Genomic DNA, 57115 nt, shown 5'->3' on the forward strand with positions numbered 1-57115 from the left:
GTTGCCCGCTCGGGCCCGCGAGTTGCCCGCTCGGGCCCGCGAGTTGCCCGCTCGGGCCCGCGAGTTGCCCGCTCGGGCCCGCGAGTTGCCCGCTCGGGCCCGCGAGTTGCCCGCTCGGGCCCGCGAGTTGCCCGCTCTGGACGCCGAGTTGTGCGTTCGAGACGGTTTACGCCACGCGCGCACCGCCGCTAGATTGCGGCATGCGATTCGAGGTCGTACGGCGCATCGACGCGACGCCGGACGTGGTGTGGGCCGCGCTCGTGGACGTGGAGCGCTGGCCGGAGTGGACCGACTCGGTCACCTCGGTGCGACGGCTCGGAACCGGCCCGCTCCAGGTGGGCAGCGAGGCGCGCGTGAAGCAGCCGAGGCTCGCCGCGCAGGTCTGGCGGGTCACCGAGCTGACCGAGCGCCGGAGCTTCACGTGGGAGGCGCGAGGTCCGGGGCTCACGACGATCGGCGGACACGTCCTGGCCGAGGACGCGAACGGAGCGGTGACGGCGACCCTTTCGCTGGAGCAGCGCGGCCCGCTCGCGCCGGTCCTCGGTTTCGTGCTCGGCGGCATGGTGCGCCGCTACGTGACCATGGAGGCCGACGGCCTCAAGCGCGTATCCGAACGCCCCTGACCGCGCGAGTCGTACGTTCCCGACGGCGAGTCGTGCGCTCAAGACCGCGAGTCGTGCACTCCGGGCGTCAGCGAGCCGCGAGGATCGCACACGTCGTGGTGGCGTGCGCGTACAGCTTCCCGTCGTCGACGCCCTCCAGCCGGGCCTCCGCGGTGCCGATGGTGCGTCCGACGTGCACCGCGGTGGCCGTCGCGCGCAGCGTGCCGGTCGCTGCCGTCGCCGGGCGCAGCAGGTTGACGTTCAGCTGCACGGTGGTGTAGGTCGTGCCCTCCGGCAGTTTCGACATCACGGCGCACGCCAGCGCGGAGTCGAGCAGCGTCGCGAAGTAGCCGCCGTGCACCGTCCGGGCCGGGTTGTAGAGGTGCTCGCCCGTACCGCCCTCGAACACCGCCCAGCCGTCGCCGACGTCGACGAGCCGGAAGCCGAGAGTCTTGCCGATCCCCGCCGGTGGGAGGTCGCCGCGCAGCAGTGCGCGCAGGGTCTCCAGGCCGGTCATACGAGTCACCGTATTCCGCCCGTTCGGCGGGACAAGTACAAAATCCGTACCCCTAGGCTCGGGCGATGGGCGGTTACGGGCAGTTCTGCGCGGTCGCGAGGGCGCTGGAGATCCTTGGTGAGCGGTGGACGTTGCTGATCGTGCGGGAGCTCCTGCTCGGCGAACGACAATTCAACGACATCCGGCGCGGCATCCCGCGCATCTCCAAGACGATGCTCTCGGCCAGGCTGAAAACGCTGGAGAAGCACGACATCGTGTACCGCGAGGACGGCGGCTACCGGCTCACCGACGCGGGCAAGGACCTCGCGGTCGTCGTGCGGGAGCTCGGCGGGTGGGCCATGCGCTGGAACCGCAGGGAACTCGGCCCCGACGACCTCGACGCGAGCGCGCTCGTGTGGGACATCCGGCGCCGCATCGTCCCGGAAGCCCTTCCACCGCAACGAACCGTGGTGCAGCTGCGCTTCCGCGAGCCGAAGCCCGCCGTGTTCTACCTGTACGTGCGCCGCCCAACGGTGACGCTGTGTCCCGACGACATCGGCCTTCCGGTCGCGCTCACGGTGGACGCCGACCTCGACGCGCTGACCCGCTACTGGATCGGCGACCTCGGCTGGGCGCAGGTGGTGCGCTCGGGTGCGGTTGAGCTGACCGGGCCGAGCGTCCTGCGCCGGGCGTTCCCGACTTGGTTTTCCGGCTACGTCCTTCGCGACGCGTCCTGAATTGTCGGTGGCTCCTGTTAGACATTTCGGGACGGAGAAGTCATGGGGGAAGGAGCCCGCGATGGTCAAGGTCCTGGTCGCGACGTCGGAGACCCAGGGGCTGCGTGCCAGCGACTACCACTGGTGTGTCGAAGGAGAGCTGGTGTGGATCGCGCCGATCTGCGGCAAGGACAGGGAAGATCCGGACGGCGGCTGCGGTTGCGCGCGCGGTTTCGCCGGGCTCAGCTCGCACCGCGCCACCACCACGGCGATGGTGCGCACGCTGGCGCTGGACCGGGACGACTACGTCGAGGCGATCCGGTCCAGTTTGGACTCACAAGGCTACGACACGATGCTCTCGCCGGAGATCGCCGACGCGCTGCTGGAGCTGATCAGCGATCTGCCCGACGGCGCGGTGGTGGAGCACCGCGCCGAGTACGTGCAGGTCAGGGAGCGGGCGCCTTGACCTGGTCCGTACCGGCGAGCGCCGGAAGGCCGTCGATGCTGTGCGTGTTCTTCTCGGCCCAGTAGGCGGTGAGGTCGTCGTCGGTGCGCCGCGCGTGCCTGCGCAGCAACAGATCCCGGTCGCCGGTGTACTCCATGAGCGGAACGGAGAAGCCGCACGAGTCGCTCACGCGCTCCACGGCCACGTCGATGATCGAGCGAGCGCCGTGTTCCTGCTCGGGCGCGAAGTGTGAGAGCAGCTCCGGGTACTCCGGGCTGCTCTGCGGCACGACGCGGCCGTGACCGTGCAGGCGCACGATGTTCGGCGGACCGCTGAACGCGCAGAACATCAGCACGACGCGGCCGTTCTCGCGCAGGTGGGCGATGGTCTCGGCGCCGCTGCCGGTGTAGTCGAGGTAGGCCACTCGGTGCTCGCCGAGCACCGCGAACGTGCCGGCCATGCCCTTGGGCGACACGTTCACGTGCCCGTCCACCGACGTCGGCGCCGTCCCCACGAAGAACACGGGCTGGGCGAGAAGGAACTCGCGGAGCCTGCCGTCGATGGCCTCGTGCACCTTCATCCGTCAGCTTCCTTCCAGATCCCCCTCGACTCGGAGGTACACCTCACGCATCTTTTCCAGCAGCTCCGGATCGGGCTGCTCCCACAGTCCGCGGTCCGCGGCCTCGTTCAGGCGCTCGATGATCCCGCGCAGCGCCCACGGGTTCGCCTGCGCCAGGAACTCCTGGTTCTCCTTGTCGAGGACGTAGGACTCCGAGAGCTTCTCGTACATCCAGTCGTCGACCACGCCTGCCGTGGCGTCGAAGCCGAACAGGTAGTCGACGGTGGCGGCGAGCTCGAACGCGCCCTTGTAGCCGTGCCTGCGCATGGCCGCGAGCCAGCGTGGGTTCACCACGCGGGCGCGGAACACGCGCGCGGTCTCCTCGCCGAGCGAGCGCGTGCGCACGGCGTCCGGCGTGGTGCTGTCGCCGACGTACGACGCCGGCGCGGTACCCGTCAGCGCGCGGACGGTGGCGATCATGCCGCCGTGGTACTGGAAGTAGTCGTCGGAGTCGGCGATGTCGTGCTCGCGGGTGTCGGTGTTCTTGGCCGCCACCACGATGCGCTTGTACGAGCTCTCCATGTCCTCGCGCGCGGGTGCGCCGTCGAGGTCGCGGCCGTAGGCGTAGCCGCCCCAGACGGCGTAGACCTCGGCGAGGTCGGAGTCGTCGCGCCAGTTGCCGGAGTCCATCAGTGGCAGCAGGCCCGCGCCGTAGGTGCCGGGTTTGGAGCCGAAGATGCGGGTGGTGGCGCGGCGTTCGTCGCCGTGCGCGGCGAGGTCGGCCCGCACGTGGGCGCGCACGAAGTTCTGCGCGTCGGGCTCGTCGAGCCCGGCGACGAGCCGGACTGCGTCGTCGAGCAGGTCGATCACATGCGGGAACGCGTCGCGGAAGAAGCCGCTGATGCGCACGGTCACGTCCACGCGCGGCCTGCCCAGCTCGGCGAGCGGGATCGGCTCGATGCCGGTGACGCGGCGCGACGCCTCGTCCCACACCGGCTGCACGCCGAGCAGCGCGAGCACCTCGGCGGCGTCGTCGCCGGACGTGCGCATCGCTGACGTGCCCCACACCGAGAGGCCCACCGAGCGCGGCCAGTCGCCCGTGTCCTCGCGGTAGCGGCGCAGCAGCGACTCCGCGAGCGCCTGCCCGGTCTCCCAGGCGAGCCTGCTCGGGATCGCCTTCGGGTCGACGGTGTAGAAGTTGCGGCCGGTCGGCAGGACGTTCACCAGCCCGCGCAGCGGCGACCCGCTCGGGCCCGCCGGGATGTAGCCGCCGTCGAGCGCGTGCAGTACCGCGTCGATCTCGCCGTCGGTGCCGGCGAGCCTCGGCACGACCTCCGTCGCGGCGAAGCGGAGCACGTCCGCGGCGGCGGGCGTCTCGGCGCACACGGTGTCCACGGCGTCGACCGCCCAGCCGCGCACCTCCATGGCCTCCACGAGCGCGCGGGCGGTCTGTTCCACGGCGTCCACTTCGGACAGCGGCGCGTCCTCGGCGAGTCCGAGCGCGCTGCGCAGGCCAGGCACCGCGCCCCGCTTGCCGCCCCACATCTGCTGCGCCCGCAGCATCGCCAGGACGAGGTTCACGCGCGCCTCGCCCGTCGGCGCCTCGCCGAGGATGTGCAGGCCGTCGCGGATCTGCGCGTCCTTGACCTCGCACAGCCAGCCGTCGATGTGCAGCAGGAAGTCGTCGAACTCCGCGTCGTGCGGCCGTTCCTCCACGCCGAGGTCGTGGTCGAGTTTCGCGGCCTGGATGAGCGTCCAGATCTGCTGGCGGATCGCGGGCAGCTTCGCCGGGTCCATCGCCGCGATGTTGGCGTGCTCGTCGAGCAGCTGCTCCAGCCGCGCCATGTCGCCGTAGCTCTCGGCGCGTGCCATCGGCGGGATCAGATGGTCGACGATCGTGGCGTGGGCGCGGCGCTTGGCCTGCGCGCCCTCACCGGGGTCGTTGATGAGGAACGGGTAGATCAGCGGCAGGTTGCCCAGCACGGCGTCTGGTGCGCACGACGCCGAGAGGCCGGCCGTCTTGCCCGGCAGCCATTCGAGCGAGCCGTGCTTGCCGAGGTGCACCACGGCGTGCGCGCCGAACTCCTCCTCCAGCCAGCGGTATGCCGCGAGGTAATGGTGGCTCGGCGGCAGGTCCGGGTTGTGGTAGATCGCCACCGGGTTCTCGCCGAACCCGCGCGGCGGCTGGATCATCAGCAGCACGTTGCCGGCCTGCAGCGACGCGAGCACGATGTCCCCGTCGTCCACGTACAGCTCGCCCGGCGGCGGGCCCCAGTGCTCGGTCATGTCCGCGCGCAGCTCCTCCGGCAGCGCGTCGAACCACTCCCGGTACCGCGCGGCCGGCACGCGGATCGGGTTGCCCGCGAGCTGCTCCTCGGTGAGCCACTCCGGGTCCTGGCCGCCCGCGGCGATCAGCGCGTGGATGAGTGCGTCGCCGTCCGGCTGGTCAGTGCCGGTGGACACCACGCCGGGGAACGCGTCCTCCCCGAGGTCGTAGCCCTGCTCCCGCATCCGGCGCAACAGCTTCACGGCCGAGGCAGGGGTGTCCAGGCCCACGGCGTTGCCGACGCGCGAGTGCTTGGTCGGGTACGCCGAGAGCACCACGGCGATCCGGCGCTGCTCCGGCGGGGTGTGGCGCAGGCGCGCGTGCGCGAGCGCGATGCGGGCGACCCGCGACGCGCGCTCGGCATTGGGCACGTAGCGCGGCAGACCGTCGGCGTCGAGCTCCTTGAACGAGAACGGCACCGTGATGAGCCTGCCGTCGAACTCCGGCACGGCCATCTGGTTGCCCGCGTCCAGCGGGGAAAGGCCCTCGTCGTTGGCCTCCCACGCCTCGCGGTCGCTGGTGAGGCACAGCGCCTGCAACGTCGGCACGTCGAGCGCGGCCAGCTCTGCCACGTCCCACGACTCGTCGTCGCCGCCCGCCCCGGCCTCCGCGGGACGCGTCCCACCCGCGGCGAGCACCGTCACCAGCAGGGCGTCGGCCTTGCGCAGCTCGGCCATCATCTCCGGCTCGCGCGAGCGCAGCGACGCGCAGTAGATCGGCAGCGCCCGGCCGCCGGCGGCCTCGACCTGCTCGGCGAGCGCTTCGACGAACGCCGTGTTGCCGGCGAGGTGGTGGGCCCGGTAGTAGAGGATCGCCACCACGGGGCCGTCGTTCTCCGGGCGTTCCAGCACTCCCCACGACGGCTGCTCGGCGGGCGGCTCGAAGCCCTCGCCGGAGAGCAGCAGCGTGTCGGAGAGGAAGCGGTGCAACTGCGTGAGGTTCGCGGGCCCGCCGTGGGCGAGGTAGGCGTGTGCCTCGGTCGCGATGCCCGCGGGAGTGGTCGACAGCGACATCAGCTCGGCGTCTGGCGTCTGCTCACCGCCGAGCACCACCACGTGGGCGCCGCTCTCGCGGACTGTGCGCAGCCCCTCTGCCCAGGTGCGCTCGGTGCCGAGGATGCGCACCACGACGATCGGCGCGCCGTCCAGCAGTGCGGGCAGTTCGGCGAGGTCGAGGCGTGCGGGGTTGGCGAGCCGGTAGTCGGCGCCGCTCGCTCGCGCGCTCAGCAGGTCGGTGTCCGACGTGGACAGCAGCAAGATCACAGGTGGCCTCCTCGAATTCCCACCCTGGAGTGCCTGAGGCGGCGGCGTCAAGGTGATCTCGAGCGAGACGCAGTGCACACCGGTCACGCCCCGGCACCTTTTACAGTGGGTCGGTGCCCGCCCCGACGAGACTCCGCGCCGACGCCTGTCCCGGTGTCTTCGCGACGCACGCCGCCGCCGACGGCACGCTCGCGCGGATCCGCCTGCCCGGCGGCGCGCTGAGCAGCGCGCAAGCGTTTGTCCTCGCCGAGGCCGCCGAGGAGCTGGGCGACGGGTCGGTACACCTCACGTCGAGGGCCAACCTGCAGCTGCGGGCGGTGCGCGACGCGGACGAGCTGGTCAGGCGGCTGTCGGAGGCCGGTCTGCTGCCCGCGCCGAGCCACGAGCGGGTGCGAAACATCCTCTCCTCGCCGCTGTCCGGTAGGCACGGCGGGCTCACCGATGTCCGGCCGCTGGTCACCGCGCTCGACCACGCCCTGTGTTCCGTCCCCGAGCTGGCCGGGCTGCCCGGCCGGTTCCTGTTCGCGCTCGACGACGGGCGCGGCGACGTGGCCGGTGAGGGCGCCGACGTGTGCTGGCAGGCGCTGCCCGGAGGGGAGGGCGCGTTGCTGCTCGACGGTGCGGACACCGGTGTGCGCGTAAGCGCACGCGAGGCCGTGCCGGTGCTGGTGGAGCTGGCGGAGGTGTTCGCCCGCGTGCGCGGCTCCGCGTGGCGGGTGCACGAGGTCGACCCGGGGCCTCTGGTGGACGCCGCGCTGCGCCGGGGCCGCCGGGTGCCTCCCGCCGCGCTGCCGCGCACCGGCCCGGTGCCGGTCGGGAGGCTCGCCGACGGCGTCGTCGTGGCGGCTCCGCGGTTCGGTGAGCTGCCTGCCGGAGCGCTGCGCCCGCTCGGTGACCTCGTGGTCACGCCGTGGCGCACGCTCGTGCTGTCGCGGCCACCCGATGGGCTCGTCACCGACCCCGCCGACCCCGGCCTTGGCGTCAGCGCGTGCATCGGACGGCCCGGCTGCGCCAAGTCCCGCGCCGATGTGCGCGCCGACGCCCGCGCCGTGCTGTCCGCGCTGACGCTGCCTTCCCCCGGGGTGCGCGCGCACCTCTCCGGGTGCGAACGCCGCTGCGGCAAGCCTCGCGGCGCCCACCTCGACGTCGTCGCCACCGGCGAGGGCTACCTCGTCGACGGAACACCGGTCTCCACTGCCCGGCTCGCGGAGGAAATGGAAGGACGCCAGTGATCAACTACATCCGGGACGGGGCGGAGATCTACCGCCACTCGTTCGCCACGATCCGTGACGAGGCGGATCTCGCGATCCTGCCCGACGACGTCGCCGGCGTCGCCGTGCGGATGATCCACTCGTGCGGGATGGTCGATCTCGTCGACGACCTCGCCTACACGCTTGAGGTCGTGGAGGCGGGAAGGGCCGCGCTCGAGGCGGGCGCGCCGATCCTGTGCGACGCGAACATGATCGCCAGCGGGGTCACGCGCAAACGGTTGCCCGCGAACAACGAGGTGCTGTGCACGCTCTCCGACGAGCGCGTGCCCGGCCTCGCCGAGCGCCTCGGCACCACTCGCTCCGCCGCCGCGCTTGAGCTGTGGCGCGACCGGCTGCCAGGCGCCGTCGTGGCGATCGGCAACGCCCCCACGGCGTTGTTCCGCCTGCTTGAGCTGCTGGAGGAGGGCGTCGGAGCCCCTGCCGCGATCATCGGCGTGCCCGTTGGCTTCGTCGGTGCCGTCGAGTCCAAGGAGCTGCTGATCGAGCGGGCACCGGCGCCGTACCTGGTGGTGCGCGGCCGTCGCGGCGGCAGCGCGCTCGCCGTCGGCGCAGTCAACGCGATCGCCTCGAAGGAGGAGGTGTGAGCACCGGCGTGCTGTACGGCGTCGGGCTCGGTCCCGGCGACCCCGAGCTGCTGACCGTCCGTGCCGCGCGGCTCATCGGCGAGGCCGACGTGATCGCCTACCACTGCGCGCGCCACGGCCGTAGCATCGCGCGCTCGGTGGCCGAGCCGTATCTGCGCGAAGGCCAGCTCGAAGAGAAGCTCGTGTACCCGGTGACCACGGAGACCACCAATCACCCCGGCGGCTACGAGGGGGCTATCGCCGAGTTCTACGAGCTGTCCGCGAAGCGCCTCGCCGAGCACCTCGACGCCGGGCGCGGCGTGGTGGTGCTGTGCGAGGGAGACCCGTTCTTCTACGGCTCCTACATGTACATGCACGAGCGTCTCGCCGACCGCTACGAGGCACACGTCGTGCCGGGGGTGACGTCGGTGAGCGCGGCGTCGGCGGTGCTGGGCAGGCCCCTCGTGCAGCGCGACGAGGTGCTCACGCTGCTGCCGGGCACGCTGCCGGCGCCGGAACTGGCCCGCAGGCTCGCCGACACGGAGTCCGCGGCGGTGCTCAAGCTCGGCCGCACCTTCGGTTCCGTTCGCGACGCGCTCGCCGAGTCAGGCAGGCTCGACGAGGCGTTCTACGTCGAGCGCGCGACATGGCAGGCGCAGCGCGTTGAGCCGTTCGCCGAGGTGGACCCCGAGACCGTGCCGTACTTCTCGCTCGCCGTCGTGCCGAGCCCCGCCTACGCCTCCCGCAAGTCGGGTGAGCCGGGCCCGGAGGAGTCCGCCCGCGCTCGGGAGAGCGGTGGCGAGGTCACGGTGGTCGGGCTCGGTCCGGCGGGTCCGGAATGGCTCACGCCGGAGGCCGAGCAGGCGCTGGCGGAGGCCGAGCACCTCGTTGGCTACGGCCCGTATCTGGCGAAGGTGCCGCAGCGGGCTGGCCAGCGCAGGCACGCGTCCGGTAACCGGGTCGAGGCCGAGCGGGCCGTCGAGGCGCTGGAACTGGCCGCAGGCGGTGCGCGGGTCGCCGTGGTCTCCTCTGGCGACCCCGGGGTGTTCGCGATGGCCTCCGCCGTACTGGAGCAGGCCGAGCAGCCGGCGTGGGCGGGCGTGTCGGTGCGCGTGCTGCCAGGGCTGACGGCGGCACAGGCGGCGGCGTCGCGAGTGGGTGCCCCGCTCGGGCACGACTACTGCGTGCTGTCGCTTTCCGACCGGCTCAAGCCGTGGGAGGTCATCGAGCGCAGGCTCGACGCGGCCGGCGCGGCCGACCTCGTCGTGGCGATCTACAACCCCGCCTCACGCAGCCGGACGACCCAGCTCGGGATCGCCAGGGACGTGCTGCTGCGGCACCGCGCGCCGGACACTCCCGTCGTGATCGCGCGCGACGTCGGCGGCCCGGAGGAGTCCGTGCGCGTGGACACCCTCGGTGGATTCGATCCGGCGACCGTGGACATGCGCTGCCTGCTCATCGTCGGCTCCTCCCGCACGAGGGTCCGTGAACAACCCGGCGGAACCCCCGTCGTCTGGACCCCCCGCAGCTACGCCTGAACTGCCCCCAAGGCCACCTTAGGTGCGTTGAGCGCAACAAAGGTGGCCTTGGGGGCCGCTACGGAAGTCGGGTCAGCGGGTGGGTTGGTTGCCGTCGGGTTGCTGTGGGCCGGGGCCGGGGGACCACCAGCCGGAGCGGACCTCCTCGCCGCGGATGATCGTCGGTTCCCTGCCCTGCGTGTACGGCTCGACCTGCTCCAGCGTGCCCCACTCCTGACCCTCGGCGCCGAGCAGGAAGCTGGGCACCTCGGGCTGTTCGGCCAGCTCGTCGAGGATGCCGTTGGGGCCGCCCGCCTTGCTCTCCGCCCATTCGCCCTCGGTGGCCAGCGAGGCCGCCGTCAGGTGGTACGCGGGCATGTCCATGATGCCGTCGCGCACCTTCACGGGGTTCAGGCACGGGAACACGAACGATGTCGGCCAGTCCATGTAGACGGGCTGGTTGCCGACCCGGTCGGTGAGGGTCGTGAACGTCGGCACGCGGGGCGCGGTGACGGCGACCCAGCCGTCCTCGGTGAGGTCGTCGTCGGTGGCGGCGATACGCACCATCTGCGCGCTGTCCGGCACCTGACCGAGGTCGATGCGCACGTCGAGCCACGCGCCGGTCCCGCCACCCGGCTCCAGCGCCGGTTTGCTGTCCACCACCTTGATGCCCTCGGGCGACTGCTCGCCGAACTGGATCTCGACGCCGGTGGCCTTGCCTCCCGGCGAGAACACCGCGAGTACCACCTGGCCGCCCTCGGGCCGGTTGCGCAGGTCGTACCAGTCGGTGCGCAGCCGGCCGGTGGGGTTCGCGGTCTCGTTGTAGCTGCTCCACATCGCCACGGTGCTCGGCGTGAAGCCGTGCGGCGGCTCGGCGAGCGGGTCGCCGGTGACCAGTGGTTGCGAGTGGAACCCGGCCTGGGTCGGTCCGTTGCCCTCGTCGGCCTGTGGCAGCCCGCCAGGCGCGGTGGTCTCCTTGTCCTCGGCGGTCCGCTGCATCGCGGCCGGCAGCGGGGTGAGCATGCTCGACACCGGGTCCTGCTCCACCATCACGTGGTCGCCGAGGCCACAGCTCGGCCCGAGGAGATGCTCGATGTTGGCGGCGCCGAGGCTGTAGGTGTCCCGCTGCTTGTGGATCGCCTTCGCCATGCTGCCGAACTCGGCGACGGCCACGAGGCCGCACACCACCACGAACGCCAGCGAACCGCGCCACAGCGCGAGCCCCCGGCGCTCCGGCTGCGGCGGTGGCAGGCCGGGGCGCTGTGCGCGGATGTTCTCGATGAAGGCGATCACCGCGAAGACCGCGGCGGCCAGCAGGAGCACAGTGGACAGTCGCACGCCGAACAGTTGCGGCGGCATGTTCCACCACGGCACACCCATGCGCGACACGTACCAGTACGCGTTGGGTCCGGTGATGGCGAGCGCGGCGACCACTAGCAGGCCCGCGACGAACGCGGCCCGGTTGCGTTTGGACCGCAGCACCGACGAGCTCGTCGCCAGCGCCGTCAACGCCGCCATGGCCGCGCCGACGGCGGCGAACGCGCCGAAGTGGTGGGTCCACTTGGTCGGCGTCAGCGCCATCATCAGGAAGAACAGGGCGACCGTGCCGATGAGCCTCCGGCTCGGCCCGAGCGCCGCGCCGGGAATCCGGCCGCGGCGCAGCAGCACCACGAGACACGTGCCGACGCACAACAGCAGCAGCAGCACCGGGAACCGGCGCGACGCCGAGCCGTCGACGGTGGAGCTGAACAGCTGCTGGTAGCGGATCAGCTCCTGGAACCACGACAGGCTCGGGCCGACCTCGTTGCGAATGCGCGTCGCCTCGGCGACCGTCGCGTACGTCTGGTCGGCGAACACCACGAGCAGCACCAGCACGCCCGACGCCACGATCGGCGCCAGCACGTGGGTCCAACCCGCCTCGCGCGCCCGCTGGCGCAGCAGCTGGAACAGTGGCCGCGCGGCCACGAGGAACGGGGCGACGGCGATGAGCCCGGTCGGCGTCGCGGCGAGGGTGAACGCGGCGGCCAGCAGGCCGAGGCACACCGGCAGGAGCCTGCGCGTCACGAGGGCGCGCTCCACCGCGCACAGCGCAAGCAGCGAACCGACGGCGGCGACCGGCTCGGGGCGCGTGCCGTTGTTGTAGGGCATCCACCAGACGAGGAACACCACGGCGGCGGCCCAGCCCGCGGCCCGGCTGGAGCGGACGGCCTTGCCGAGGCGCGGCATGACCTCTCTGCTGATCAGCAACCAGCTCAGCACGCCGAGCAGGAACGAGGGCAGGCGGATCCAGGGCGCCACCACGCTGACGTGCGCCATGCCCTGGTAGACGTGGTAGAACCAGCCGAACGGAGCCTCCGCGACGCCGAACCACCGGTGGTAGTTGGCGAGGAATCCCGCGTCCTCGGTGACCCTCGCCATCGACAGGATGTAGCCGTCGTCCGACGTCACGGGTCCGATGAACACCCACGCGCCGAGCGCGCCGATCACCGTGATGTCGCGCCCGGTCAGCCGCCACCAGCCCACCGGCGCCCAGCGCGGGGCGCGTCTGGCGTAGCCGCGGTCGAGGCGGTTGACCGCGAACAGGCAGCCGATCATGGCGAGCACGCCGAGTACGCACACGGCGATCTTGAGCGTGGTCGGCGATGACTGATAGCGCGTGTCCGGGGTGATCGAGACGCCGAGGCCGTCGATCGGGTCCTGGCCGTTCTCGATCGTCGTGTAGATGCCGATGACGCGCGGGCGGACGTCGCCGTCCTCCTGGTAGACGGGCGTGCCGCCCACCGACAGCGACGTGCCGTAGGCGGTGGAGTGGAAGAGAACGTCACAACCGGAGGCAGGCAGCGGCTGGCGCACCACCTGCTCGCCGCGGTTGTAGGCGACCAGCAACCCGTCGTCGACCCTCAGCTGCATGCCGGCGCCGTTGCCGAGGCGCGCGGCGGGCACGGTCGACATCAGCAGCGCGTCGCCCGCGGTTCGCCCGTCGACGGACCGCACCGTCTGACACGGGATCTCCATCCGCAGGTCCTGCGCCCAGTACCCCGAGAGCGGAGCGTTCACCTGCGTGGTGTCGCCCCCGGTGGGCCATTCGATGCGCGCGGTGTCCTGCACGACGGGCAGGAACGGGAACGCGAACGCGCACGCCGCGGCCACGAGACCGAGCAGCAGCGCGAGTCTGCGCCACATCCGTGTCCGGTCACGCGCGCTCGCGGCGGTGTCGGCAGGGGCTTCCGGCTCCCTGTCGGGATCTTGGGTGCGAACATCGGTGGCGGGCCGCATTGCACGTCACGCTAGCGGGAAGCGCAGAGTCGGCGCCCCCGGGGCTGGCCGAGTGTTGCCTCCCGCGCCGAATCACGTGAGCCCGCCGCTCACCCGTCCGAGTGTCCACTCCAGAGCGGTGCCGACGTCGGCGACCGTCGGCACCGGCGGCCGGGGCGGCCTGCGCACCACCACGACGGGCACGCGCAGTCGCCGTGCGGCCACGAGTTTCGCCTCGGTCATGGACCCTCCGCTGTCCTTGGTGACGAGTACGTCGATCCGGTGGGTGCGCATCAGCTCGGTCTCCTCCTCGACGCGGTAGGGCCCTCGGCTCAGCAGCACCTCCAGTCTGGGCGGGAGCGGCGGTTCGGGCGGGTCGACGCAGCGGGCGAGGAACCACAGGCCGGTCAGGTCCGCGAACGCGGCGAGCCCCTGACGCCCGCTCGTGAGGAACACGCGGGTGCCGAGGCGGGGCAGCAACTCCGCCGCGTCGCCGAGCGTGTCCGCCCAGTGCCAGTCGTCGCCGGGGGCGGGTTCCCAGCCGGGGCGTTGCAGCCGCAACAGTGGAACGCCCGCTCTGGCCGCACCGGTCGCCGCGGACGTGCCGATCCGCTCCGCGAACGGGTGTGTCGCGTCGACGACCGCTGTGACGCCGTGCTCGGTGAGCCACGCCGCGAGCCCGTCCGGCCCGCCGAAGCCCCCGATGCGCACCTCTCCCTCGGGCAGCCTCGGCCGCGCGACCCGGCCCGCCAGCGAGGAGACGACGGGCACGTCACGCGCCACGAGACCGGCCGCGAGCGCCCGCGCCTCGGAGGTGCCGCCGAGGATCAACACACGCGGGGCGATACTGCCCTTGTTTCCCATGGAGTAGATGGTGACTGAACTTCGTTACGGCTGGACCACGGGCGCCTGCGCCACCGCCGCCACCACGGCCGCGTGCACGGCGCTGCTGACCGGTGACTTCCCCGACCCGGTCGAGGTGCTGCTGCCCAAGGGAAAGCGGCCGAGCTTCGCGCTCGCCACCGAGGAACTGGGCGACGGCTTCGCCAGCGCGGGCGTCATCAAGGACGCCGGGGACGATCCGGACGTCACGCACGGTGCTCTCATCGTCGCGACCGTGCGGGCCGGGGAGCCGGGCACCGGCGTCACGTTCCGGGCCGGGCCCGGGGTCGGCACGGTGACCCTGCCGGGGTTGCCGTTGCCCGTCGGCGAGCCGGCGATCAACCCGGTGCCGAGGCGGCTGATGACGGAGGCGGTCGAGCGCGTGTGTTCCGCACACGGCGGCACCGGCGACGTCGTCGTGGAGATCTCCATCCCGCACGGCGAGGAACTGGCGCGCCACACGTGGAACCCGCGCCTCGGCATCCTGGGCGGGCTTTCGGTGCTCGGCACCACGGGCGTGGTGGTGCCGTACTCGTGCTCGGCGTGGATCGACAGCATCCGGCGCGGCGTCGACGTCGCGAGGGCGCTGGGGCACCGGCATGTCGCGGGCGCGGTCGGCAGCACGTCCGAGCGCGTGGTCATGCAGTTGTACGGCCTGCCGGAGACCGCGCTGCTCGACATGGGCGACTTCGCCGGGGCGGTGCTGAAGTACCTGCGCGCGCATCCGGTGCCCCGGCTGACGCTCGCGGGCGGGTTCGCGAAGCTCTCCAAGCTGGCCGCGGGCTACCTCGACCTGCACTCCAAGCGGTCACAGGTCGACCTGGGGCTGCTCGCCGAGCTGGCCGAGCAGGCGGGCTACCCGGCGCTGCGCGGGCCGATCCTGGAGGCCAACACCGCACTGCACGCGCTGGAGCTGGCCCACGCCGAGGGGCTCGCACTCGGTGAGCTGGTCGCGGAGCGTGCGCGCCGGGTCGCGGCGGACGTACTCGGCGACGCGCCCGTCGACGTCGACATCGTGGCGATCGACCGGGCCGGGACGATCGTCGGCCGGGCTTAGGCCGGGCCTACTCCCGTGGCCGCCCCGCCGAGTAGAGAAAACTGTCCGGGAAGCTCTCCGCAGCGAGCACCCTGCCGACGAAGATCATGGCGGCGCGGGTGATCCCGGCGTCGCGCACCTGCCGCGCGATGTCACCGAGCGTGCCACGCAGCACCTGCTCGCCCTCCTGACTCGCCCGCGCGACCACGGCGACGGGACAGTCCTCGCCGTAGTTCGGCAGCAGCTCCCCCACCACCTGCTCGACGCGGTTGACCGCGAGGTGCAGGGCCAGCGTCGCGCCGCTCGCACCGAGCGTGGCGAGGTCCTCGCCCTCGGGCATCGACGTGGACCTGGCCTGCGCACGCGTGATGATCAGGCTCTGCCCGACCGTCGGCACGGTCAGCTCCCGGCCCAGCACCGCGGCCGCCGCGGCGAACGCGGGCACACCGGGTGTCACGTCGTAGGGCACCCCGGCGGCGTCGAGCCGCCGCATCTGCTCGGCGACCGCGCTGTAGACGGCGGGATCGCCGGAGCACAGCCTCGCGACGTCGTGACCCTGCTCGTGGGCCGCCACCAGCTCGGCGACGATCTCGTCGAGCGTCAGGTTCGCGGTGTCCACCAGCCGCGCGCCGGGCGGGCAGTGCGCGAGCAGGTCGGTCGGGGTGAGGCTGCCTGGGTAGAGACACACGCCGCAGCGGGCGAGCAGCTGCTGACCGCGGACGGTGATGAGGTCGGCGGCACCCGGTCCGGCGCCGATGAAGTGCACTGTCACTGCTTGGTCACGCTCCACTGGGTCACGGTCCTCGCCGGCGTCCAGCCGGTGAAGCCGCCGAGCGGTGCCGCGTGCTCGACGGACAGTCGGGTCAGCTCTCCGCCATGGGCGTTGTACGCCCGCGCGAGTGCCTGCTCGGCGTCGAGGGTCACGCCGTTGGCGACGAGCCGCCCGCCCGTCCGCAGCGCCGCCCAGCACGTCTCCAGCAGGTCGGGCGCGCTCACGCCGCCGCCGACGAACACGGCGTCGGGCGTGTCCAGCTCGTGCAGCGCCCCGGGGGCCCGGCCGCGCACCACGCGCACGTCGGGCACCCCGAGCCTGCGCGCGTTGCGCCCGATCCGCTCGGCCCGCTCGGGGTGTGACTCCACCGCGAGCGCCCGGTTCGCCGGGTGCGCCCGCGCCCATTCGATCGCGATGCTGCCCGCGCCGGCGCCGACGTCCCACAGCAGCTCACCGGGCGCGGGAGCCAAGCGGGCGAGGCTGCTCGCCCGCACGTCGCGCTTGGTGAGCTGGCCGTCGTGCTCGAAGGCTTCGTCGGGAAGGCCGGCCAGCAACGGGAGCGCCTTGGGGCCGCGACCCTCGATCGCGAGGACGTTCAGCGGCGCGACCTCGGGATGAGGCCAGTCGCGTGCGGTGCCGTCGAGGCGTCGTTCGGCGGGTCCGCCGAGCTCCTCCAGCACCGTGAGCCCGCTCGCGCCGAACCCCGCGTCGGTGAGCAGCGTGGCGACCTCGCCCGGGGTCGAGCCGTCCGAGCTGAGCACGAGTACTCGCCTGCCCGGTCCGACGGCCCGCAGCACGCGGTGCGCGTCGCGGCCCACCGCGCTCACGACCTCGGTCTCCTCGGCCGACCAGCCGAGCCGCGCACGGGCGAGCGTGACCGACGACACCGAGGGCATCACGCGCACGCGGCCGGGGCCGAGCCTGCGCACGAGGGTGGTGCCGATGCCCGACAACAGGGGATCGCCGCTGGCCAGCACGCACACGCGGCGGTCGGCGTGCTCGGCTAGCAGCCCGTCCAGCGCGGGCAGCAGCGGGCTCGGCCACGGCACCTTCCCGGCGCGGCCGTCCGGCACCAGATCGAGCTGCCGCCGCCCGCCGAAGAGCACGTCACAGCGCTCGATCTCGGCCCTGGCCGGGTCGGTGAGCCCGGCCCAGCCGTCCGCCCCGATCCCGACGACGACGATTGTCACAAAGCGGCACGGTAGCTCAAACGTGTGCGATGATCGGCCAGCGGTCGTTCGTGGAACCCGGTGCGAATCCGGGACGGTCCCGCCACTGTGACTGGTCGAGAAGGCCAGGAGTCAGAGCTTCGGCGGCCGCCTTCGGTTGCTGACGAGACGTGGGCGAGGACACCCACCCGTAGCGAAGGAGCTTCGATGCGGCCCTATCCCTTCACGGCGGTCGTCGGCATGGCGGAGCTCCGGCTCGCGCTCGTGCTGTCGGCGATCTCACCCGCGATCGGCGGCGTGCTGGTGCGCGGCGAGAAGGGCACCGCGAAGTCGACCATGGTGCGCGCGCTCGCGGGCCTGCTGCCCGGCGTGGACGTGGTGGAGGGCTGCCGGTTCTCGTGCGACCCCGCCGCTCCCGACCCGGCGTGCCCCGACGGACCGCACGCCGAGGGTGCCGCCGCCCACCGCCGTCCCGCACGGCTCGTGGAGTTGCCGGTCGGCGCGGCGGAGGACCGGGTGGTGGGCTCGCTCGACCTGGAACGTGCGTTGAGCGAGGGCGTCACCGACTACCAGCCGGGCCTGCTCGCCGGGGCCCACCGGGGCCTGCTCTACGTCGACGAGGTCAACCTCCTGCACGACCACCTCGTGGACACCCTGCTCGACGCCGCCGCGATGGGCCGCGTGACCGTGGAGCGCGAGGGCGTTTCGGTGTCGCACGCGGCCAGGTTCGTGCTGATCGGCACCATGAACCCAGAGGAAGGCGAGCTACGGCCGCAGCTGCTCGACCGGTTCGGTCTGACCGTTGAGGTCGCCTCCAGCCGCGATGCCGCGCAGCGGGTCGAGGTGGTGCGACGGCGGCTGGCCTACGAGGCGGCTCCCGACGACTTCGCCGAGGGCTACGCAGACGCCGAGGCGGCGCTGGCGGCGGACATCGCGGCGGCGCAGCGGCTCGTGCCCTCGGTGACCCTCTCCGACGACGCGCTGCTGCAGATCGCGCAGGTGTGTGCCGCGTTCGAGGTCGACGGGATGCGAGCCGACATCGTCACCGCGCGCACGGCCGCCGCGCACGCCGCGTGGTGCGGTCGCGACACGGTGACCACGGAGGACATCCGCGTCGCCGCCCGGCTCGCGCTGCCGCACCGGCGCAGGCGCAACCCGTTCGACGCGCCCGGCATCGACGAGGAGCAGCTGGAGCAGTCGCTGCGGGACACGGAGCCGCCCGAGCAGGGGCCACCGGACGGACCCGACGACCCAGGCGACCCTGGCGACCCCGACGACGACGGCCCGGGGCCTGGCTCCGGTGGTGAACCGGAGCCCTCCGACGCGGACGGGCAGCCGGCCAACGGACAGGGCGGCTCGGCGGCGGAGCGGCAGGTTGGCGCCGGAAGCCCTTACCGCGCAAGGCTGTTCACCGTCGACGGCACCGGGTCCGGCGCGCACGGCCGCCGCTCGCGGGCTGTCACCGACAGCGGTCGCACGGTCGGCGTCCGGCCCGCCGGCGTGCGGGACGGCGGTGCGCACCTGCTCGCCACGGTCCGCGCGGCGGCGCCGCACCAGCGCGCGCGGGGCCGCTCGGGCCAGGGTCTGGTGGTGCGCCCGCACGACGTCCGCTATGCCGTGCGCGAGGGCAAGGAGGGCAACCTCGTGCTGTTCTGCGTCGACGCGTCCGGGTCCATGGGCGCGCGCTCGCGGATGCGGGAGGTGAAATCCGCGGTGCTGTCGCTGCTGCTGGACGCGTACCAGCGGCGCGACAAGGTCGGGCTGGTGACGTTTCGTGCCATGGGAGCCGAGGTCGCCTTGCCGCCGACCATCAGCGTCGACGCCGCGGCGTCCCGGCTCGAGGCGTTGCCCACCGGAGGCCGGACCCCGCTCGCCGAGGGGCTGCTGCGGGCGGCGGAGGTGTTGCGCGTCGAGGCCCTGCGAGACCCCCGCAGGCGACCGCTGCTGGTCGTCGTCACCGACGGGAGGGCCACGAGCGGACCCGACGCTGTCGCCCGTGCCCACGCGGCGGCGGACCTGCTCGCGGGAACGGGCGTGACGAGCGTGGTGCTCGACTGCGAGAGCGGTCGCATGCGGCTCGGCCTCGGCGCCGAGCTGGCCGCCCATCTCGGCGGCGAGCACGTCGCGCTCGGCGATGTCGCGGCAGAGACGCTCACGCGTGAGGTGAAACGGAGGGCGGCCTGAATGACCATTGCGAAGCCCTCGTACGGGTGCGGGTGTCCCGCAGAACACTGGAGGGCCGCCTGATGCCGAAGGGTCAACCCGAGGTCGTGCCCAACGACGGGCTCACCACGCGGCAGCGCCGCAACCGCCCGATCCTCGCCGTCCACACGGGACCGATGAAGGGCAAGTCCACGGCCGCGTTCGGCATGGCGTTGCGGGCGTGGAACCAGGGCTGGTCGATCGGGGTGTTCCAGTTCGTCAAGTCGGCGAAGTGGCGGGTCGGCGAGGAGGCCGCGTTCCGCGCGCTCGGCGAGAGTGGCCAGGGCGGCCCCGTCGAGTGGCACAAGATGGGCGAGGGCTGGAGCTGGTCCCGTAAGCAGGGATCCGAGGAGGACCACGCCGAGAACGCGCGCGAGGGCTGGGCGGAGATCAAGCGCAGGCTCGCCGACGAGCGGCACGACTTCTACGTGCTCGACGAGTTCACCTACCCGCTGCACTGGGGCTGGCTCGACGTCGACGACGTGGTGACGACCCTGCGCGAGCGTCCCGGCCGCCAGCACGTGGTGATCACCGGCCGGAACGCGCCCGCCGCGCTGCTGGAGGCCGCCGACCTCGTGGCGGAGATGACGAAGGTCAAGCATCCGATGGACGCGGGCCAAAAGGGTCAGCGGGGCATCGAGTGGTAGCCCGGCTCGTCATCGCGGCTCCGGGTTCGGGACACGGGAAGACCACCGTCGCGACCGGGCTGATGGCTGCGCTGCGCGCGCGTGGAACGGCGGTGTCGGGGCACAAGGTGGGTCCCGACTTCATCGACCCGAGCTACCACGCGCTCGCGACGGGCTGCCCTCCGCGCAACCTTGACCCGTTCCTGCAGGGCGAAAACCGCGTGGTTCCGCTGCTGCTGCACGGTTCCCGCGCCGCGGAGATCGCCGTGATCGAGGGCGTGATGGGCCTGTTCGACGGCGCGCTCGGCACGGAGGGTTACGCCTCCACGGCCCACGTCGCCCGGCTCGTGAAGGCTCCGGTGGTCCTGGTGGTCGACGCGAGCGCGGCCAGTCGCAGCGTCGCCGCGACCGTGCTGGGCTTCGCGCGTTACGAACCGGAGATCGAGCTCGCCGGCGTGATCCTGAACAAGCTCGGCTCGCAGCGGCACGAGGACGAGATCGTCTCCGCGCTCGCTCCGACCGGCATCCCGGTGCTGGGCGCGCTGCGCCGCACGGACGACATCCACGCGCCGAGCAGGCACCTCGGCCTGGTGCCCGCGGCGGAGCGGGCCACGGAGTCGAAGGCATTGCTGCCGAAGCTCGCCGCGTGGATCGCCGAGGGCGTCGACCTCGACGCCGTGGTGCGGGTCGCCAGGCGGGCGCCGGGGCTCAGCGGCTCCCCGTGGTCGCCGGACGCGGAGCACACCGGCCCGCGCGCGGTGGTGGCCGCGGCTGTGGGGGAGGCGTTCACGTTCCGCTACACCGAGACGACGGAGCTGCTCGCCGCGCACGGCGTCGACGTGGTGGACGTGGATCCGTTGCGGGACAAGACGTTGCCCGCGGAGTGTGCGGGGCTGTACTTCGGTGGTGGGTTTCCCGAGGTGCACGTCGAGGAGCTGTCGGCCAACGTCCCGTTGCGGGAGGAGCTGGCCGCCGCGCTGCGGGCGGGGATGCCGGTGGTGGCCGAGTGCGCGGGTCTGCTGTACCTGTGCCGGGAGCTCGACGGCCTGCCGATGGTTGGCGCGCTCGACGCCTCGGCCCGCATGACGCGGCGAGGCGCGCTCGGGTATCGCAGGGCCACGGTCCCGGAGGCGAACCTGCTGGCGGAGGAAGGTTCGCAGGTGACGGGCCACGAGTTCCACCGGACCGTGGTGGAGCCGCGTGCCGGAGACCAGGCGGCGTGGGAGTGGAACGGCGAGCCCGAGGGCTTCGCCACGGCCACGTCACACGCGTCGTACCTGCACGTGCATTGGGCAGGTCATCCCGGCCTGGCCAGGCGGTTCGCCGAGGCGGTCCATAGTGGACGGTGAGTACGACCTGCTGCACCACGGCGACCGCGAGGTGGGCGACGGCCTCGTCGACCTCGCGGTGAACGTCCGGGTACCCGAGCCGCCGGAGTGGTTGCGCCGCGAGCTGGCCGGTTGTCTCGGTGACCTCGCGGCGTACCCGGATCCGCGCGCGGCGACCGAGGCGATCGCGGCGCGGCACGGCCGTGATCCGGCCGACGTCCTGCCCACGGCGGGGGCGGCGGAGGCGTTCACACTGCTGGCGACGGCGTTCGGAGCCGGGAACGCCGCCGTGGTGCATCCGCAGTTCACCGAGCCGGAGGCGGCGTTGCGCGCGGCGGGTCACCACGTGCACCGGGTCCCGCTGTCGGCTGCCGACGGGTTCGTGCTGAAGCCCGACGCGGTGCCCGCCGAGGCGGACCTGGTGTTCGTCGGCAACCCCACCAACCCCACATCTGTCCTGCACCCGGCCGCCATGCTGCGGCAGCTGTGCGCGCCAGGCAGGTTGCTCGTGGTCGACGAGGCGTTCCTCGACGCCGTGCCGGGCGAGCCGGAAAGCCTTGCGGTGGAACGGCTTCCCGGCGTCGTGGTGGTCCGCAGCCTCACCAAGACGTGGGGTATCGCCGGCCTGCGTGCGGGGTACGTGCTCGCCGAACCCGAGGTGATCGAGCGGCTGCGTGCGGTGCAGCCGCCGTGGTCGGTGTCGACGCCCGCCGCGGTCGCGATGGTGGCGTGTAGTTCCGCCCGGGCGGTGGAGGAGGCTTCGCGGCTGGCTCGTGCGGGTGAGCGGGACCTGTCGGCGCTGGTGAGCGGGCTGCGGGCGCTCGGGGTCGAGGTGGCCGGTGTTCCGAGGGCTCCGTTCGTGCTGGTGCGGATTCCCGGTGCGTCGCGGATTCGCCTCGCCCTGCGCGAGGCCGGTTACGCGGTCCGGCGCGGGGACACGTTCCCCGGCCTTGACACCGACTGGCTGCGGATCGCCGTGCGTCGTGACATGTCCGGCTTTCTGGCCGCGCTGCGTGACGTCTTGTAGTCGCCTGATTTCGCCGTACGATCGCAGAGCGGCCTGCGGAGGGAGAGCCCGATGTCGAGCTCGACGATCTACTCGATGGGTGTCTCGGTGGACGGCTTCATCACCGACCGCGAGGGCGCGTTCGCGTGGACGGCCCCTATCGAGGAGCTGTTTCGTTTCCACCTCGCGCAGGTAAGCGAACTCGGCTGCTATCTGCTGGGCCGCAGGCTATACGAGACCATGCTGGTGTGGGAGACGGATCCGTCGCTGCGCGACAACGAGCTCGGGGCCGCGTTCGCCGACGTCTGGTGCGCTCTCCCGAAGGTCGTCTTCAGCCGCACGCTCGACAGCGTTCAGGGCAACGCCCGGCTCGCCGTGGCTTCGGTGGCGGAGGAGGTCGCCGCGGCGCTCGACGTGACCGATAAGAACATCTCGATCGGCGGCGCCGGCCTGGCCGCGGCGGCGATCGAGCTCGGCCTCGTGGACGAGCTGCGCATGTTCCGCCATCCGGTCGTCGTCGGTGGCGGCACGCCCTTCCTGCCGCCGGTCACCGAAGCCATGCGGCTGGACCTGGTGGAGGCCAGGACGTTCGGCTCGCGCGTGATCTACGAGCGCTACGTGCGCGCCCACGACGAGTCGGACTGACTCAGCCGCCTCGGTCAGCCGCTCAGCACCAGCAACGTCGCCGTCGCCGCTGCTTCCACGCAGGCGCCCAGCACGTCACCGGTGATGCCGCCCAGCCGCTGCACGCACCGCGCCAGCAGCGCTCCCGCCACCACGAATCCCGCGAGCACCGCCAAAGGCCCTTGCCACCACGGCAGCCCAGGTGCCAGCGCGGAGCCCCCCGCTAGCACGACGAGCCACAGGCACGCCAAGGAGATCGGCGCGGTACCGGCGACGGCGTCGCCCAATCCGCCGGGGCGCGCAGATGGCACCCCCCGCGCGCAGCACAGGGGGAGCACCGCCCGGCTCGCGAACACGGCGATGACCGCGGCGGCGGCCCCATGACCCTCGGCGACGGCACCGGCGAGCGCCGCACACTGAAGCACGAGCACCAGCACGAGGGTCGCGATGCCGGCAGGCCCGGAATCGCCCCTTCGCATGATCTCCAGCGCCCGCTCACGCCCGTCCGACTCGGGGGAGAGGCGGGCCTTCGCGGCTAGGCCGAGGCCGTCGGCGGTGTCGGCGAGCCCGTCCAGGTGCAGGCCCCTGGTGCCGAGCGCGACGGCCCCCACCGCGAGCGCCGCCGTGCCGAGTGGCGGCAGCCCAGCGAGGTCACCGAGCAGCACCACGCCGAGTGCGAGCGCGGCGAGCGGCAAGGCGGCGACGGGCGACAGCAGCATCGCGGTGCCCGCCACCCGGCGGTCGATCCTGCGTGGTGCGGGCACCGGCAACGCCGTCAGCGTGCCCAGCGCCATCCGGAGCGCGTCAGGCAAGGTCGGCGAGCCGCCCCATCTCGGCGAGCACAGCCCGTGCCCCGCGCAGCACCGGCACGGCCTGCACGGCGCCGCTGCCCTCACCGAGGCGGAGTCCGAGGTCCAGGATCGGCTCCAGCCCGAGCGCTTTGAGGGCGAACGCCTGCGAGGGCTCGGTCGACCGGTGACCCGCGAGCCACCACGGTGCGGCCTCCGGAGCGATCTCCCTGGCGACGAGGGCTGCGGCACCGGAGAACACGCCGTCCAGCAGCACGGGAACCCCGCGGACCGCCGCCTGCACGAGGAACCCGGCGGTCGCGGCGGCACACGCGCTGCCGAGCGCGGTGAGCAGCCCGAACGGGTCCCGCACGCGCTCGCCCGCGCGGGCGAGCGCCGCCTCGATCACGGCGACCTTGCGGGCCCGGCCGTCGTCGTCGACGCCGGTCCCCGCGCCCACGACCTCGGGGACGGGCACGCCCAGGGTCGCGGCGACGAGCGCGGAGGCGATCGTGGTGTTGCCGATGCCCATGTCGCCGGGGATGAGCAGGTCGGCACCCGCGTCGATCTCCTCGTCGGCGACGGCGCGGCCCGCGGCGAACCCACGCTCGGCCTCGCCGGAGGCGAGCGCGTCAGCGGTGTCGATGGGCTCCGAGCCGCGGCGGACCTTGAACGCGCGGACCTCGGCGGGCACGTCGTCGAGGTCGCCGTCCACGGCGATGTCGAGCACGCGGACGTGTGCGCCCACCTGCCGGGCGAGCACGCTCACGCCGCTGGTTCCGGACAGGAACACCCGCACCATCGCGGCGGTGATCTCGCGTGGATAGGCGGACACGGCCGCCGACGCCGACACCCCGTGGTCGCCCGCGAAGACGACCACGCGCACGTCGTCGAGCGGGCGGGGTGGGACGGCGCCGTGCGCGGCGCACAGCCAGGCAGCGAGGTCCTCGACCCTGCCCAGCGCGCCGAGCGGCTTCACGAGGCCGTCGATGCGCTCGCGGGCGAGCCGCCGCGCGCTCTCGTCGAGCGCGGTGATGCGAGGGATCTCGGGGGAACCGGCTGTCGTCACCGTGATGTCTCCTATCTCAGGTCCAGAGCCCGGCCGGCCACCACGAGGCGCACGGTGTCCGAATGCGCCGCGACAGCGGTGTTGAGGGCGCCGAGCACGTCGCGGAAGATCCGGCCGGACACGGTCGGCGGGACGACCCCGCTGCCGACCTCGTTGCTCACTGCCACGACCGGAACCGTGGTGGCCTGCCAGACGTCGACGAAGGTCTGCAGGCGTTCGTCGAGGCGCGCTTCCCAGCCGTCCTCCTGCTGCCAGGCGCCGACCTCGTCCAGCACGCGGCTCACCCACGTGCCGAGGCAGTCGATGAGCACCGGCGATCTCGCCTCCCGGAGGGCGCCGGCGAGGTCGGCGGTCTCCACGGTCCGCCACGACACCGGTCTGCGGGCGCGGTGCGCCGCGACCCGCGCGGCCCACTCGGGGTCGTCATCGCTCGGGGGGAGGCCTGCGGCGACGTAAACGACGTAGGGGTGGCGAGCCATGAGCTGCTCGGCGTGCCGGGACTTGCCCGAGCGGACCCCGCCCAGGATCAACGTCCTGCCGTTGCCCTGGGCGCGGCGCCCGTAGCGGCGCAGCAGCGCGGCTCCGGCCTCGAGCCGCCCGGCCACGGCCTCGGTGAGCCGCCGCCTCGGATCGTTCATCATGGTCGGCATTCTTGCCGACGGGCTAGGGTTCGCGCTGTGCTCCGTTCCCAATGTGTCACCGCTGCCGGGATCGTCGCAGGTTATGCGGCCGACGCGATCTTCGGCGATCCGCGGCGAGGTCATCCCGTGGCGGTGTTCGGCCGGGCCGCCGATGCGCTCGAACGGCGCATGTGGGCAGATTCCCGGCAAAAAGGACTCGTGTACGCGGGGGCGTGCGTCGGTGCCGCGGCCGGCGCCGGGGCGGTGGCGCAAGCACTGACGGCTCGCAGGCCGCTGGCCCGTTTCGCCGTCACGGCCACCGCCACGTGGGCCGTACTGGGCGGGAGAGGGCTGGCCGCGGAGGGCGAGGCGATGGCGGGCCTGCTCGACTCCGGTGACCTGCCGGCGGCCCGTGCGCGCCTGTCGCACCTCTGCGGGCGCGACGCGACGGCGCTCGACGCAGGCGGGCTGGCGCGGGCGGCGACCGAGTCGATAGCGGAGAACACGTCCGACGCCGTGGTCGCGCCGCTGGTGTGGGGCGGCCTCGCCGGGTTGCCCGGCCTGCTCGGCTACCGGGCGCTCAACACGCTCGACGCGATGGTGGGGCACCGCTCGCCACGGCACGTCCGCTTCGGCTGGGCGGCGGCGCGGGCCGACGACGTTGCCAACCTCGTGCCGGCGCGGCTGAGCGCGGTGGCCGCGGCGGCGGCCGCGCCGCTCGTCGGCGGGCGTCCCGCACGGGCGTTGCGGGCGTGGCGCCGCGACGCGGCGCGGCACCCGAGTCCCAACGCGGGGCCGGTCGAGGCCGCGTTCGCGGGGGCGCTCGGCGTGCGGCTCGGTGGCACCAACAGCTACGGCGGCAGGAGTGAGAACCGGGGCACGCTCGGCGACGGACCCGCGCCGGGGACCGCTGACCTGCGGCGGTCCGTGCGGCTGTCGCGGCTGGTCGGCCTCGCCGCACTCGGGGCAGCCGCGGCGCTGTCGGCTTGGCGCTGAGCCTTGGGGGTAGGGCGGGCCGGCGTGGGGCAGCCTGCGCGTTGCAGTGAAGGCCACCTTCACTGCGTTGGACGCAGGCATGGTGGCCTTCACTGCGGGCCTCCGAACCGGGTGCCGTCGCTGTCGGCGCGGGCTTATCGCCGGCCTGCTTCCGCGGGCGCCTCGGCGGGCGCCGGGGCGGCGCCAGGCCGCAGCACCCGCTCCGCCAGTGCGCCGAACACCAGCCCCAGCGCGGTCCACAGCACGAGCTGGGTCGCCAGCGAAGCGGTGCGGAACGTCCACAGCGTCGAGCCGGGGAAGCCGTCCGGCACCTCGTCGATCACCGGCATGAGCGCGGCGGCGACGGCCATCACCACCACGTAGGCGCCCATCGCCAGCAGTCCTCCTCGCCACGCGCCGAGCGGCCCCGCGAGCGCGTGGCCCGCACCCACGGCGATGAGCGCGACCGTCAGTGACAGTGCGACGAACGCGAAATACAGGCTCGTGCGGTCGCCGATCGTCCCGCTCTGGCCGACCGCGGGTGGATTCGCCGGGTACTTCAGGAACGGAACCAGCACCACGACCACGAACGCGCCCGCGGCCAGCAGCGCCGACGTCAGGCGTGGCCGGAGAGCGCCCACGCGGCCGTGGAGCACGGCGAACGCGATCGCGAACAGCCCGCCCACCGCGAGCGCGTACGCGCCGACACCCGTGAGCAGACCGATCGTGCTCTGCGTGCCCCGGCTGACGAGTGCCTCCTCGTGGCCGTGGCCGTGCCCGGTGTCGGCGGGTCCACTGTGCTCATGGCCGTGCGCCGACGTTCCGGCCTCCTCGATGGAGATCGAGGCATCCACCGATGGCTCACCGAAGAAGTAGGCGAAACCTGTCGCGAGCACACCGGCGACCAGGCCCGCGAGCAACCCGCGGACCAGCAGGGTCCTCATCATGGCCGCCTGCCGTCAGTGGCAGGGGAAGGCCAGCAGGTGCCTGCCGTCGTGCACGAACTCGTGGATCAAACCGTTGGTGCCGAACAACTCCACGGCACCGGCCTCCGTGCTCACGAAGAACAGCACGAGCAGCGCGAGCACGCCGGCGAAGATCGCCCACGGAACGATCTCCCGCAACGGGATCCGGATGTGAACGGGGCGCGGGGTGGCGACACTCGCCTGCGACATCGGAAACCTCCTCGGGCTACATGCGGCCCTTCGTGGAACGGTTGCGACGGCGGTGGGTCTGACTCCCGGGGCGAACCCGGTCACAGTGGCGCGACCGTGCCGGAATCTCACCGGCTTCCATCCGCCATCGCGCAGCCCACCGAGGCTAAGTTCGGGGGCGCTCCCGTGTCAACGTGATGTGAAAGGCCGCTCAGCCTCACAGGTTTCGCAGGAATGCCAAGGACGGCATGAAGAAGTACTCGCCGCCCTTCATCGTCACCGCCTGTGCCGCGGGGTCCGCGGGCGTCGCTCCGTTCCGTCCCCAGGCCGGTGCGTAGGTGGTCTCCGGGCGGGGTCCCTGTCCGATCACCAGATCGAGCCCGGGTGGTTTGGTGCCTTCCGGCACGCGCGGGAACTCTGTGTTGTTCGCCCAGATCTGCTGCGTGAACTCGAACTGGTCGCCGAGGTCGGAGTTGAACGCCATGAACAGCAGTCCGACACCGCCCGTGGGCCTCGCCCGGATCGGCTCGCCGCCGTTCGGATCGTCGGCCCTTTCGCCATAGGTCTGGCCCCGCCGAGCCATGAGGTGCCTGCGCTCGTCGGCGGGATCCTCGAACCCGCCAGAGCCACGCGGGTTCGTTTTGCGGATATGCGCGTGGAACGGGCACTTCTGGCCCAGGTCGTCGCTGTCGTAGCTGAAGTCGTTGCCGACCGGGCTGTGCGAACCGGGCCCGCTGTTGGACGTCAGCGGCGTGCCGTCCTCGAAGCGGCCGACGAGCATCGCCCCGGCGCGCTCGCGGTCGTCACCGGTCAGGCCGAGCGCGTCGGCGAGGTCGGACTCGGCCTGCTTGAACCTGCGCACGTTCTGCTCCAGCTTGCGGAACACGAAGTAGCTTCCGAAGTGGACCGACGGGTCCGGCGCCGCCGGGTCGGCGACGAGCACCTGCCCGAGCGGCGCCGAGGGGTCCCACTCGTTGACGCCGTCCGTCGTGTGCTTCTCGGCGTCGATGTCCTCGGTGAGGAACAGCGGCTGGCTGCGGCCGTCGACGTAGCCGAAGTGCTCGATGCCCTCGCCGCGTTCGTTCACTCTGGACAGTCCGGTCTCCTCGCCAAGCACGTAGACCGAGTCGGGCACGAGGCGCAGCACCTCGTTGCGTTCGGCCGTCAGCGCCGCGTCGGTGTCCGCCCCCACGAGCACCACCGCGTCGATCCGGTCCCGGTAGGCGACGTCCCAGCTCGACCGGGGCGGATCGGCGAGCTTCTCGCGGGTCAGCGGGTCGCGCATGCCGAGGCGGAACGACGGGTCCGCCGGCGCGGCGGTGATGCCCAGCGCCTCGTAGCCGGTCCGCGACAGCCCCACACCGACGTAGGGCGTGCCGCCGGTGTGCGAGACCTTGAAGGTCTCGACCTCCTCCAGGTGCGCCTTCGCCGACTTCATCAGCCCGGCGAGGGCGCTCAGGAAGCCGCGCGCCTCGCCGGCGTCGTCGAACCGGACAAAGAGGACGGACAGGTGATCGCGGACGTGCGGCTTGACGATGTTCGGCTGCAGCTCGGCCAACATGGTGGCCTCGTCGCCCTGCGCGGACTTCCACGACAGCGGCTTGGTCAGGTCCACGGGCACGGTGGAACTCCCCTCCCCAGTGGCGCGGCGTGCCTGGACTCCCCCCAGAGCGGAAACGCCACGCCTCTGCCGAGAGGTCGCGCCGGTGCCCGTGGGCGTGTGCCCCAGTTCACATTTTCACCCGGATGTCGTACTACCGGGCCGTGAGGAACTGACTCGGGCGTAGCGCCCGCTCCACGATCCGGGTGTCGCCGATCCAGCCGTAGAAACCCTGCCCGTAGCGCTCGGCGAACTGCGTGCCGCCGATCGCGAACGGCTTGCCCAGCGTAGTGATGCCCTTCGACCGCTCCGCCGCGTTGCGCGCGATGCGGGAGCCGTCGACGTAGAGCACCGTCTGCCTGCCGTCGTTCACCACCGCGACGTGCATCCACCTTCCGACCGGCACCGCGTGGCTCCACGACGTCGGGTCCGCGTCCACGTCCGTCGGGTACACCACGAACTGCAGGAACCGCTCGCCGGAGAGGTTGAGGCTGCACGTTGGCTCGTCGTCGGACCAGCCGCTGGTCTTGCCCGCGTCGCCCGCCCTGCCCTCCCAGCTGAGGACGCCCATCCACGCGTGGTCGCCCTCGAACGGCCGCGGCAGCTTGAGGAAGGTCTCGATCGTGTAGCCGGACTCGAACGTCATCGAGTTGATCGGGGCGTTCGGCGCCGCCCGCAGCACCGCGCCGCGGTCGGGGCTCTTGCCACCGTCGAAGCGCAGGCTCGCGTGCGCGGGCTGGTCGTGGTGGTGCTCGGCCGACCACGTGAGCACGTCCGCCGCGCTCGCGTGCAGGCGCTCGGCGGTCAGGTCGTTGCCGTTGCCCGTGAGGTCGCGCGCGATCGTCCCCGGTGCGATCGGTCCCCCGTCGGTGCCTGCCGCGGACAGGCCGGAGGCGTCGAACCGCCAGTACGCCACGGTGCCCTTCACGAGCACGTCCGGCGCAGGCCGCGACGGCGGCGGCACCACGGGCGCGAACGACGCGAACCGGCGGTCGAAGTCGATCTCGACGCTGAACCGTTCGCGCTCGTCGGTCAGCTCGACGGTCTCGGCCTCGAGCGGCGTGCGCTTGCGCGCGTCCTTGGCCAGCAGCCACGGCGAGTACGTCGTCACGTCGACCATGCCACGCGCCAGGTCGAACGAGTACAGCCGGATCATTCCGGCGCCGCCGTAGTAGCGGTCCTGGTAGTTGGTGAGATGCAGGTGCACGGGGTTGCCGTGGTCGTTGGTGAGCGTGGTCCGCCCGGTCGGCCAGTAGTGCCCGCCGAGTGCGAGGAAGATCTGGTCGTTGCCCCTGATCAGTCCGTTCCAGAGCCGCTGCCCGTGCGCCGAGAGCCCTGCCCCGCCGTCCTCCTCGCCCCACACGAGGTCGTGGGTGGTCAGTATCGCGGGCAGCTCGGGGTGCTGGTCGAGAACCCCTTGCGCCCAGCGGATTCCCGCGTCGGAGACGCGCCAGTCGAGGGCGAGCAGCAGCCAGCGGCGGCCCCCGCCGGAGAGCACGTGGTAGCTGTTGTAGCCGCTCGGCGACGAGCCGCCGTAGGTGCTCATCCGGGCGAACCGGCGCGGGCCGAACGTGCGCAGGTACGGTGTGTCGCCGCGCTCGTCGTCGGTGCCGCTCACGTCGTGGTTGCCGCCGAGCACGCTGTAGGGCAGCTTGCCGTGGATCGCGTCGAAGACGCGGTCGGCGGTGCGCATCTCGGCTTCGGTGCCGTGTTCGGTGACGTCACCGAGGTGGGCGAGGAAGACGATGCCCGCGTCCTTGCGGCTGCGCACCACGTGGCTCAGCGCCTCCCGCACGGGCTCTGGGTCCGAACCGCCCTCGTCGATCAGGTACTGAGTGTCGGGAAGGACGGCGATCGAGAAGCGGGGCACGGTCGCGTCGGCGGGAGTGCCGCCCGCGGCCTCGGCGGGCGCGGCGCCCAGCGACGCGGTGGCGGCGAGGGCGACGGGGGTGCCGACTGCGGCCTGCAACAGCAGGCGACGGGAGACGTCGGGCGTTCCAGCGGTGGGGTTCACGTCGCCAGCTTCACCACGTGCGCTGGCCCTCTGGTGACGCGCCGCGGAACGAACGGCCACGAACGGGTGATCATCGGGCGAGCCGGAACCCGAGCGCGCCGCCGCACGACTTGCTCTGGCGTCGGACCACACCGGGCCGGTCCGTCCCGCATGGCCTCACCGGCCCGGTGTCCGCCGACTTCCCGGCACGCACTTCGAGGAGGCTTACATGGCCCAGCACATCGCCACGTTCTGCGGCAACTGCAACTGCGGCTGCCCCGAGCTGTTCGTCGACCACGACGCGCCGGAGGACAAGCGCGTCGTCATCACCGACGACTTCGGCCAGCGCATCCAGATGAGCCTCGACCAGTGGCACGACCTGGTGGCCTCCGCCAAGGCGGGCACACTCGACCTCCAGCCCGCCCCGGCGTAGGGGTTACGCGATCGGACGGTCCGTGGGGGCGATCGGCCTCGGGAGCACGTCGCGGCCCGTGAGGTGGGCGTCCACGCCCGCGGCCGCGGAGCGGCCCTCCGCGATGGCCCACACGATCAGCGACTGACCGCGGCCCATGTCACCGGCCACGAAAACGTTGTCCACGCTCGTCTTGTAGGACGCGTCGCGCTTGACGTTGCCGCGTTCGTCCAGCTCCACGCCGAGCTGCTCGAGCAGGCCCTCGCGCTGCGGGCCGACGAAGCCCATCGCCAGCAGCACCAGCTGCGCGGGCAGCTCCCGCTCGGTGCCCTCGACGGGCATGAACCTGCCGCCCTCGTTGCGCACCTCCACCAGCTTCAGCGCCCGCAGGTTGCCCTCGTCGTCGGCGAGGAACTCCTGCGTGTTCACCGAGTACAGCCGCTCGCCGCCCTCCTCGTGCGCCGAGGAGACCCGGTAGATCATCGGGTACATCGGCCACGGGTGAGCGTCCGAACGCGACTGCGGCGGCTTCGGCATGATCTCCAGCTGCGTCACCGACCTCGCGCCCTGCCGGTGCGCGGTGCCGACGCAGTCGGCGCCGGTGTCGCCGCCACCGATCACCACGACGTCCTTGCCCTCGGCGGTGATCGGCGGGGTGTCGAGCGTGCCGGCCGCGACGCGGTTGGCGAACGGCAGGTACTCCATCGCCTGGTACACGCCGGCCGACTCACGGCCGGGGACCGGCAGGTCGCGCCACGCCGTCGCGCCGCCCGCGAGCACCACGGCGTCGTACTCGGAGCGAAGCTGCTCGACCGTGACGTCCTCGCCGACGTTCACGCCCGCGCGGAACTCCGTGCCCTCGGCCCGCATCTGTTCCAGCCTGCGGTCGAGGCGGTGCTTCTCCATCTTGAACTCGGGGATGCCGTAGCGGAGCAGGCCGCCGATCGCGTCGGCCCGCTCGAACACCACCACGTCGTGCCCGGCCCGCGTCAGCTGCTGCGCCGCCGCCAGCCCCGACGGGCCGGAGCCCACCACGGCGACCTTCTTGCCGGTGCGGGTCTCGGGCACCTGCGGGGTCACCCAGCCCTCTTCCCACGCGCGGTCGATGATCGAGATCTCGACGCGCTTGATGGTCACCGGGTCGTCGTTGATGCCCAGCACGCACGCGGTCTCGCACGGCGCGGGGCACAGAGTGCCGGTGAACTCGGGGAAGTTGTTCGTGGCGTGCAGCCGCTCGATCGCGTCGCGCCAGTCGTCGCGCCACGTGAGCGTGTTCCACTCCGGGATCAGGTTGCCCAGCGGGCAGCCCTGGTGGCAGAACGGGATGCCGCAGTCCATGCACCGGCCGGCCTGGTCCTTGAGCTTGGTCCGCTCGAAGTCCTCGTAGACCTCACGCCAGTCCTTGATCCGGATGTCGACCGGGCGCGACTTCGGCGTCTCCCGCTTCGTGGTGAGAAAACCCTTGGGGTCAGCCATGTGCGGCCTCCTGTGTCTTGCGGGACACCCGCGCCCGGTCGGCCGACATGGCCGGGGCTTCGCAATTGTCAGCCATGTGCGGCCTCCATGATCGCTTCGTTCACGTCCCTGCCGTCGCGCTCGGCCGCAGCCTGAGCCTGCAGGACACGCTTGTAGTCCTTGGGCATGACCTTCGCGAACCGCGACAGTGCGGACTCCCAGTCGGTGAGCAGCTTGTGCGCGACGGCCGACTCCGTCTCGGCGTAGTGCCGCTCCACGGCCTCGCGCAGGAAGTCAGCGTCGGCCTGGTCGAGCTCGTCGAGGTCCACCATCTCGCGGTTGACGCGGCCCAGCCTCAGGTCCAGCACGTAGGCGATGCCGCCCGACATGCCCGCCGCGAAGTTGCGGCCCGTCGCGCCGAGCACGACGACCTTGCCGCCGGTCATGTACTCGCAGCCGTGGTCGCCGACACCCTCGACGACGGCCAGCGCGCCCGAGTTGCGCACGCAGAACCGCTCGCCGACCTTGCCGCGCAGGAACAGCTCGCCGCTCGTGGCGCCGTAGCCGATCACGTTGCCCGCGATGATGTGCTCCTCGGCGGTGATCGGCGACTCCTTCGGCGGGCGCACGATGATCCGGCCACCGGAGAGGCCCTTGCCGACGTAGTCGTTGCCGTCGCCGAGCAGCCGCAGCGTGATGCCCTTCGGCACGAACGCGCCGAACGACTGCCCCGCGGTGCCGGTGAAGGTGATGTCGATCGTGTCGTCGGGCAGGCCCTCGCCGCCCCAGCGCTTGGTCAGCTCAGAGCCGAGCATGGTGCCGACGGTGCGGTTCACGTTGCGCACCGGTAGTTCGAGCCGCACCTTGTCGCCGGAGGACAGTGCGCCCTCGGCGAGCTGGATCAGCGTGTTGTCCAGCGCCTTGTCCAGGCCGTGGTCCTGCGCGACCACCTGGTGCCGCGCCGCGCGCGGCTCCAGCTCGGGCACGTGGAAGATCGGCGAAAGGTCGAGCCCCGACGCCTTCCAGTGCTCGACGGCCTTGCGCGTGTCGAGCATCTCGGCGTGGCCGACGGCCTCGGCGACGGACCGGAAGCCCAGCGCCGCCAGGTACTCCCGCACCTCCTGCGCGATGAACTCGAAGAAGTTCACCACGTACTCGGCCTTGCCGGAGAACTTCTCGCGCAGCTTGGGGTTCTGCGTCGCGACGCCGACCGGGCACGTGTCGAGGTGACACACGCGCATCATGATGCAGCCCGACACCACGAGCGGAGCGGTGGCGAAACCGAACTCCTCCGCGCCGAGCAGCGCGGCGATCACCACGTCGCGGCCGGTCTTGAGCTGGCCGTCGGTCTGCACGACGATCCGGTCGCGCAGGCGGTTGGCCAGCAGCGTCTGCTGCGTCTCCGCCAGGCCCAGCTCCCACGGGCCGCCGGCGTGCTTGATCGACGACAGCGGCGAGGCGCCGGTGCCGCCGTCGTGCCCGGAGATCAGCACCACGTCCGCGTGGGCCTTGGACACGCCCGCCGCGACCGTGCCGACACCGACCTCCGACACCAGCTTCACGTGGATGCGGGCACGCGGGTTGGCGTTCTTCAGGTCGTGGATGAGCTGCGCAAGGTCCTCGATCGAATAGATGTCGTGGTGCGGCGGCGGGGAGATCAGCCCAACGCCCGGCGTCGAGTGCCGCGTCTTCGCGATCCACGGGTACACCTTGCCGCCGGGCAGCTGCCCGCCCTCGCCGGGCTTGGCGCCCTGCGCCATCTTGATCTGGATGTCGTCGGCGTTGACGAGGTACTCGCTCGTCACCCCGAACCGTCCACTCGCGACCTGCTTGACGGCGCTGCGCCGCTCGGGGTCGTAGAGCCGCTCCGGGTCCTCGCCGCCCTCACCGGTGTTGGACTTGCCGCCCAGCCGGTTCATGGCGATCGCCAGCGTCTGGTGCATCTCCTGCGAGATCGAGCCGTAGGAGATGGCGCCCGTCGCGAACCGCTTGACGATCTCGGAGACCGGCTCGACCTCCTCGATCGGCACCGGCGGCCGCACGCCCTCCTTGAAGCCGAACAGACCGCGCAGCGTCATCAGCCTCTCGGCCTGGTCGTCGACGGACTTCGTGTACTCCTTGAAGATCTCGTACTTCCCGCTGCGCGTGGAGTGCTGCAGCTTGAAGACGGTCTGCGGGTTGAACACGTGCGGCTCGCCCTCGCGGCGCCACTGGTAGTCGCCGCCGGTCTCCAGCTCCCGGTGCGACGCGCGCACGCCGTCGGAGGGGAACGCGCGGCGGTGCCGCTCGGCGACCTCGCGGGCCAGCAGGTCGAAGCCCACCCCGCCGAGGCGGGACGTGGTGCCGGTGAAGCAGGCCTCGATGACCTCCTCGCCGAGCCCGATGGCCTCGAAGATCTGCGCACCCGTGTAGGAGGCGACGGTCGAGACGCCCATCTTGGACATCGTCTTGCGAACACCCTTGCCGAGGGCCTTGATGAGGTTGCGCGTGGCCTCCTTGGCCGTGACGCCGGGAATACGGCCCTGCTCGGCCATCTCCTCCACGGTCGCCATCGCCAGGTACGGGTTCACCGCGGCCGCGCCGTAGCCGATCAGCAGCGCGATGTGGTGCACCTCGCGGGCGTCGCCCGCCTCGACGATCAGACCCACCTGAGTGCGGCTCTTCTCCCGCACCAGGTGGTGGTGCACGGCGCCGGTCAGCAGCAGCGACGGGATCGCCGCGTGCTCGGCGTCGGTGCCCCGGTCGGACAGCACGATCAGCCGGGCACCGCCCGCGATCGCCTCCGACACCTCGGCGCGGATCTCGTCGAGCCTGCGCACCAGCGCCTCGCCGCCGCCCGCGACCTCGTAGGTGCCGTGCACGGTGTGCGCCTGGAACTCCGGCAGGTTGCCGTCGTCGTTGACGTGCACGAGCTTGGCCAGCTCGTCGTTGTCCAGCACCGGGAAGGGCAGCACGATCTTGCGGCAGTGCTCTGGCCCGGCCTCCAGCAGGTTCGGCTCCGAGCCGAGCTGGGTGCCGAGCGCGGTGACGAGCTCCTCGCGGATCGCGTCCAGCGGTGGGTTGGTGACCTGTGCGAACAGCTGGATGAAGTAGTCGAACAGCTGCCTCGACCCGCTCGAGAACGGAGCCAGCGGCGAGTCGTTGCCCATCGAGCCGATCGGCTCAGCGCCCGAGCGGGCCATCGGCTCCAGCAGGACGTTGAGCTCCTCCTCGGTGTAGCCGAAAGCCTGCTGCCTGCGGACCAGCGACGAGTGCGTCGGCACCTCGCGCTCGCGCTCGGGCAGGTCCTCGAGGCGCAGCACGCCCGCTTCGATCCACTCGTCGTACGGGTGCTGCGAGGCCAGCTCGCTCTTGATCTCCTCGTCCTCGACGATCCGGCCCTCCGCGGTGTCGACGAGGAACATGCGGCCCGGCTCGAGCCTGCCCTTGCGGACGATCGTGGACTGGTCGAGCTCCAGCACGCCGACCTCGCTGGCCAGCACGACGAGCCCGTCCTCGGTGACCCAGTAGCGCGCGGGGCGGAGGCCGTTGCGGTCGAGCACGGCGCCGATCTGCGTGCCGTCGGTGAACGACACGAGCGCGGGGCCGTCCCACGGCTCCATGAGCGTGGCGTGGAACTCGTAGAACGCCCGGCGGGCGGGGTCCATCTCCTCGTGGTTCTCCCATGCCTCCGGGATCATCATCAGCACCGCGTGGGGCAGCGATCGGCCGCCGAGGTGGAGCAGCTCCAGCACCTCGTCGAACGAGGCGGAGTCGCTCGCGCCGCGCGTGATCACCGGGTAGATCCGCTGCAGGTCACCGGGGATGAGGTCGGTCGCGAGCTGCGACTCGCGGGCGTCCATCCAGTTGCGGTTGCCGCGCAGGGTGTTGATCTCGCCGTTGTGCGCGACGTAGCGGTACGGGTGCGCGAGCGGCCACGAAGGGAACGTGTTGGTGGAGAAGCGCGAGTGCACCAGGCCGATGGCGCTGGTGACGCGCGGATCGGTGAGGTCGGTGAAGAACCGCTCGACCTGGGGCTCCGTGAGCATTCCCTTGTAGACGATCGTGCGCGCCGACAGGCTGGGGAAGTAGACCTCCTGCTCGGTCAGCGCGTGCTCGGCGCGCTTGCGCACACAGAACGCGGCGCGCTCGAGGGCGAGCCCGGTGACGTCGTCACGCTGCGGGGCCAGGAAGACCTGCGCGAAGTGCGGCATGGTCGTCGCGGCGGTCGGGCCGACGTGGTCGGTGTCCACGGGCAGGTCGCGCCAGCCGAGGACGCGCATGTGCTCCTCGGCGGCGATGCGCTCGATGGTGGACATGGCCTTGCCGCGCGCCTCGGGGTCGACGGGCAGGAACGCCGTGCCGACGGCATAGGCACCCGCCTCGGGCAGCTCGAAGTCGACGACCTCGCGAAAGAACGCGTCCGGGACCTGGATCAGGATTCCCGCGCCGTCCCCGGTCTCGGGTTCGGCTCCACGGGCACCGCGGTGCTCGAGGTTGCGCAGGGCGACGAGCGCCTTGCGCACGATCTCGTGGTCTCTGCGGCCGGAGAGATCGGCGACGAAGGCTACGCCGCAGGCGTCGTGCTCGTACTGCTTGTCGTACAAGCCCTCGCTCGGCTTGTGCGGTGCGTGGCGGGTCACGGCTTGCCGCCCTCCTTGGCTCGGCACGATCGGGCCGGGCTGTCAGCCGGATGGGTGAGTCCCATCCGGCTAACGGTCCGGCCCGAAATCGCGATGGTCAGTCAGGGGAGTGGCGATGGCGTTCAGCCCGTAGTGGGCGCGCATATCGCCGGTTTTCGACCACACTCCTTTGTGCGGCTCGCGTCGAGCAGCGCGGCGCGGAGGCAGGGGTTTCTCCCGCCAGTTCCGGCGCGCGCCAAATGCTCCCGGGTTCGCCGGTCTTATGACAGTAGTGTGAAATCGCCGTTATCGGGATAGGGCGAGCGTTGCACGTGGGAAACAACACTGGAGGATTGACGCGGACCCCGGCAGGTGTCCTTCCTCGTCCGAAAGGTCCTGACCTGCGACGACGGTGCGGTCTTGACCTTCCGTTTACCGTTTCCCCTGCGCTTGCGGCGCTTGCCGAATCAGGCGGCGACGGTGGGTGTGCCCGCGAGATCCAGTGCTTCGCGGCCCGCTTCGGTGAGCACGGCGGGTACGCGCTGGCCAGGGCGTCCGGGAATCGCGGGGGCGACGAGACCGCGCCTGGCGAGGTTGTGCGCCGTGGCCTGGTCGCAGCAGGCGAGCCCGTCGATGAACAGATCCGGCTCGCAGCTACTGGTCATCTCCGCGCCGCCCTGTGCCACTGCCTGCAGGGTGGCGCGCTCGCGATGATTCAGGTCTGAGTCACTGCTGTCGTGAGGCATCGTGCCTCCTCGGTCGAACTGTCCCGGCCCCTATACCGGGTGGTTGCCCGTAATTCAACCCCACGACACGTCGAAGTCAGCGAATTTGTGGAGAAGGTCTCATTCGGGCGTGTCGAAGACCGCGGTGACGCTGCCCAGCCCGGCCATGTTGGCGACCACCGTGTCGCCAGCGGAGACGGGGAACGCCCTGGTCATCGAGCCCGGCAGTACCACGTGGCCCGCTTCGAGGGTGACGCCGTGCGGGCCGAGGGTGTTGGCGAGCCACACCAGGGAGTTGAGCGGTGAGCCCAGAACCGCACCGCCCGCGCCCGTGGCCACGAGCTCGCCCCGCTGGTGCAGCGTGCACCCCACCAGGCGGAGGTCCACGGCGGACAGCGGCGTCGGCTTGCTGCCCAGCACCACGCCGCCGGACGAGGCGTTGTCGGCGATGGTGTCGACGATCGAGATCTTCCAGTCCTGGATGCGCGAGTCGACGATCTCCAGCGCGGGGAGGACGAACTCCACCGCGCGCGCCGCGTCGGCCACGGTCGCGCCGGGTCCGGACAGCGGCTTGCCGAGCACGAAGGCGATCTCCGGCTCGATGCGCGGCTGCAGGAAGTTCGCGGTCCTGATGGGCTGCTGCTCCAGGTGGAACATGCCGCTGAGCAGGTGGCCGTAGTCCGGCTGGTCCACGCCCATCTGCTCCTGCATGGCGGCCGACGACAGGCCCACCTTGTGGCCCTTGATCATCTCGCCGCCGGCGAGCCACGTGCGGACCTGTTCCTGCTGGATGCGGTAAGCGTCACCGACCGTGGCGCCGGGGTGGCTGTCGATGATCGGCGGTATGGGCTTGCCGGTCTCGTAGGCCTGCAGCAGCTGGGCAGCGACGTCGCTCACCGCGTTCGTATCCATGTCGTGCACCTTCGCGGGGTCGGGGGGAGCGGGCAAGGCAGGTGTTCCGGTCAGCGGGACGAGTCGGCGATCGCCCGGTCGAGCACCTGCGCCAGGTGCAGCGCCTCGCGTTCGGTCAGCTCGCCGATCTGCGTGCGGCAGCTGAACCCGTCGGCGAGCACGAGCGTGTCCTCGCTCGCGGCGTTGACCTCCGGCACGAGCACCCGGTTCGCCGCGGCCACCGACACCTCGTGGTGCCCGCGCTCGACGCCGAAGTTGCCGGCCAGCCCGCAGCAGCCGGAGTCGAGCGTGCGGTTGCCGACGCCGACCTTGGCGAGCAGGCGCTCCTCGGCGGCGTTGCCGACCACCGCGTGCTGGTGGCAGTGCTGCTGGGTGATCGACTTCGCGTCGACGGTGGGGAACTCGACGTCCGGAGCGTGGGTCTCCAGGAAGCCGGCGAGCGTCGTGGCGTCGAGCTTCGGAGCGTCGTCGAGCAGGTCGTGCACGTCGTGGCGAAGCACGGCGAGACAACTCGGCTCCAGCCCCACGATCGGCGTGCCCGCCGCGACCTCCGGCTCCAGCACCCGCAGGGTCCGGCGCAGCAGCCTGCGCGCGATGCCGAGCTGGCCCGTGGAGATCCACGTCAGCCCGCAGCACACCGGGCCCTTCGGCAGCACCACGTCGAACCCGGCGTACTCCAGCACCCGCACCGCGGCCGTGCCGACCTCGGGGGACAGGAAGTTCGTGAACGTGTCCGGCCACAGCAGCACCCTCGGGCGGTCCCCGGAGGGCTTCGGCCGCTTCCGCAGCGCCCTGCGCAGCGTGGTCGGCGCGAACTCCGGCAGGGAGCGTTCCGGCGTGATCCCGCCGAGCCGCTTCACCAGCGGCGCCAGGCGCGAACCGAGCACGCCGTTGGCCACGCGCGGCATCGCCGAGGCGAGCCGCGCCCACAGTGGCAGGAAGCCGAGCGAGTAGTGGCTCGGCGGGCGCACGCGCCGCGCGTAGTGCTGGTGCAGGAACTCGGCCTTGTACGAGGCCATGTCCACATTGACCGGACAGTCGGAGAGGCAGCCCTTGCAGGCCAGGCACAGGTCGAGCGCGTCGCGCACCTCGGTCGAGCGCCAGCCGTCGGTGATCGTCTCCCCTCGCATCATCTCGAACAGCAGGTGCGCCCGCCCGCGCGTGGAGTGCTCCTCGCGCCGGGTGGCCATGTAGCTCGGGCACATCACGCCCGTGGAGGTGTCCACGCACTTGCCGACGCCGACGCAGCGCCGGGTCGCCGTGGCGAGGCTGCCGCCGTCGTGCGGATACTTCAGCGTCACCGGCAGTTGCCGCAGCGGTCCGTCGAACCGCAGGTCCGCGTCGAGCTTGCGCGGGCGCACGAGGTTGCCGGGGTTGAGCAGGTTCTCCGGGTCCCAGATGTCCTTGAACGCCTCGAACAGGCGCAGGATCTCCGGGCGGTACATGCGCGGCAGCAGCTCGGCCCTCGCCTGCCCGTCACCGTGCTCGCCCGACAGCGACCCGCCGTGGGAGACCACGAGATCGGCGGCGTCCTCCATGAACGACCGGAACCGCCGGATGCCCTCGGCCGTGGTGAGCGGGAAGTCGATGCGCACGTGCACACAGCCCTCGCCGAAGTGGCCGTAGGGAACGCCGCGAAGGCCGTGTTTCTCCAGCAGGGCACGGAAACCGCGCAGGTACGAGCCGAGCTGCTCGGGCGGCACGGCAGCGTCCTCCCAGCCGGGCCACGCCTCGGAACCGTCGGCCATCCGTGTCGCGATGCCGGCCGCGGCCTCGCGGATCGACCACAGTCCGCGCATGTCGGCGGGATCGCTCGCGATGACCGTGGCGGCGCCGGTTTCCACACCCAGCGTCTCGGCGACCTCCTCGGCCCGCGCGAGCGTGCTGTCCGCGTCGTCGCCGCCGATCTCGATGAACAGCCAGCCGCCTCCCTCGGGCAGCCGGTCGAGCGCGGGCGTGCGCCTGCCCCGCACCAGGAGCGTGTCGATGAGGTCGGCGCCCATGCCCTCGATCGTCAACGGCCGCAACGGGAGCACGTGCGGCACGGCGTCGGCCGCGGCGACGTCGTCGGCGTACCCGGCGACCACGAGCACCCGCGCGGAGGGCGAGGGCACGAGCCGCACGGTCGCCTCGGTGAGCAGCACGCACGTGCCTTCGGTGCCGACGAGCGAGCGCACCACGTCGAAGCCGTTCTCCGGCAGCAGCGCGTCGAGCGCGTAGCCGGACACCCTGCGGGGCAGCGCAGGAAAGCCCGTGCGCAGCAGCGCCAGGTTGCCGTCGACGAGCTCCCGCAGCCGCTCGCGCAGCCCGGCGTCGTCGAGCGAGGGGCCGATCGTGAGCCGCTTGCCGTCCGCGGTCAGCACCCCGAGCGACACGACGTTGTCCGCGGTGCGGCCCCACGCCACGGAATGCGAGCCGCACGCGTCGTTGCCGATCATGCCGCCCAGCGTGCAGCGGCTGTGGGTGGACGGGTCGGGGCCGAACGTGAGCCCGTGCCGCGCCGCCTCCGCGCGCAGCGTGTCGAGCACGACGCCGGGCTGCACCCTGGCGGTGCGGTTCACCGGGTCGATCTCCAGCACCCGGTTGAGGTGACGGCTGTAGTCGAGCACCACGCCCTCGCCGAGCGCCTGCCCTCCGATGCTCGTGCCCGCGCCCCTCGCCGTGATCGGGACCCCGTGCGCGCGGCACACCCGCAGCGTGGCCTCGATGTCCTCGGCCGAGCGAGGGAACACCACCGCGCGCGGGACGTGCCGGTAGTTCGACGCGTCCATGCTGAACACCGCACGCGCGGTGCGGTCGCTTTCCACCTCGCCGGTGACGGCCTCCGCGAGCTCCGCGGCGAACGTGCTCACCAGTTCTCGATCGAGTCGGCGAAGATCGCGGCGATCTCCTCTTCGTGCACTGTCCTCGGCGCCACGGCGAGTAGCCGCTGTTGTTGCATGGTGCCCTCCACGAGTGCGTCGATGTCTCCCTCGCCGTAGCCGACCCCGCCGATGCCGTTGGGAATGCCGATGTCGCGCATGAGCGACGACAGCACGAACGGCAGCTGCTCGCGGTCACTGGACTGCCTCGGCGCGTGCGGGTCGAGGATGCGCGCCGCGTGGACGTGCTTGGCCGGGTCGGTGGGGTAGGTGAACCGGAACGCGGCCGGCGCGGTGAGCGACACCGACTCGCCGTGCGGCACCAGCGCCTCGTCCTGCGGGTAGTTGTTCGGCCGGTACTCCCGCACCCGCCCTGCGATGGGGTAGGCGCACGCGTGCGGGATGTGCACGCCGGCGTTGCCGAAGCCCATGCCCGCGAACGTCGCCGCGAGCATCATGTCCGTACGCGCGTCGAGGTCGCCGCCGTTCAGCACCGCCTTGCGGAAGGACCGCGCGAGCAGGTGCAGTGCCTGCTCGGTCCACGCGTCGGAGATCGGGTTGGAGCCGTTGTAGGCCACGCGGTTCTCCGGCTTGTGCCGCGCGAACGACGTGTAGGGCTTCGCGGTGTAGGACTCCAGCGCGTGGCAGAGCACGTCCATGCCGCTCGCGGCGGTCACCTCGGGCGGCATCGACAGCGTCAGCAGCGGGTCGATCACGGCCATGCTCGGGCGCAGGCGCGGATGGCTGATGCCCGACTTCACCTTGAGCCCGAGGAAGTCCATGATGCACACGGGCGTGGTCTCCGAGCCCGTGCCCGCCGTGGTCGGGACGGCGACGAGCGGCTTGAGCGGGCCCGCGGGCGCCTTGCCATGGCCGATGGGCTTGTTGACGTAGTCGAAGAGGTCCGCCGGGTAGGTGGTCATCAGGTTGATGGCCTTGGCGGTGTCGATCGACGAACCGCCGCCGACGCCGATGAAACCGTCCCAGCTGGACTGCCGCGCGAACTCCACCGCCTCGGTGATGCTCACGTCGGTGGGCTCGACGTGCACCTGGTCGTAGACCTCGACGGTGAGCCCGCCCGCCTTGGCGGCGTCGGCGACCCGCTGTGGCACGCCGGTCGCGGCGACGCCGGGATCGGTGACGATCAGCACGCGCTCGGCGCCGAGCTGGGCCAGGTCCCAGCCGATCTCGTCGACGGCTCCGGCGCCGAACTTGAGCGGCGTCGCTCCCCAGGTGAAGACGGTCTCGTTCAGGTACTCGGTCATGTGCGCCTCCTCGCGCAGCGCGGAACCCCGACGGGAGGACAGTGGCATGTAGCATGCCACTGGTCAAGTCCCGGCCGCAGTGAAGGCCACCTTGCCTGCGTTGAACGCAGTGAAGGCCACCTTGCCTCCGTTTGGGTGGTGGGAGACCGGTGGGCGCAGTGAAGGTGGCCTTCACTGCATCCGGGGTTGCCCTGGTCAGCCCGGGAAGTTCGTCCAGTCGAGGGAGAGCTCGGGCAGCGGCGCGTCGCCGGTCTCGCCCGCGTCCGCCTCCTGGCCCAGCAACAGCCGGGCGGTGTGCAGCAGGTGCGCGCGCATTGCCTCGGCGGCCTCGCGGGGCTTGCCGTTCTCGATGAGCTCGAAGATCACCTCGTGCTCGCTGAGGATGTCGTGCATGGTGCGGGAGCGGTCGACCGTCGAGTTGCCGCGCACCAGCACCATGTCGCGCAGCGAGTCGATGTAGTGGGCGAGCCGCAGGTTGCCCGAAGCGGCGTTGATGGCCTGGTGGAAGCGCCGGTCGGCGGCCATGAAAGTGGCCTCGTCGTGCTGCTCGGCCGCGGCGCGCATGGCGGCGAGATGCCCACTCAGCTCCTCGATCCAGCCGGGCGGGCGCTGGCCGGTGGCCCGGAACGTCGCCGGAACCTCCAGCAGCAACCGGATCGCGAAGACCTCCTCGAGGTCGTGCAGCGACGTCTGCAGGATGCGGATGCCGCGATTGCGCTCGAAGCGCACCATGCCGCGCTCGGAGAGCTGGATCAGGGCCTCGCGGACCGGCGTGCGCGAGACGCCGAGCCGCGCGGCCAGGTCGTGCACCGAGTACAGGGCGCCGGGGGTCAGCTCCCCGCTCACGATCGCGCCCCTCAGCTCGTCGAAGATCTTCTTCGCGAGGTTGCGGTCGGTGTCGATCTGGCGCATCGGGCCATTTTCGCACGCGTGCAACCGGGCGGGGTCATGCTTCCGTCCAGTGCGGCATGAGACCACGGGCTGTGGGTGTGCTGGCCGTCGCGTGCGCGTTCGCGATCGGGTCGTGTGGGGTTCCCGATGCTGGGCCGACGCCGATGAGGGGCGCATCGGTGGAACTGGTGGCGTTCGGCTCGTGCGACGCCGCGCTGGAGCAGTTCAGGGCCGCGGCGCTGACCCAGTGGGAGCAGAGCGAGCAGGTGGAGCCCCGGCCCGGGGTGTTCCAGCGGGGGGCGATCCCGGCCGAGGCTCCGGCCGCCTCGCCCGGCTCGATCACCAAGGAGCAGCATTCCGGCACCAACAACCACGAGGCCGGAGTAGAGGAACCCGACCTCGTGCAGACCGACGGCCGCCGCGTGGTCACCGTCGCCGACGGGCGCCTGCGGGTGATCGACGTGGCGAGCAGGCGCGTCACGTCCACAATGGACCTGCCGGGCGGCTGGGCTGGCGAGCTGCTGGTCGACGGCGACCGCGCGCTCGTGGTGGGGCAGCGCGAGCTGACGCTCGTCGACCTCACCGGCGCGGCGCGTCCGGTCGGCACGCTCGCGGTGGACGGCGAGTACGTCGACGCGCGGCTCGTCGGTGGCAGGGCGCGCGTCGTGGTGCGCTCGCAACCGAAGCCGCCGCCCGTGGAACCCCACGCGATCGCGGATACGACGATCGACGACTGGCTCCCCGCCTACGACCTCACCACCGCGCAGGGCACGCGTTCGCACGGCAGGCTCGTCGACTGCGAGAACGTGTACCACCCGCCCGAGCCCGGCACGTCGCTGCTCACCGTGCTGACGTTCGAGCTCGGTGGCCCGCTCGGCACCGGAGACCCCGTGGCGATCGCCGCCGACGGCACCACCGTCTACGGCTCGGCCACGAACCTCTACGTCGCGCACAGCGCGCCGCAGGGGACCGCGATCCACCAGTTCGACATCGCCTCGCCCGGCGCGGCCCGGCACGTCGCGTCCGGGTCTGCCCCCGGCGCGCTGCTGAACCAGTACTCGATGTCCGAACACGACGGTCACCTCCGCGTGGCGACCATGACCGGTGCCGACAACACGGTGACCGTGCTGGCGAGCAAGGGAAGCACGCTCACCGCGGTGGGCACGCTCGGCGGCCTCGGCAGGGGTGAGCGGATCTACGCCGTGCGGTTCCTCGGCCCCGTCGGCTACGTGGTGACGTTCCGGCAGACCGATCCGCTGTACACCCTCGACCTGACCGATCCCGCGCGCCCCCGCGCCGTGGGGGAGCTGAAGATCACGGGCTACTCGGCGTACCTGCATCCCGCAGGCGAGGGGCGGCTGATCGGCGTCGGGCAGGAGGCCGACCTCCAGGGTCGGGCGCTCGGACTGCAGGTGTCGCTGTTCGACGTCGGCGACGCGGCGAGGCCGGTGCGGCTGGCCCAGCACCGGCTCACCGGCGGCATGGCGCAGGTCGAGGCCGACACGCACGCCTTCCTCTACTGGCCGCCCACGGGCCTGCTGGTGTTGCCCACCGACACCGACGCGCTCGTGCTGCGGGTGGGCGACGGCTCCATCACGGAGGTCGGCCGGATCGGCGGCGGTTCGCTGGTCCTGCGCTCACTGGTACTCGGCGACGAGTTGTGGACGGTGTCGCAGAGCGGAGTGCTCGTTCACGACGCAAGCACGCTCAGTCCGATCGGTTCGGTGCAGTTCGCCTAGTCCTTGTTGAGCTCCGCTCCGTGACGCACCGCCCAGTCGGCCAGCGCCGACAGCGGTTCGAGCAGGCTGCGGCCCAGCGGCGTGAGGCCGTACTCGACGCCGGGCGGCACCGTCGGGTGCACCTCGCGCCACACCAGCCCGTCGGCCTCCAGGCCGCGCAGCGTGCGGGTCAGCATTCGCTGGCTGATGCCTTCGACTGCCCGGTGCAGCTCGTTGTACCGGTGCGGGCGCGTGCCGAGGAGAATCACCAGCAGCATGCTCCATTTGTCGCCCACGCGGCGGAACACGTCGCCCACGGGGCACGCGGCGAGCTCGTCGACGGGCACCGGCCGAGGTAGGTCGTGGGCGAGTACCGAGGGAACACCGGTGTTCGTACCGGACATCAAACTGCCTTCTTTCGGTCCGCGGCGGGACGGCCGACGATGAGCCGGTCGATGCCGAGCCTAGGGGGAAATCGTGCCGAGCCAACCACGGAAGACCGTGATCATCAGCGGTGGAACCGACGGCATGGGGCGCGCGACCGCGCTGGAACGGCTCTCGCGAGGTGACCACGTCACCGTGATCGGCAGCAGCGACGCCAAGGGCCGCGCGCTGCTGGACCACGCCGCGAACCCGAATCTCCGGTTTCTGCGGGCCGATCTGTCGTCGATCGCGGAGACGGAACGGGTGATCGCGCGGATCGGCGAGGAACACGAAAGCGTCGACGCGCTGGCGTTGTTCGCCAACCGCGTCAACCCGAGGTGGCGGGAGACCGAGGACGGCCTGGAGGCCACGTTCGCCCTGTACTACCTGAGCCGCTACCTGCTCAGCCACGGGCTGCGCCCGCTGCTCGACGCAGGCACCGACCCGGTGATCGTCAACGTAGCCGGGGTGGGCAACACCGCGGGGCGGATCCACTGGGAGGATCCCCAGCTCACCCGCGGCTACGGCCAGGTGCGTGCTCAGCTGCAGGCAGGCAGGGCGAACGACCTGCTGGGTGTCTGGTTCGCCGAGCAGGCGGCGAGCAAGGCGCGCTACGTGCTCTACCACCCCGGGTTCACCCGCAGCGGGGTGGACGGTCACCCGCACCCGGTGGTCCGGGGAGCGCTCGGGCTGCTCGCGAAGGCCTTCGCCCGTCCGGTGGCGGACTCGGTGCGGCCGATTGTGGAGTGGATCGACCGGCCGCCGGCGGAACCGCTGTCCGCGATCGACCGGGGCACACCCGTCGGCAGGTCACTGAAAACCCTCGACCTCGGCGCCGCGGCCCGGCTGGCCGCCTACACCGAGAAGCTGCTCAGCGGCCGAACCACGTGAGCGCGAGCGCGTCGAGCGTCGGTGCCGTGCGCAGCCTGCGCAGGTAGCCGTTCAGGTTGGACTCTCGGCCGCAACCCCGCATCGCGGGCCGAAGTCGGCGGTCCGAGGTGGACAGTCGCGGCCAGACGGTGTCCAGGCCCGGCCCTGGCGCGGCTGCTCTCAGGATGGAGCGCCTGCCGTGCTCCTCGCCTGTCTGCTCGATCGACGGGGTGGGCGCTGAAAGCCTGCCGTCGAGTTTTGCGGCCACGGCGGTCTCCACCCGGCGAGACCGCAGGCACTCCGGGGCACGGTGGTCGAGCGAATCACCGTGCCGTACCCGCGACCACGCCGTGCTCGGTGACGACCGCGGTGATCAGATCGACGGGCGTGACGTCGAAGGCCGGGTTGAAAACCGGTGCGTCCTTCGGTGCGACCGGGCTGCCCGCGACGTGGGTGACCTCCTCGGGGGCGCGCTCCTCTATCACGATCGCCCCGCCGTCGGGCAGGCTCGCGTCGACTGTCGACGACGGAGCCACGACGACGAACGGCAGGCCGTGGCGGGCGGCGGCGAGCGCGAGGCCGTAGGTGCCGATCTTGTTGGCGGTGTCGCCGTTCGCGGCGATGCGGTCGGCGCCCACCACGACGCCGTCGACGAGTCCGCGTGCCATCGCGGCGGCCGCGGCGGAGTCGGGCAGGAGCCGGTAGGGGATCGCCTCCTCCGCGAGCTCCCACGCGGTGAGGCGGGCGCCCTGGAGCAGGGGCCGGGTTTCGTCGGCGAGCACATACTCGAGTTGTCCGTCGGCGTGGAGCTGGCGGACGACGCCGAGTGCGGTGCCCCAGTCGACGGTGGCGAGGCGGCCGGTGTTGCAGTGGGTCAGCAGGCGCAGCGGGCGGCGGGCGCAGGTGTCGAGCAGCAGCCGCGCGGCGTGGGCGGACGCCTCGCGGTTGACGCGCTCGTCCTCGTCGAGCATGGCCAGCGCCTCGGCGAGCACGGCGTCGGTGCCGCCGGACAGCTTCGCGAGCGCGCGCTCGACCCCCCAGCGGAGATTGACCGCGGTGGGCCTGGCGGTGGCGAGCCGCTCTGCGTCGGCGTGGACGGCGGCGGTGTCGGTGCCGTGCCGGTGAGCGGCGAGGGCAACCCCGAGCGCACCGGCGGCGCCGAGCGCGGGCGCGCCGCGCACGGCGAGGCGCTGGATGGCGCCGATCAGCTCGTCGACCGTGGCCAGCCGCAGCAGCCGGTGCTCGGCAGGCAACGCGCACTGGTCCACGATCACCACGGTCCCGTCGGCCCAGTCGATCGTTCGTCCCACGTGACCCATTCTCCCGGACCGGGCAGCAGTGTGGTGCGGCCGCAGTGAAGGCCACCTTCACTGCGTTCAACGCAGTGAAGGTGGCCTTCACTGCAGTCGTCACCCACAGGAACCTCATGGCTCACTCTGTTGCGAAGCAAGGGAGCTTTACTACCGTTTTCCGGGAGCAAAGGTCCCTTGCTCCCTTCTCGCTCAGCCCTTGCCTTGGGAGGCGCATCATGGCCGGCCGCACGAAGTACCTTCTCGACGAAGACGACCTGCCGACCCAGTGGTACAACGTCGTGCCGGACCTCCCGGAGCCGCCACCGCCGCCGCTGCACCCCGGCACCCGCGAGCCCGTCGGCCCCGACGACCTCGCCCCGCTGTTCCCGCAGGCGCTCATCGCGCAGGAGGTGACGGCGGATCGCTATGTCGACATTCCGGGTGAGGTGCTCGACGTCTACCGCCTCTGGCGGCCCTCGCCGCTCTACCGCGCCCGCCGCCTCGAGAAGCTGCTCGACACCCCCGCCCGCATCTACTACAAGTACGAGGGCGTGAGCCCGGTCGGCTCCCACAAGCCCAACACCGCCGTGCCCCAGGCGTACTACAACGCCGCCGAGGGCGTCACCCGGCTCACCACCGAGACCGGCGCAGGGCAGTGGGGTAGCGCGCTCGCCTTCGCGTGCGCCACCTACGGCCTCGACTGCGAGGTGTGGCAGGTCCGCGCCTCCTACGATCAGAAGCCCTACCGCAAGATCATGATGGAGACGTTCGGCGCGACCGTGCACCCGAGCCCCTCCGACCTCACACAGGCCGGCCGCAAGGTGCTCGCCGACCACCCCGACTCCACCGGCAGCCTCGGCATCGCCATCAGCGAGGCCGTCGAGCAGGCCGCGGGCGACCCGAACGCGCGCTACGCACTCGGCAGCGTCCTCAACCACGTCCTGCTGCACCAGACCGTCATCGGCGAGGAGGCGATCAAGCAGTTCGAGCTCGCCGAGGACACTCCGGACGTGATCGTCGGCTGCACGGGCGGCGGGTCCAACTTCGGAGGGCTGGTCTTCCCGTTCCTGCGCGAGAAGCTCGCCGGGCGCATCTCGCCGGAGATCCGCGCCGTCGAGCCGTCCGCGTGCCCCTCACTCACCCGTGGCCGCTACGCCTACGACTTCGGCGACACCGCGGGCCTCACGCCGCTGCTCAAGATGCACACGCTGGGCCACGAGTTCATCCCGGACCCGATCCACGCGGGCGGCCTGCGCTACCACGGCATGTCCCCGCTGCTGTCGCACATCTACGAGCTCGGCCTGCTGGAGGCCATCGCCGTGCCGCAGCAGGAGTGCTTCTCGGCGGGCGTGCGTTTCGCCCGCACCGAGGGCATCATCCCCGCGCCGGAGCCCACCCACGCGCTGGCCGCGTGCGTGCGAGAAGCCCTGCGCTGCAAGGAGACGGGCGAGCAGAAGGTGATCCTGACGGCGCTGTGCGGGCACGCGCACCTCGACCTGCCCGCCTACAACGCCTACCTCACCGGCCAGATGGTGGACAACGACCTCGCACAGGACACGCTGGAGACCTCGCTCGCCGGAATCCCGTGACGGGAGTCGGCCTCCACCGCGCTGGAGGCCGCGCCGTGGAGGCATGACGAAGACGCGGGAGCCGCCCCGCCGCTCGGTGCTGTGGACACCCGGGTGCCGCAGCGCCACGGCGGGGCGGCCCGGCCGGCGAGCTGGGTCACCCAGGAGCGCGACCGTCGTGACGGGCGTGGCCGCCCTCACCTGGGCCGTACCGCACCCGTCCCCGCTCGCTACGGCCCCGTCGCCGGGCTGGGTGCGCTGCTCAGCCGGTCCACGACCGGCGTGAGCGGTACCGCAGCCACGGCCGCGGGGGCACGACTACCCTGGACAGGCGATGACCTATCTCGACCACGCGGCGACCACCCCGATGTTGCCCGACGCCGTCACGGCGATGAGTGAAGCGCTGTCCACCGTGGGCAACGCTTCCTCGCTGCATTCCTCGGGCCGCAGGGCGCGACGCGTGGTCGAGGAGGCCCGCGAGGCCGTCGCCGAGGCGCTGAACGCCCGGCCCTCCGAGGTGATCTTCACCGCAGGGGGCACCGAGAGCGACAACCTCGCCGTCAAGGGCATCTACTGGGCCCGAACCAAGGCCGACCCGGCTCGCCGCCGCGTGCTGGCCAGTGCCGTCGAGCACCACGCCGTGCTCGACGCCGTGAGCTGGCTGGCGAGCCACGCCGGTGCCGAGGTCACGTGGCTGGAGGTCGACGCCACCGGTCGGGTGCTGCCGGAGACGCTGCGCGCCGCGATCGAGGCCAACCCCGGAGACGTCGCCCTGGTCACCGTGATGTGGGCCAACAACGAGGTCGGCACGATCAACCCGCTGCCTGAGCTCGCGTCCATCTGCGCCGAGTACGACATTCCGCTGCACACCGACGCCGTGCAGGCGGTCGGCGCGGCTGAGGTCGACTTCGGGGCCAGCGGTGCGAGCGCGCTGACCCTCACCGGGCACAAGCTCGGCGGGCCGTACGGCGTCGGGGCGCTGCTGCTCGACCGCGATACCCCGTGCGTGCCGCTGCTGCACGGCGGCGGTCAGGAGCGCGAGGTCCGCTCCGGCACGCTCGACGTGCCCGCCATCCACGCCTTCGCCACCGCCGTGCGCTCGAGCGTGCGCAACCGGCAGGCCACCTTCGACGACATCGGCAAGCTGCGCGACGACCTCGTCGCCGCCGTGCTGCACGAGGTGCCGGACGCGATCCTCAACGGCGTGCCCGCCGACGACCCGGCGGGACGGCTGCCAGGGATCGCCCACTTCACCTTCCCCGGCTGCGCGGGCGACAGCCTGCTGATGCTGCTCGACGCCAAGGGCATCGAGTGCTCCACGGGCTCCGCGTGCACCGCGGGCGTCGCAGAGCCGAGCCACGTGCTGCTGGCGATGGGGGCGGACGCCGCGTCGGCACGTGGCTCGCTGCGGTTCTCGCTCGGGCACACCTCGACGCGGGACGACGTCGACGCGCTGGCCCGCGAGCTGCGCGGGGTGGTCGACCGGGCGAGGCAGGCGGGGCTGGCCGGCATGCGCAAGCACAAGCAGGAGGTGTGAGGGGTGCGGGTACTGGCCGCGATGAGCGGGGGAGTCGATTCGGCGGTGGCCGCCGCGCGGGCCGTCGGGGCGGGACACGACGTGGTCGGCGTGCACCTCGCGCTGTCGGCCAAGCCCGGCACGCTGCGCACCGGCTCCCGGGGCTGCTGCACGATCGAGGACGCGCACGACGCGCGCCGTGCCGCCGACATCCTCGGGATCCCCTTCTACGTCTGGGACTTCGCCGAGCGGTTCACCGAGGAGGTCGTGGAGACCTTCGTCGGTGAGTACGCCGCGGGCCGCACGCCCAACCCGTGCGTCACGTGCAACGAGAAGATCAAGTTCGAGGCGCTGCTCGACAAGGCGATGGCGCTCGGCTTCGACGCCGTGTGCACCGGCCACTACGCGCGCCTGTCCGTTGTGGATGGCGTGCCGCAGCTGCGGCGCAGCGCCGACGCGGACAAGGACCAGTCGTACGTACTCGCGTCGCTGACGCCCGAGCAGTTGCGGCACGCGATGTTCCCGCTCGGCGGTTCCCGTAAGCCCGACGTGCGGGCCGAGGCGGCCGAACGCGGTCTGTCCGTGGCGCAGAAGCCTGACAGCCACGACATCTGCTTCATCCCCGACGGCGACACCAAGAAGTTCCTGGAGTCGAGGCTCGGCGAGCGGCCCGGCGACCTGGTGGATGCCGAGACCGGGGCGGTGCTGGGCAGGCACACGGGCGTGCACGGGTTCACGATCGGCCAGCGCAAGGGACTCGGCATCGACGCGCCCGCCCCCGACGGCAGGCCCCGCTACGTGCTCTCGCTGGAGCCGGTGTCGGGCACGGTCAAGGTCGGCTCGTCGCGCGACCTCGGCGTCAACCGGATCGATGCCGACCGGCCCGTCTGGCCCGGCGACCCGCTGCCAGGCCCAACCGAGTGCGTGGTGCAGGTGCGCGCGCACGGCGGCACGGCGCCCGCCGTCGCCGAGGCCGTCGAGGGCGGCGTGAGCATCCAGCTCAGGGAACCGCTGCAGGGTGTGGCGCCGGGACAGGTGGCCGTGCTGTACCGCTCCGACGCCGCCGCTGGCGACCTCGTGCTCGGGAGTGCGAAGATCGCGTCCACGGCGTGACGACCCTCGGACGCCGCGGGAGGTTCTCGATGACGAGCACGGTCAGGTCCAGCACGGTCTCCGATGTCCTTCGCCGCAGTGCCGCGCGCGTTCCGGGCCGGGTCGCGTTGCGGTTCGCCGACCGGCAGTGGACCTACGCCGAGCTGGACGCGGCGGTCACGCGAGCGGCCGCGCACCTGTTGTCGCTGGGGCTCGCCAAGGGCGACCGCGTGGCCGCCTACGGCAAGAACTCCGACGCCTACCTGATCGGGTTCCTCGCGTGCGCAAGGGCCGGGCTCGTGCACGTTCCGGTGAACTTCAACCTCGCCGGAGCCGAACTGGCGTACCTGCTGGAGCAGTCGGGCAGCACCGTCGTGCTCGCCGACCCCGCGCTGCGGGAGGACCTCGACGCGCTCGCGGCGCCGCCCAAGCAGGTGCTCCCGCTGCGCGACGCCGAGGACTCGCTGCTCGCCGCCGCCCGATCGGGCGAGGTCCCGGTGCTCGACGCCGAGGTGGACGAGGACGACCTCGTGCAGCTGCTCTACACCTCCGGTACCACGTCGCGGCCCAAGGGCGCGATGATGACCCACCGTGCGCTCTTGCACGAGTACCTGTCGTGCGTGGTGAACCTCGACCTCACCGAGAACGACGACCCGCTGCACGTGATGCCGCTGTACCACTCGGCGCAGATGCACGTGTTCCTCGTGCCGTGGCTGATGGTCGGCGCCACCAACACGCTGCTCGAGGTGCCCGACCCCGCCGAGATCCTGCGCAGGCTGGCCGCCGACCGGCACCGCGCGTTCTTCGCGGCGCCGACGCTGTGGGTGGCGCTCGCGAACAACCCCGAGTTCGGCGACTTCGACCTCTCGGCGCTGCGCAAGGCGTACTACGGCGCGTCGATCATGCCGGGGCCGGTGCTGGAACGGCTGCGCCAGGCGATGCCGGAGCTGGGCTTCTACAACTGCTTCGGCCAGTCGGAGATCGGTCCGCTCGCCACGGTGCTGCGGCCTGAGGAGCACGCGGCGCGGCCTGACTCCGCTGGCCGCGCGGTGCTGTTCGTGGAGCTGCGCGTGGTGGACTCCGAGGGCAACGACGTCGCGCCGGGCGAGCTGGGCGAGGTCGTCTACCGCTCGCCGCAGCTGTGCCTCGGCTACTGGGACAAGCCCGAGGAGACCGAGGAGGCGTTCCAGGGCGGCTGGTTCCACTCCGGCGACCTGGTGCGCATCGACGAGGAGGGCTACATCTTCGTCGTCGACCGCATCAAGGACGTGATCAACACCGGCGGCGTGATGGTGGCCTCGCGCGAGGTCGAGGACGCGCTCTACTCGCACCCGGCCGTCGCGGAGGTCGCCGTGGTGGGCCTGCCCGACGAGAAGTGGATCGAAGCCATCACCGCGGTCGTGGTCCGCAGGGAGGATGTGGACGCCGACGAGCTGCTGGCACACGTGAAGGGCACGCTCTCCGCGTTCAAGGTCCCCAAGGCCGTGCACTTCGTCGACGACCTGCCGCGCAACGCCTCCGGCAAGATCCTCAAGCGGGAACTGCGCGACCGCTTCGCAGGCTGACCGGCTACCCGACCGCAGTCAAGGCCACCTTCACTGCGTTGAACGCAGGCATGGTGGCCTTCACTGCGGCTGGGGTGGCTGTGCTCAGGGGAGGGTGTAGTGGCGGACGCCGTCGACGTCGGTCGCGGCGAGCTTTCCCTGGTACACCAGCAGATCCAGGTGCGCGCCGGTCTCCAGGACCGCGAGCATCTGGTTGAACGCGTCCAGCTCGGTCAGCACCCGCTCGCGGCGGGTCCACGTCAGCTTGAGCGCCGACTCGTACGCCGTCTGGGCTCCGCTCGCGACGGTCTCACCGGTCTCGGCGAGCCGCTGGTCGTGGTGGGCGAGCAGCTCGTCCACCCGCGCGTGCACGCTCGGCGACACGGGTCCGTGCGCGGGCAGCATGCGCATGTCCGGCAGCTCCCTCACCACGCGCAGGGAACCGAGGTAGTCGCGCAGCGGCAGCTCGGGCGGCGCGGGCTGGAAGCCGATCGACGGAGTGATGTGCGGCAGCACGTGGTCGCCCGAGAACATCAGCCCGGCCGCGCCGTCGGCGAACACGACGTGCCCCGCCGTGTGGCCGGGGGTGTGCACGACGTCGAGCTCCCGGCCCGGCAGCACGGTGCGCCTGCCCGGCGTGAGCCACTCGTCCGGCTCCTCCCAGAAGGTGCTCTCGGTGCGCTGCCCGCGCTTGAACGCCTTGGCCAGCTCTTCGACCACCGACTCGGCGCCCGCCCGCCGCAGCAGCCGCACCTGCGCCTGGATCGGCTGCGCCTCGGGGTCCGAGGTGATCCGCAGCGACGGCTCCTCCAGCAGGCCCAGCGCGATCTTGCTGCCGAACTTGCGGCGCAGTGCCACCGCGAGCGTGTAGTGGTCGCGGTGGACGTGTGTCACCAGGAACCGGCTGACGTCGGCGAGCCCGGCGCCCAGCCCCTTCAGCCCCGTCTCCAGCTGTTCCTGTGCCGCATCGAGCGCCCAGCCGGAATCGATGAGAACGAGCGAGTCACCGTGGACGAGCGCGTAGACGTTCACCGCGCGTAGCGCGTCGTTCGGCAGCGGCAGGGGGATCCGGTAGACCCCTGGCGACACCGCGTAGACACCCGGCTCGGTCCAGTGCCTGCTGTTGTCGTCCTCGAGCGGTTCCACGCGCGACCTCACTGTTCTCAAAGTGCCGAACTTCGATCAGAACAGCAGCGTCGCACGGGAGCCAGCCACCTGAGACACACGTCACCGAGCGTGCGCTTACTTCATAGCGGCGAGCTGGATCAGGTTGCCGCAGGTGTCGTCGAGGACGGCGGTGACAACGGGGCCGAGGTCGGTCGCCTCCTGGGTGAACTGGACGCCGAGCCCCTTGAGCCGCTCGACCTCGGCGTGCACGTCGTCGACGGCGAACTGGGTGAACGGGATGCCGTCGGCGGCGAGGGCCTTCTTGAACGGGCCCGCCGCCGGGTGGCCGTCCGGCTCGAGCAGCAGCTCGACGCCGTCCGGGTCGGCGGGGGAGACCACGGTGAGCCAGCGCGCACCGCCCGCGGGCACGTCCGTCTTCTTGATGAACCCCAGCTTCTCGGTGTAGAAGGCGAGCGCCTTGGCCTGATCGTCCACCAAGACGCTGGTGATGTTGATGCGGATCACGGGTTGGGTTCCTCTCGGTCGATGGGCCACCGTTCGACTATCGACCGCAGCGGGCTCGTGTCGATGTGGTGGAACTTGTACCGGCCCTGGCGCCGGGTGTGCACCAGCCCGGCTTGTTCGAGTACCGCGAGGTGCTGCGAGATGGCCTGCCGTGAGGAGGCCAGGCCGTGCTTCATCGTCAGCCGGCCGCAGATCTCGAACAGCGTCTGACCGTCCTTGTCGGTCAGTTCGTCCAGGATGGTGCGTCGCGTCGCGTCGCCGAGGGCCTTGAACAGGTCGGGCTCTGCGTCCACGACCTAGTTATAGGCAAGTCGTCACTTGCCTGTCAAGCTTGACCTGCTCTTCAGTCGCTGCCGCTCTCGTTGATGAGGCGTTCCAGCTCGCGGCGCAGCAGCCCGAGGCGCGCGTCGGCCAGCAGCGGGATCTCCCGCCTCCGCCTGCGCACCGCCGAGGGGTCGATGTCCACCACCAGCAGCGATTCGTCCCAGTTCGGCGCCGTCGCCACCGCCGAGCCCCACGGGTCGAGCACCCGCGAGCCGCCCCAGAACCGGACGCCAGCCTCGTCGCCGACGCGGTTCACGAACACCACCCAGCACTGCTGCATGCGCGCGGTGAACGTGAGCAGGTCGTGCCAGTACTCGGCGGGGTCGAAGGAGCCGCCCGTGAGCTTCGCCGCGCTGTTGGTGGGCACGATCAGCAGCTCGGCGCCGTCCTGCGCCGCCAGCCACGGCAGCATCGGCTGCCACGCGTCGTTGCAGATGAGCGTGGCGAACCGGCCGTGCCGAGTCTCGAAAGCCCGCATGTGCTGGCCAGGGCTGGCGTGCTTGCGCTCCTCCCAGATGAGGTAGTTCGGCAGGTACAGCTTGCGGTGGTTGTGCACGAGCTGGCCGTTCGACAGGTACAGCGCGGAGTTGTGCCTGCGGATCCGGCCGTCCTCCAGCAGGCCGATCACCACGTCGGGCCCGTGCCGCGACAGGTCGGCGAGACGCGAGTCGTCGGGCCACAGCGAGATGTCGTCGGCGAGCTGCCCGAGTGCGTAGCCCGTGAGGCTGAGCTCTGGGAAGACCACCAAGTCGGCGTGCTGCGCAGCCGCGTCCTTGATGATCCGTTCGGTATCGGCGAGGTTCCCGTCAACGTCGCCGAGCCGGCAGTCGGTCTGTGCGAGTGCCACTCTCATGCGTCTCACCTCCTTTGTTCGCAGGGGTTTCGATACGGAAGAAGGTACCTGGAGAACAATGTCGGGCGTGACCGAGCAAGCATTGCCCCACGGAGTCGGCACGGGTATCGGCTCGATGCCGGGAACCGGCGCCAACGCAGCGGCCGAGGCCGCCACGATCGTCTTCGGCGAGCTGCCCCAGTTCCCTCACCTGCCCGAACTCCCGGACCGGGGGCTCGGAGCCGATCTTGTCGGCCGTACGGCGGGACTGCTCGTCGACCTCGCCGTCGAGGAGGTCCCGAGCGGCTACCGCGTCACCGCCAGGC

The 57115-nt window shown here is 71.9% G+C and carries 49 protein-coding genes and 2 riboswitches (1 of these 51 only partly in view); of the genes, 21 read left to right on the plus strand and 28 right to left on the minus strand.

Annotated elements, in window-relative coordinates:
- Window positions 1–200 precede the first annotated feature (200 nt).
- On the plus strand, window positions 201–623 hold the full coding sequence (locus FCN18_RS10340; protein WP_137094667.1) for an SRPBCC family protein: 423 nt from the start codon (window positions 201–203) through the stop codon (window positions 621–623).
- 67 nt (window positions 624–690) lie between these two features.
- Here the strand turns inward: FCN18_RS10340 and FCN18_RS10345 are convergent, their stop codons facing one another.
- Complete coding sequence (locus tag FCN18_RS10345) at window positions 691–1119, minus strand: PaaI family thioesterase (RefSeq protein WP_112271702.1); 429 nt, start codon at window positions 1117–1119, stop codon at window positions 691–693.
- Between the two features lie 65 nt (window positions 1120–1184).
- On the opposite strand from FCN18_RS10345, the gene FCN18_RS10350 reads away from it, so the two are divergent.
- Both FCN18_RS10350 and FCN18_RS10355 read left to right on the plus strand, forming a co-directional pair.
- Window positions 1185–1835, plus strand: coding sequence for a winged helix-turn-helix transcriptional regulator (locus tag FCN18_RS10350; RefSeq protein WP_112271704.1), 651 nt, complete (start codon window positions 1185–1187; stop codon window positions 1833–1835).
- A 61-nt stretch (window positions 1836–1896) separates the two neighbouring features.
- Window positions 1897–2280 carry a DUF7715 family protein gene (locus FCN18_RS10355; RefSeq protein ID WP_112271706.1) on the plus strand — a complete coding sequence of 128 codons (384 nt, stop codon included), beginning with the start codon at window positions 1897–1899 and terminating at the stop codon, window positions 2278–2280.
- Here FCN18_RS10355 and FCN18_RS10360 read toward each other — a convergent pair.
- Window positions 2261–2839: a pyridoxamine 5'-phosphate oxidase family protein gene (locus FCN18_RS10360; RefSeq protein WP_112271708.1), complete on the minus strand. Its 579-nt coding sequence runs from the start codon at window positions 2837–2839 to the stop codon at window positions 2261–2263. The genes FCN18_RS10355 and FCN18_RS10360 overlap by 20 nt on opposite strands.
- 3 nt (window positions 2840–2842) lie before the next feature.
- A complete protein-coding gene (gene cobN / locus FCN18_RS10365; protein ID WP_137094669.1) occupies window positions 2843–6406 on the minus strand; it encodes a cobaltochelatase subunit CobN in 3564 nt (1187 codons plus the stop codon).
- A 113-nt stretch (window positions 6407–6519) separates the two neighbouring features.
- On the opposite strand from cobN, the gene FCN18_RS10370 reads away from it, so the two are divergent.
- The 3 genes from FCN18_RS10370 to FCN18_RS10380 are packed head-to-tail and all read left to right on the plus strand — an operon-like array spanning window position 6520 to window position 9778.
- Complete coding sequence (locus FCN18_RS10370; protein WP_137094671.1) at window positions 6520–7638, plus strand: precorrin-3B synthase; 1119 nt, start codon at window positions 6520–6522, stop codon at window positions 7636–7638.
- Window positions 7635–8261: a precorrin-8X methylmutase gene (locus tag FCN18_RS10375; RefSeq protein ID WP_137094673.1), complete on the plus strand. Its 627-nt coding sequence runs from the start codon at window positions 7635–7637 to the stop codon at window positions 8259–8261. Before FCN18_RS10370 ends, FCN18_RS10375 begins: the two co-directional genes overlap by 4 nt.
- On the plus strand, window positions 8258–9778 hold the full coding sequence (locus tag FCN18_RS10380) for a precorrin-2 C(20)-methyltransferase (RefSeq protein ID WP_137094675.1): 1521 nt from the start codon (window positions 8258–8260) through the stop codon (window positions 9776–9778). Before FCN18_RS10375 ends, FCN18_RS10380 begins: the two co-directional genes overlap by 4 nt.
- Before the next feature lie 72 nt (window positions 9779–9850).
- Here FCN18_RS10380 and FCN18_RS10385 read toward each other — a convergent pair whose 3' ends face one another.
- Together FCN18_RS10385 and FCN18_RS10390 are read right to left on the minus strand one after the other, a co-directional pair.
- Window positions 9851–13033 carry an arabinosyltransferase domain-containing protein gene (locus FCN18_RS10385; RefSeq protein ID WP_137094678.1) on the minus strand — a complete coding sequence of 1061 codons (3183 nt, stop codon included), beginning with the start codon at window positions 13031–13033 and terminating at the stop codon, window positions 9851–9853.
- A 72-nt stretch (window positions 13034–13105) separates the two neighbouring features.
- A complete protein-coding gene (locus FCN18_RS10390; RefSeq protein ID WP_170200529.1) occupies window positions 13106–13876 on the minus strand; it encodes a cobalt-precorrin-6A reductase in 771 nt (256 codons plus the stop codon).
- 7 nt (window positions 13877–13883) lie between these two features.
- Between FCN18_RS10390 and FCN18_RS10395 the strand changes: the two genes are divergently transcribed.
- Complete coding sequence (locus FCN18_RS10395) at window positions 13884–14951, plus strand: cobalt-precorrin-5B (C(1))-methyltransferase (RefSeq protein WP_113641645.1); 1068 nt, start codon at window positions 13884–13886, stop codon at window positions 14949–14951.
- A gap of 7 nt (window positions 14952–14958) precedes the next feature.
- Here FCN18_RS10395 and cobM read toward each other — a convergent pair whose 3' ends face one another.
- Window positions 14959–15702, minus strand: coding sequence for a precorrin-4 C(11)-methyltransferase (gene cobM / locus FCN18_RS10400; protein ID WP_137094680.1), 744 nt, complete (start codon window positions 15700–15702; stop codon window positions 14959–14961).
- On the minus strand, window positions 15699–16892 hold the full coding sequence (gene cbiE / locus FCN18_RS10405) for a precorrin-6y C5,15-methyltransferase (decarboxylating) subunit CbiE (RefSeq protein WP_112271723.1): 1194 nt from the start codon (window positions 16890–16892) through the stop codon (window positions 15699–15701). Before cbiE ends, cobM begins: the two co-directional genes overlap by 4 nt.
- 52 nt (window positions 16893–16944) lie before the next feature.
- A riboswitch (cobalamin riboswitch) is annotated at window positions 16945–17055 on the plus strand.
- A 23-nt stretch (window positions 17056–17078) separates the two neighbouring features.
- Between cbiE and FCN18_RS10410 the strand changes: the two genes are divergently transcribed.
- The 5 genes from FCN18_RS10410 to FCN18_RS10430 all read left to right on the plus strand — a co-directional run bounded on the left by FCN18_RS10410 (window position 17079) and on the right by FCN18_RS10430 (window position 22678).
- Window positions 17079–19055 carry a putative cobaltochelatase gene (locus FCN18_RS10410; protein WP_137094683.1) on the plus strand — a complete coding sequence of 659 codons (1977 nt, stop codon included), beginning with the start codon at window positions 17079–17081 and terminating at the stop codon, window positions 19053–19055.
- Window positions 19056–19117: 62 nt separating this feature from the next.
- Window positions 19118–19720 (plus strand): cob(I)yrinic acid a,c-diamide adenosyltransferase, encoded by a 603-nt coding sequence (cobO, locus tag FCN18_RS10415; RefSeq protein ID WP_113641642.1) that lies wholly within the window; start codon window positions 19118–19120, stop codon window positions 19718–19720.
- Window positions 19714–21048 (plus strand): cobyrinate a,c-diamide synthase, encoded by a 1335-nt coding sequence (locus tag FCN18_RS10420; RefSeq protein ID WP_113641641.1) that lies wholly within the window; start codon window positions 19714–19716, stop codon window positions 21046–21048. Before cobO ends, FCN18_RS10420 begins: the two co-directional genes overlap by 7 nt.
- Window positions 21038–22054 (plus strand): Rv2231c family pyridoxal phosphate-dependent protein CobC, encoded by a 1017-nt coding sequence (gene cobC, locus FCN18_RS10425; protein WP_170200530.1) that lies wholly within the window; start codon window positions 21038–21040, stop codon window positions 22052–22054. Before FCN18_RS10420 ends, cobC begins: the two co-directional genes overlap by 11 nt.
- Before the next feature lie 51 nt (window positions 22055–22105).
- Window positions 22106–22678 (plus strand): dihydrofolate reductase family protein, encoded by a 573-nt coding sequence (locus FCN18_RS10430; RefSeq protein ID WP_137094685.1) that lies wholly within the window; start codon window positions 22106–22108, stop codon window positions 22676–22678.
- A 14-nt stretch (window positions 22679–22692) separates the two neighbouring features.
- On the opposite strand, the gene FCN18_RS10435 is transcribed toward FCN18_RS10430, so the two are convergent.
- From FCN18_RS10435 to FCN18_RS10445, 3 genes are read right to left on the minus strand one after another with little or no spacing between them, the layout of a single operon-like run.
- Window positions 22693–23451 carry an adenosylcobinamide-GDP ribazoletransferase gene (locus FCN18_RS10435; protein WP_112271731.1) on the minus strand — a complete coding sequence of 253 codons (759 nt, stop codon included), beginning with the start codon at window positions 23449–23451 and terminating at the stop codon, window positions 22693–22695.
- 10 nt (window positions 23452–23461) lie between these two features.
- Window positions 23462–24481, minus strand: coding sequence for a nicotinate-nucleotide--dimethylbenzimidazole phosphoribosyltransferase (cobT, locus tag FCN18_RS10440; protein ID WP_170200537.1), 1020 nt, complete (start codon window positions 24479–24481; stop codon window positions 23462–23464).
- A 44-nt stretch (window positions 24482–24525) separates the two neighbouring features.
- Window positions 24526–25155 carry a bifunctional adenosylcobinamide kinase/adenosylcobinamide-phosphate guanylyltransferase gene (locus FCN18_RS10445; RefSeq protein ID WP_112272085.1) on the minus strand — a complete coding sequence of 210 codons (630 nt, stop codon included), beginning with the start codon at window positions 25153–25155 and terminating at the stop codon, window positions 24526–24528.
- Between the two features lie 36 nt (window positions 25156–25191).
- Between FCN18_RS10445 and FCN18_RS10450 the strand changes: the two genes are divergently transcribed.
- Window positions 25192–26130 (plus strand): cobalamin biosynthesis protein, encoded by a 939-nt coding sequence (locus FCN18_RS10450; RefSeq protein WP_112271733.1) that lies wholly within the window; start codon window positions 25192–25194, stop codon window positions 26128–26130.
- Window positions 26131–26264: 134 nt separating this feature from the next.
- On the opposite strand, the gene FCN18_RS10455 is transcribed toward FCN18_RS10450, so the two are convergent.
- The 4 genes from FCN18_RS10455 to FCN18_RS10470 form a co-directional block, all read right to left on the minus strand.
- On the minus strand, window positions 26265–27056 hold the full coding sequence (locus tag FCN18_RS10455; RefSeq protein WP_113641637.1) for a CbtA family protein: 792 nt from the start codon (window positions 27054–27056) through the stop codon (window positions 26265–26267).
- 12 nt (window positions 27057–27068) lie between these two features.
- Entirely contained in the window at window positions 27069–27284 is a 216-nt protein-coding gene (locus FCN18_RS10460; RefSeq protein ID WP_113641636.1) for a CbtB domain-containing protein, read from the minus strand.
- A 43-nt stretch (window positions 27285–27327) separates the two neighbouring features.
- Window positions 27328–27415, minus strand: a riboswitch (adenosylcobalamin (AdoCbl) riboswitch).
- A 65-nt stretch (window positions 27416–27480) separates the two neighbouring features.
- Window positions 27481–28884 carry a Dyp-type peroxidase gene (locus FCN18_RS10465; protein ID WP_137094687.1) on the minus strand — a complete coding sequence of 468 codons (1404 nt, stop codon included), beginning with the start codon at window positions 28882–28884 and terminating at the stop codon, window positions 27481–27483.
- Between the two features lie 133 nt (window positions 28885–29017).
- Window positions 29018–30877, minus strand: coding sequence for a LamG-like jellyroll fold domain-containing protein (locus tag FCN18_RS10470; RefSeq protein WP_206077861.1), 1860 nt, complete (start codon window positions 30875–30877; stop codon window positions 29018–29020).
- 208 nt (window positions 30878–31085) lie between these two features.
- Between FCN18_RS10470 and FCN18_RS10475 the strand changes: the two genes are divergently transcribed.
- Window positions 31086–31289, plus strand: a complete 204-nt coding sequence (locus FCN18_RS10475) for a hypothetical protein (protein ID WP_112271739.1) — start codon at window positions 31086–31088, stop codon at window positions 31287–31289.
- 3 nt (window positions 31290–31292) lie between these two features.
- Here the strand turns inward: FCN18_RS10475 and FCN18_RS10480 are convergent, their stop codons facing one another.
- From FCN18_RS10480 to FCN18_RS10510, 7 genes are all read right to left on the minus strand, one after another.
- The gene (locus tag FCN18_RS10480; protein ID WP_137094690.1) at window positions 31293–32744 is read right to left on the minus strand and encodes a glutamate synthase subunit beta; all 1452 of its coding nucleotides are present in this window, start codon (window positions 32742–32744) and stop codon (window positions 31293–31295) included.
- A 68-nt stretch (window positions 32745–32812) separates the two neighbouring features.
- The gene (gene gltB / locus FCN18_RS10485; RefSeq protein ID WP_137094692.1) at window positions 32813–37345 is read right to left on the minus strand and encodes a glutamate synthase large subunit; all 4533 of its coding nucleotides are present in this window, start codon (window positions 37343–37345) and stop codon (window positions 32813–32815) included.
- A 446-nt stretch (window positions 37346–37791) separates the two neighbouring features.
- Window positions 37792–38070, minus strand: coding sequence for a hypothetical protein (locus FCN18_RS10490; protein WP_112271744.1), 279 nt, complete (start codon window positions 38068–38070; stop codon window positions 37792–37794).
- 99 nt (window positions 38071–38169) lie between these two features.
- Window positions 38170–38961 (minus strand): 2-keto-4-pentenoate hydratase, encoded by a 792-nt coding sequence (locus FCN18_RS10495; RefSeq protein WP_137094694.1) that lies wholly within the window; start codon window positions 38959–38961, stop codon window positions 38170–38172.
- A gap of 50 nt (window positions 38962–39011) precedes the next feature.
- Window positions 39012–41732, minus strand: coding sequence for an FAD-binding and (Fe-S)-binding domain-containing protein (locus FCN18_RS10500; protein WP_137094806.1), 2721 nt, complete (start codon window positions 41730–41732; stop codon window positions 39012–39014).
- Between the two features lie 77 nt (window positions 41733–41809).
- Window positions 41810–43087: a hydroxyacid-oxoacid transhydrogenase gene (locus FCN18_RS10505; protein ID WP_112271747.1), complete on the minus strand. Its 1278-nt coding sequence runs from the start codon at window positions 43085–43087 to the stop codon at window positions 41810–41812.
- Between the two features lie 195 nt (window positions 43088–43282).
- On the minus strand, window positions 43283–43999 hold the full coding sequence (locus FCN18_RS10510) for a GntR family transcriptional regulator (RefSeq protein WP_137094697.1): 717 nt from the start codon (window positions 43997–43999) through the stop codon (window positions 43283–43285).
- A gap of 143 nt (window positions 44000–44142) precedes the next feature.
- On the opposite strand from FCN18_RS10510, the gene FCN18_RS10515 reads away from it, so the two are divergent.
- Window positions 44143–45717 (plus strand): beta-propeller domain-containing protein, encoded by a 1575-nt coding sequence (locus FCN18_RS10515; protein ID WP_158303087.1) that lies wholly within the window; start codon window positions 44143–44145, stop codon window positions 45715–45717.
- Here FCN18_RS10515 and FCN18_RS40690 read toward each other — a convergent pair.
- Window positions 45714–46100, minus strand: coding sequence for a winged helix-turn-helix transcriptional regulator (locus tag FCN18_RS40690; protein ID WP_112271750.1), 387 nt, complete (start codon window positions 46098–46100; stop codon window positions 45714–45716). The genes FCN18_RS10515 and FCN18_RS40690 overlap by 4 nt on opposite strands.
- A 73-nt stretch (window positions 46101–46173) precedes the next feature.
- Here FCN18_RS40690 and FCN18_RS10525 point away from each other — a divergent pair, with 73 nt between their 5' ends.
- A complete protein-coding gene (locus FCN18_RS10525) occupies window positions 46174–47010 on the plus strand; it encodes an SDR family NAD(P)-dependent oxidoreductase (RefSeq protein WP_137094701.1) in 837 nt (278 codons plus the stop codon).
- On the opposite strand, the gene FCN18_RS10530 is transcribed toward FCN18_RS10525, so the two are convergent.
- Both FCN18_RS10530 and mtnA read right to left on the minus strand, forming a co-directional pair.
- Window positions 46991–47257: a hypothetical protein gene (locus tag FCN18_RS10530; RefSeq protein ID WP_137094703.1), complete on the minus strand. Its 267-nt coding sequence runs from the start codon at window positions 47255–47257 to the stop codon at window positions 46991–46993. The genes FCN18_RS10525 and FCN18_RS10530 overlap by 20 nt on opposite strands.
- Before the next feature lie 55 nt (window positions 47258–47312).
- Window positions 47313–48308 (minus strand): S-methyl-5-thioribose-1-phosphate isomerase, encoded by a 996-nt coding sequence (mtnA, locus tag FCN18_RS10535; RefSeq protein ID WP_137094705.1) that lies wholly within the window; start codon window positions 48306–48308, stop codon window positions 47313–47315.
- A gap of 209 nt (window positions 48309–48517) precedes the next feature.
- On the opposite strand from mtnA, the gene FCN18_RS10540 reads away from it, so the two are divergent.
- The 4 genes from FCN18_RS10540 (at window position 48518) to FCN18_RS10555 (ending at window position 54022) form a co-directional block, all read left to right on the plus strand.
- Window positions 48518–49870 carry a TrpB-like pyridoxal phosphate-dependent enzyme gene (locus FCN18_RS10540; RefSeq protein ID WP_137094707.1) on the plus strand — a complete coding sequence of 451 codons (1353 nt, stop codon included), beginning with the start codon at window positions 48518–48520 and terminating at the stop codon, window positions 49868–49870.
- A 313-nt stretch (window positions 49871–50183) separates the two neighbouring features.
- A complete protein-coding gene (locus FCN18_RS10545) occupies window positions 50184–51386 on the plus strand; it encodes a cysteine desulfurase family protein (RefSeq protein WP_137094709.1) in 1203 nt (400 codons plus the stop codon).
- Window positions 51387–51389: 3 nt separating this feature from the next.
- A complete protein-coding gene (mnmA, locus tag FCN18_RS10550) occupies window positions 51390–52478 on the plus strand; it encodes a tRNA 2-thiouridine(34) synthase MnmA (RefSeq protein WP_137094711.1) in 1089 nt (362 codons plus the stop codon).
- 29 nt (window positions 52479–52507) lie between these two features.
- Window positions 52508–54022, plus strand: a complete 1515-nt coding sequence (locus FCN18_RS10555) for an acyl-CoA synthetase (protein ID WP_137094713.1) — start codon at window positions 52508–52510, stop codon at window positions 54020–54022.
- An 84-nt stretch (window positions 54023–54106) separates the two neighbouring features.
- On the opposite strand, the gene FCN18_RS10560 is transcribed toward FCN18_RS10555, so the two are convergent.
- From FCN18_RS10560 to FCN18_RS10575, 4 genes are all read right to left on the minus strand, one after another.
- Window positions 54107–55147, minus strand: a complete 1041-nt coding sequence (locus tag FCN18_RS10560) for an MBL fold metallo-hydrolase (RefSeq protein ID WP_137094716.1) — start codon at window positions 55145–55147, stop codon at window positions 54107–54109.
- A 96-nt stretch (window positions 55148–55243) separates the two neighbouring features.
- A complete protein-coding gene (locus tag FCN18_RS10565) occupies window positions 55244–55633 on the minus strand; it encodes a VOC family protein (RefSeq protein WP_112271760.1) in 390 nt (129 codons plus the stop codon).
- Window positions 55630–55926 carry an ArsR/SmtB family transcription factor gene (locus FCN18_RS10570; RefSeq protein WP_112271762.1) on the minus strand — a complete coding sequence of 99 codons (297 nt, stop codon included), beginning with the start codon at window positions 55924–55926 and terminating at the stop codon, window positions 55630–55632. Before FCN18_RS10570 ends, FCN18_RS10565 begins: the two co-directional genes overlap by 4 nt.
- Before the next feature lie 50 nt (window positions 55927–55976).
- Window positions 55977–56810: a nitrilase-related carbon-nitrogen hydrolase gene (locus tag FCN18_RS10575; RefSeq protein ID WP_112271764.1), complete on the minus strand. Its 834-nt coding sequence runs from the start codon at window positions 56808–56810 to the stop codon at window positions 55977–55979.
- A 58-nt stretch (window positions 56811–56868) separates the two neighbouring features.
- Between FCN18_RS10575 and FCN18_RS10580 the strand changes: the two genes are divergently transcribed.
- Window positions 56869–57115: the 5' portion of a uroporphyrinogen decarboxylase/cobalamine-independent methonine synthase family protein gene (locus FCN18_RS10580; RefSeq protein ID WP_137094718.1), read on the plus strand. The gene runs 809 nt beyond the window's last position; the window shows 247 of its 1056 coding nt (coding positions 1–247); its start codon is at window positions 56869–56871; its stop codon lies beyond the right edge, outside the window.

This window comes from Prauserella endophytica (assembly GCF_005146945.1).
Taxonomy (GTDB): Bacteria; Actinomycetota; Actinomycetes; order Mycobacteriales; family Pseudonocardiaceae; genus Prauserella_A; species Prauserella_A endophytica.

What these genes read in the sequence shown, in the direction of transcription:
- FCN18_RS10410 (WP_137094683.1), top strand. Translation starts at nt 17,079, where the DNA reads ATGCGGCCCTATCCCTTCACGGCGGTCGTCGGCATGGCGGAGCTCCGG.
- cobO (WP_113641642.1), top strand. Translation starts at nt 19,118, where the DNA reads ATGCCGAAGGGTCAACCCGAGGTCGTGCCCAACGACGGGCTCACCACG.
- FCN18_RS10495 (WP_137094694.1), bottom strand. Translation starts at nt 38,961, where the DNA reads ATGGATACGAACGCGGTGAGCGACGTCGCTGCCCAGCTGCTGCAGGCC.
- FCN18_RS10430 (WP_137094685.1), top strand. Translation starts at nt 22,106, where the DNA reads ATGTCGAGCTCGACGATCTACTCGATGGGTGTCTCGGTGGACGGCTTC.
- FCN18_RS10355 (WP_112271706.1), top strand. Translation starts at nt 1,897, where the DNA reads ATGGTCAAGGTCCTGGTCGCGACGTCGGAGACCCAGGGGCTGCGTGCC.
- FCN18_RS10545 (WP_137094709.1), top strand. Translation starts at nt 50,184, where the DNA reads ATGACCTATCTCGACCACGCGGCGACCACCCCGATGTTGCCCGACGCC.
- FCN18_RS10480 (WP_137094690.1), bottom strand. Translation starts at nt 32,744, where the DNA reads ATGGCTGACCCCAAGGGTTTTCTCACCACGAAGCGGGAGACGCCGAAG.
- FCN18_RS10575 (WP_112271764.1), bottom strand. Translation starts at nt 56,810, where the DNA reads ATGAGAGTGGCACTCGCACAGACCGACTGCCGGCTCGGCGACGTTGAC.
- FCN18_RS10540 (WP_137094707.1), top strand. Translation starts at nt 48,518, where the DNA reads ATGGCCGGCCGCACGAAGTACCTTCTCGACGAAGACGACCTGCCGACC.
- FCN18_RS10390 (WP_170200529.1), bottom strand. Translation starts at nt 13,876, where the DNA reads ATGGGAAACAAGGGCAGTATCGCCCCGCGTGTGTTGATCCTCGGCGGC.
- FCN18_RS10445 (WP_112272085.1), bottom strand. Translation starts at nt 25,155, where the DNA reads ATGATGAACGATCCGAGGCGGCGGCTCACCGAGGCCGTGGCCGGGCGG.
- FCN18_RS10505 (WP_112271747.1), bottom strand. Translation starts at nt 43,087, where the DNA reads ATGACCGAGTACCTGAACGAGACCGTCTTCACCTGGGGAGCGACGCCG.
- FCN18_RS10500 (WP_137094806.1), bottom strand. Translation starts at nt 41,732, where the DNA reads ATGGACGCGTCGAACTACCGGCACGTCCCGCGCGCGGTGGTGTTCCCT.
- FCN18_RS10460 (WP_113641636.1), bottom strand. Translation starts at nt 27,284, where the DNA reads ATGTCGCAGGCGAGTGTCGCCACCCCGCGCCCCGTTCACATCCGGATC.
- FCN18_RS10350 (WP_112271704.1), top strand. Translation starts at nt 1,185, where the DNA reads ATGGGCGGTTACGGGCAGTTCTGCGCGGTCGCGAGGGCGCTGGAGATC.
- FCN18_RS10455 (WP_113641637.1), bottom strand. Translation starts at nt 27,056, where the DNA reads ATGATGAGGACCCTGCTGGTCCGCGGGTTGCTCGCGGGCCTGGTCGCC.
- FCN18_RS10475 (WP_112271739.1), top strand. Translation starts at nt 31,086, where the DNA reads ATGGCCCAGCACATCGCCACGTTCTGCGGCAACTGCAACTGCGGCTGC.
- FCN18_RS10490 (WP_112271744.1), bottom strand. Translation starts at nt 38,070, where the DNA reads ATGCCTCACGACAGCAGTGACTCAGACCTGAATCATCGCGAGCGCGCC.
- FCN18_RS10555 (WP_137094713.1), top strand. Translation starts at nt 52,508, where the DNA reads ATGACGAGCACGGTCAGGTCCAGCACGGTCTCCGATGTCCTTCGCCGC.
- FCN18_RS10345 (WP_112271702.1), bottom strand. Translation starts at nt 1,119, where the DNA reads ATGACCGGCCTGGAGACCCTGCGCGCACTGCTGCGCGGCGACCTCCCA.
- FCN18_RS10360 (WP_112271708.1), bottom strand. Translation starts at nt 2,839, where the DNA reads ATGAAGGTGCACGAGGCCATCGACGGCAGGCTCCGCGAGTTCCTTCTC.
- FCN18_RS10385 (WP_137094678.1), bottom strand. Translation starts at nt 13,033, where the DNA reads ATGCGGCCCGCCACCGATGTTCGCACCCAAGATCCCGACAGGGAGCCG.
- FCN18_RS10515 (WP_158303087.1), top strand. Translation starts at nt 44,143, where the DNA reads ATGAGGGGCGCATCGGTGGAACTGGTGGCGTTCGGCTCGTGCGACGCC.
- FCN18_RS40690 (WP_112271750.1), bottom strand. Translation starts at nt 46,100, where the DNA reads ATGTCCGGTACGAACACCGGTGTTCCCTCGGTACTCGCCCACGACCTA.
- FCN18_RS10340 (WP_137094667.1), top strand. Translation starts at nt 201, where the DNA reads ATGCGATTCGAGGTCGTACGGCGCATCGACGCGACGCCGGACGTGGTG.
- FCN18_RS10395 (WP_113641645.1), top strand. Translation starts at nt 13,884, where the DNA reads ATGGTGACTGAACTTCGTTACGGCTGGACCACGGGCGCCTGCGCCACC.
- mtnA (WP_137094705.1), bottom strand. Translation starts at nt 48,308, where the DNA reads ATGGGTCACGTGGGACGAACGATCGACTGGGCCGACGGGACCGTGGTG.
- FCN18_RS10435 (WP_112271731.1), bottom strand. Translation starts at nt 23,451, where the DNA reads ATGGCGCTGGGCACGCTGACGGCGTTGCCGGTGCCCGCACCACGCAGG.
- FCN18_RS10510 (WP_137094697.1), bottom strand. Translation starts at nt 43,999, where the DNA reads ATGCGCCAGATCGACACCGACCGCAACCTCGCGAAGAAGATCTTCGAC.